Origin of the sequence: Paenibacillus gansuensis (genome assembly GCF_042684925.1) — a bacterium.
GTDB classification, from domain to species: Bacteria; Bacillota; Bacilli; order Paenibacillales; family DY6; genus Paenibacillus_N; species Paenibacillus_N gansuensis.
Genome location: NZ_JBHUME010000011.1, coordinates 173,015 through 218,815 on the forward strand (window position 1 = coordinate 173,015; position 45,801 = coordinate 218,815).

Here is a 45,801-nt window from a genome sequence, read left to right on the forward strand (position 1 = left end):
ACTGCTATCCGAACCAGATTGTGAACGTGCTTTATGTCGGCAACCCTGCCGACGGCGGCGTCATGGTTGACGCCGGCATGCCCCGCTCGGCGGACAAGCTGATCGAAGCCGCTGAAGAGCGCTTCGGCGGCAAGCCCAAGGCGATCGTCCTTACGCACGGCCATTTCGACCATGTCGGCTCGATCGTGGAGCTCGTAGAACAGTGGGGGATCCCTGTCTACGCGCATGAGCTGGAGCTGCCTTACCTGACGGGTAAGGCAGATTATCCGCCCGCCGATCCGTCCGTGGACGGTGGACTCGTGACGGAGATGTCCCGTCTCTTCCCCAACGACGGCATCAACCTGGACGCCAACGTCCAGGCTCTGCCTTCCGACGGGACCATCCCGGAACTGCCCGGCTGGCGCTGGATCCATACGCCGGGCCACACTCCGGGCCACGTGTCGCTGTTCCGCGACAGCGACCGGGCCTTGATCGCCGGCGACGCCTTCGTCACCGTGAAGCAGGAGTCGCTGTACAAAGTGCTCCTCCAACAGAAGGAGATCAGCGGCCCGCCGAAGTACTTCACGACCGATTGGCGCGCAGCGCATGAATCGGTCCGCAAGCTGGCTGCCCTGCAGCCATTGTCCGCCGTCACCGGGCACGGCATCCCTATGTTCGGCGAGGAGCTTCGCTCGAACCTGACGATGCTGGCGGACGACTTCGAGCGCATCGCCGTGCCGGAGCAAGGGCGATACGTGTAACGCCGGGAACCGCCGCATTGGGCGGTTCCCACACACAAAAAGCGCCTGTGAGGCGCTTTTTGTGTTGTCTTATCTTCCGTGCAGGTACAGCTGAGATGCTAACCGGCACGATTATGGTAATCATTTCCGCTAATGTGCTGCCTAATTACCTTATACATGCGTATTTCCACGTATTCTCGTCGGGAACGTCAGTGAATTACCATCTCCGGTTGTCTTATTGTCTTATTATGGTAATTTCGTTTCGTTTATAGACCCGCACCAGTACCTGCTCCTCCATCAACACACCCGAATTCCCGCTGTTGAGCGGGAACAAAGAGACGGCTACACACTTGCCCCCGCATCGCCCTGCGCCCTCAGCTGCTTCCGGTAGACCGCTTTTGAAATCGTAATGCTGATTTCATAGAGAAGGAACAACGGAACGATGACGATGATATCCGATAAGATATCCGGGGGCGTAATCGTAACAGCCACGATCACCAGGATAAAATAGGCCATTTTTCTCGCCTTCGCCAGCCGGTTCGGGTTGAGAATCCCCAGTTTTGTCAGGAACATCACGACAGCAGGCATCTCGAACAGCAAGCCGAACGGAACCGTCATATGAATCATGAAAGTGAAGTATTTCTGGGCTGTGTACATCGTTGCAAAATCCTCGGCTGCCAGCTTGTTCATGAAACCCAGCACCATAGGAAACAGGATAAAGTAGCCGAACCCGATACCGGTCAGGAACAACGCGCTAACCCCTGGAATGAACAGAAACGTTGCCCGCCGAGCCTGCTCAGTAACAGCAGGCTGAACAAATTTCCATACCTGGTATGCGGCTACCGGCAGCGTTACGGCAATGGCCACCACACCTGCCAGCATCATGTAGACCCATACTACATCCGAAGGCCCGAGCACCACCAGCTTCTGGTCCATATCCCCCACGAGCCATTGATAGATGTCCCGGACATACAGAAAGGCGGCTGCCATAGAAACAAGAAAAGCGATCAGCGTCCGGATCAGCCTTGACCGCAGTTCTTCCAAATGCCCGACTAAGTTCAACTCGTTCGGGTTCTTCATGTTACTTGTTGGACATAGCCTGCGGCTGGGCTGCGTCCTTGTCCTGCTTGTCGTCTTCCTGGTCGCCGCTCATGAGCCCGCGCGTCGCGCCTTTGAATTCGCTCAGCGTTCTTCCGAAAGCGCGTCCCAGCTCAGGCAGCTTAGATGGCCCAAAAATAATTAACGCAATTATCAATATAAGCACAAGACCGCCGATTCCGATATTTCCGAATGGCATACGGTTCATCTCCTTTAGTTTAGCTGGCCAGGAGCCAGTCAACCCCGCTCTTCAGGCCCGCTTTATGCTGTTCCCGCTTCCGCTTACCCCAGCTTGAATCCGCTAATTGCGACAACGCCCGCACGAGCTTTCGTGTCCCCCGGGCGGTGCGGCCAACGGCTGGTCGGATTGCTCAAATCCTTCGTCTCTTCTCCTGGATGCTGCACCGAAAGGAAAAGCGTCTGCTCATCCGGCGTAAAAAACGGGCCCGTCATTTCACTTTCCACCGGCCCGGAGGCGAACTGCATCGCTATGCCCTTGGAACGTCCTGCTGTCGGAATGACGAACAAGCCGTTGTTCATGAAGGATTGGTGTACCCCTTTATTTTGACTGCTGCTCGAAATATCCGTTACGACCCACAGGTTTCCGTTGGAATCGAAGGCCAGGTTATCCGGCGAGCTGAAACCGGACTGCCTTCCGCCGGCAGCGAAGATCTCGAAATCGAAACTCAATGCGCCCAAATCGCTGCCAGTTTCAAAAATCCGCGTAATATGTCCATGAATGTTACCATGAATATCATTGTTCGTGTGGCAGATAAATACGGTGTTGTCAAAAGGGGAAATTTCGATATCCTCCGGACGGTCCGTCGGCGTTCCGCCTGCCAACAGTGCCGCTTCCTGGCAATTGACAACTACATCCGACTGGCTGACATAGCGTTTCAGCAGATCCTCGCGTTTGGAAGTGACTCCGTACGGCGCTTTGAACTTTTCATTTTTGATAACCTCAGCTACTGCTTCCAACGTAACCGGCAGCCATTTTCCGGATTTCAAATTAGCCACATACAGTGTCCCTTCCTCAAGCAAGGCCGAGTTTGCGCGCCCTTTGGACTTATCGTAAACGCCTTTACTGATGAATTTGTAGACGCAGGCATCTTTCTTGTCATCGCCCATATAAACGACCACGCGGCCGTCGGCTGCAAGTCCCATCGCTGTGTTTTCGTGGTTGAAGCGTCCCAGAGCCGTGTGCTTTTTCAGATAGGATTTGTCAAAAGGGTCCACCTCCACCACCCAGCCGTAATGAGTTGCATTCAGCTTGGAGGCTTCCGCCGTTTCGATAAAGTTCTCTTCGCAGGAAAGCACCGTATTCCACAAAGTGACACCGCCGGAGCAGTTGGCAAAAGTCCCCTGAGCCGAAGCTGCGCTGCCGACTGCTGAAGATCCCTTCGCGGGCCCCGTAAGGTCGAACTTGGAGAACCCGTTAATGCGGCGGGCATACTTCGACTTGGTATCCATCTTCCATGTGCCTGTTTCGTCACGGTACACCTCAATAACAGACATGCCCTGATAATACAGATTTTTCTGTACCTGTTCGGGTGTCATCACGCCGTCCTTTACCGGACCGATACTGAAAATACTGGTATATTCATGATTGTTCACCAACAGGCCGCGCGAGTTCGATCCTTCCAACGGAAAGTAAGCGTTATAGTCGGAACCGTCGCCGAATCTCTCGCCCTCCTTATTGATTACATCGTCCATGGCTGCAATGACGTCGTATTTATAGCCTTTGGGAAGAATCAGCTTGTCCTCTTTGGAAGCAGTAATGGGGTCAAAATATCCGCTGACCTTGTTGGTTTTGAAGCCGAATAAATGATCCGCCGTAGATTGAGCAGACGCTTTCCCTTCTAGTGCTCCCAACCCGGCAGAAGCTGCTGCCAGCGCCGCGGCCCCGGTTCCCAGATAGGACAAAAACGTTTTACGATCCATATTCTTACTCACAAAAGCACACCCCTCAAAGATTTTTATCTTCCGAGGACAAGCATAGCGGTTCAATGTAAAGTGGAGGTCATGGGTATCTTAAGGTTTTGTAAAATCGAAGGTCATCGCCACGAGCTTCGTTATGCACGCAAAAAACGCCCCGCCAAATCCCTGGCGGGGCGCTTTTTATGATGCAAATGTAACCCGGTTCTTACCGGCATGTTTGGATTGGTACAGTGCCGTATCGGCGTCCTTCATAACGACAGACGCGTCGATCGCATCGTCCGGCCAGACCGCGCCGCCCACACTGCAGCCGACGGTAACCGTCTCCCCGTCGATATGGAACGGATGGTTGATGCTCGCGATCATCCGCCCGGCAACCAGGCGCGCCTCATCCCGCGGCGTCTGCCCCGAAGTCCTAAGCACGGCTACGAATTCGTCGCCGCCGAACCGCGCGATGATTTCATGGCTGCGCACACAACCTTGCAGCCGCTCGCCCACCTGCTGAAGCAATTTATCGCCAAACTGGTGTCCGTGCGTATCGTTCACTTTTTTGAACCCGTCTAAATCCAAATACAAAAACGTAACGGTGGCCGCTTCCTTCTCAGCCATCTTCATGACTCTCTGCATATAACGTTCCAGTCCTGCACGGTTCGGAAGGCCCGTCAGCTTATCGTGATGAGCCAGATCCTCCATCTTGTCCAGTTCCGACTCGGTCATCGTCAAATTATCTACCATGTTGCGCAGGGATAACGATAGCAACTCGATGTCCTTAATCCCTTTATGCGACGGAATCTGCACGTTCTTGCCCGAGCAGAGGTCATCCGCCGCACGCGAAATTCTCTGCAGCGGCTGAGAGATCAACCCGGCCGCCCCCCAACCAATGAGAGCGAATAATAACGCCCCTAATGCCCCGGCTGCGATGATATAATTTTGCAGCTCCTGCACCGACGAAAAGGCAATGTCCACCGGCTGACGGACGAGAATGGTCCAGCCTAACCCGGGATAGTTAAAATACCCCTTTCCCTGTGCGTAACCGGTTAAGTACTCGTTTCCGTCCGCATACGTCTCCGTTTCCCAGCCGTTCAGGCCCTTTTGGGCAGAGGTAACGCTTTCCAGCGGCAGACTCTGGCCTACCAGTTCTTTCGGTCCCAGCAGAACGGTATTATCCTTTAGGCTGACGATAAGAGCGTCAAGCTGCTTCGAACGATCCTTACGCGAGCGCAGAATCGACTGTTCCACTTCCTTCGACCATTCCCAGCTGAAATGGGCGGCCAAAATGCCGACAAGCTGTCCATCGCCGTTATGGATCGGCATGCTGATATCTACAAACTGGAGCGGCTCCCCCGAAGGATTCGGCAGCAATTTGGAAAGAAGCTTAGCTTCATGAACATCCCCGATAAAAAGCCCCTTCTTGCCCTCTATATAGACAGGACGCTCCTTCGCAGAGGCCCCTTTCAAGATTCCACCTGTAGCTGCGAGCACGATGCCATTCGTATCCGTGAACCCGACCCATGTAAAGACAGGCAGGTTCTTTTGAAGCTCATTCAACGAATCTTGAATAGCTTCAGGATCATCCGGCTGCTGAAACGTCTTCAGCCTGCTCAGCACCTGCAGCTCCCCCAGCCGGGACCACATGAAGTAATCCAGTTTATCCGCCATTTGATAAGCGGTCTCCGATAAGGATCCTCCTATCGTTTCTTCGACTTGACGCGAAGCTTTGCTGCTGATGACACTCCCCAGTACAGTTGTGAGTGCGATCATAAGCAAAGCAAGCACGACAGCCAAAATCGTACGTAAACGCAACGACATTCTCTCTTCTCCTTCATCGGTTACAGCTCGTTCGACGGAAACAGTTAAATGAGGTACCCGAACAGCGTGTGATCTTTATTAATGGCAATATACTGCTTGTCCCAACCCTCAAGCCTTTGGAGCAGCGGACCGTAGTCATCCGGCGTCTTGAGCTCCACACCTACCAGGGCCGGCCCGTGTTCGCGGAACGTCTTTTTGATATATTCAAAACGGGTAATATCGTCGTTCGGCCCCAATACGTCTTCCAAAAAGGAACGGAGCGCCCCTGCGCGCTGCGGGAAATTAATAATAAAATAATGCTTCAAACCTTCATAGATCAGCGACTTCTCCTTAAAATCCTGCAGCCGGTCGATATCATTATTACTGCCGCTGATTACGCACACCACCGTTTTCCCTGCAATCTGCTCCCGGTAAGTTTCCAAAGCAGCTACAGGCAGTGCACCCGCCGGTTCCATAACAATGGCGTTAGTATTATAAAGCTCGATAATCGTAGAGCATACTTTTCCGTTCGGCACGGTCACAATATCGTCCAGCAGCCTGGAACATAGTTCGAACGTCAACTGCCCAACCCGCTTCACCGCTGCTCCATCTACAAAACTATCAATCTTCTCCAGCACTTTTACAGCTCCCGCTTGAATGGATTGCTGCATGCTGTTCGCCGCCTCCGGTTCTACCCCGATCATCCGGGTTCCGGGACTTACCTCTTTTAAATAAGTAGCCACACCTGCAGCCAGGCCGCCGCCGCCGATGGTGGTAAACACATAATCTACCGGGTGGGCCGACTGTTTATAAATTTCATAACCGACCGTCCCTTGCCCTGCAATAATATACGGATCATCGAACGGATGAATAAACGTTTTGCCGTACCGTCTTCCATATTCCATGGCATGGGCCGCCGATTCATCAAACGTGTCCCCGACCAGCATGATTTCGATTTTGTCGCCGCCGAACAATTTCACTTGGGCGATCTTCTGTTTCGGAGTTGTCTGCGGCATAAAAATCGTTCCCTCGATGCCAAGCAGCATACAGGAATAAGCTACACCCTGCGCATGGTTGCCGGCGCTCGCACAGACGATCCCATTGGCCGTTTCCTCCGGGGTCAGGCTGATAATTTTGTTATAGGCTCCGCGGATTTTGAACGATCTGACCACCTGCAGGTCTTCTCTCTTCAGGTAAACCTCGCAGTCAAACCGTTTGGACAAAATATCGTTTCTCTGGAGCGGTGTAGCGGAAAGTACCCGGCTTAACGCCTCATGGGCCCTTCTTATATTGTCGGAATGTAAAGGCTGCATTTGAATAGCTCCTTCTTGCTTTTTGTCGAAAAATGGCATGCGCAAAATAATACTTTCATTATATCTCAAACTTGCAGCCCCGGCTCCCCAAAAAGTTTACATCCTTGAAACAAACCGACATAATCCGGAAATAGCAGGCGGGTAAAGTATACATATGGACATAACAACACATCTTATGGAGGAGATATATATGAAAACTATTTTTTCAATGAAAAAGAAAACGGCTCTTCTTGCCGCAACTGCTGCCCTGGTTCTTACTGTACAAGCGGGTCAAACTGCTTTTGCCGCACCTGCTCCCGCAGCTTCGAAACCTGCAGTGACTGCCGCTAGTTCTGCACAAGTATACGACACCTTTGAATTTATGCTGGGTAAACGTGAACTCTCTCACGCTATGTCGTATCTTAGCTCCCATATCACGCAGGTTACTAAATACCAGGCAACCATCATGGTGCTTCATATGGAAAATGGTTTGGTTAAGTCGCTGCCCGCGATGACTCAGCAATTGTCCGTACCGAAGTATCAAAAAGCGATTAATCAAGCCTACAAGCCGGGTTACAGCTTTACTCAGGTAGCTGCAGGCGTGAAAGATGCGAATCTGCGCACGATCCTGAAAGAACTGGCCGCTGCCGGTTACCGTCTGGAAACAGCTGAAGGCTTTTACTTCCCGGTTGTAGACTACCCCGCTCTGGAAAAATTCAAGCCTTACGTTAGCGCAGACATCCAAGCTTACCTGACGATCATGAGTGTGGAAACGAAAAAAGTTCCGGCGAAAGACGGAGCTCTTATGATCGGCTATCAGGAACTGGTCAACCGTGCTTTGTCCATGGAACGTTTCGTAGCAGCGTATCCTGCTTCGCACCGTACCGCTAAAATCAAGAACATGTTTGCCAATTACAAAATCTTCACTTTTTACGGGCTGAACAACACGCCATTATTCGATTACTCTACAAATGTGATGGCACCTAACGCCCAAAAAGGCTACAACCTGATTCTGGGATACAACCAGAACACACAAAGCAAATACCTCAACTTGCTGGAAAAATTCATGAAGCTGGCCGCAGATCAAAATTACAAGAAAACGGCTGCTGTCGAGAAATTTTTGAAAGAGAATGTGCCTAACAAATAAGAAATAGATCTACGAGAAGGAAGCTGTCCCTGGATGGGATGGCTTCTTTTGTTGTAGCCGGGGCTGGGTCGTTGACCTATGGCGGTTTCGCCTGATGTGTGCGAGTTAGTGATATGCCGTGTTACTAACCTTGGTCAGATGGAAAGTTAGTGATATCACATATTACTAATTGGGGGCAGGTAACGGATAAGGTGTCGAAGTGGGCTAGTTGGTGCAAATTTGCGAGAGTTAGTGATATGTCGTAGCGCTAACTTCAAATGGATGGAGTGTTAGTGATATCACATATCACTAGATGGGGGCAGGCAACGTATAAGGTGTGAGAAATGGGCTAGTTGGTGCTTACTAAGAAAAAACCCCTTCCCGGCAAACCGAGAAGGGGTTAGTTCGTTCTATAGTTTGGAAACCAGCAGTGCTGCTTCCGCGCGAACGGCTGTACCTTGCGGTACGAAGGCGCCGTCGCCGCGGCCTTGAATGAAGCCGAGTTTGGCTGCTGCTGCAACGTAACCTTTCGCCCAGCCCGCTATACGTTCGGAGTCGGCAAAAGCAGGAGATGCGGAAAGATCCGCTTTACTGCCGCTGCTGAGTTCATAAGCTTTCACAAGCATCACGATGATTTCTTCACGTGTTACCTTTGCATCCGGAGCAAACTTGCCTTCCGCTTTGCCGGCAACCAAGCCGGCTTCCGCTGCGGCTGTCACTTCGTCTGCGTACCATTTATCAGTGGTAACATCAGTAAATTGGCTTGTCCCTGCAGCTTTCAGATTCAGCTTCCGTGTCAGGAAGGCCGCAAACTCGGCACGTGTCACTTGCTTGTTCGGCCCGAAGGCGTTCGCGCTGATCCCGCTGATTACTTGTTGTGCCGCCATTTTGGCAATAGCTTGTCCTGCCCAGTGTCCTGCCGGTACGTCAGTAAACGACTTACTGATTTCCAAAACGGCATACTTACTAAAGTGGCTGATCGATGCCGTTACCTTTCCATCTTTCGCCGTACTGCGGATGTACTCGACTTTGCCGTTATCCGCGATATGGTAGATGCCGGAAAGGTCCGCGTTCACTCCGGAAGCTTTATGAAACGTGAGTGTCAGAGGCTGGTCAAAATAGGTAAGCTTTTGTTCGCTGCCGTCTTTCTTGACAATGCCCAAAGCAAAATCGTAGATGTCACCCGCACGTTTCACCGCCGCTCCGGTTTGCTTACCAGCTTCGGATAACAGGGCTTGCGCCTTGCTTGCTTCCAGCTTATCGAAGCCGAACGAAATCTTCGCATCTTTCAAGTCCTCTGCAGAAACCAGGGATTTCAGCTTTTCCAGCACTTCCCCAGGAATCTGCATCCGGAACTGTTCGCTCTCCAGGCTTAGTACAATGCCTTTCGCCAACACGGCAGCACTAGCCGGTAGCAGTACTTTATTGTCGTCATTGCCTAGAGTAACGACAACCGTTCCTTGCTCATTTTTAAGGGAACTTTCGTCCACTACTTTCGTTCCAGGAGATCCCTGCTGAACTGGCGGAATCATGATGCCGCCAAACCCGCCGCCAGGGAACCCACCTCCAGGTGTACCGCCGCCCGGTGTACCGCCACCTGGTGTACCGCCGCCTGGCGTGCCATCACCCGGTGTTCCGTCGCCCGGAGTGCCATCACCTGGCGTGCCGTCGCCCGGTGTACCGTCATCCGGTGTGCCGAGCCCGGCTTTTGGGGTAACGTTGATCTTAGTCTGACGAGTTTCGTTCCCTGCCTTGTCCACCGCGGCTACATTTACACTATACCTTTGGTCGTTTGTAAGGCCCTCAATGTAGTAGGTTGTCTTTGTAACAGGCAATGCCGCCTTCAGGACGTCGTCTAGGTATACGCGATATTCTGCCAGGTCCGATTCCTGATTGGCATCCCAGCTGACAAAGATCGACGCATCATACGGAACAGCCTTAAAGTTGGCGGGTTTTTCCGGAGCGTACGGATCCCCGATGGCCAGCCTGTAGTCAATGTACTGGTTAATTAGTTGGTCAGAGGAGTTCATCAATTCTAAGTTAATAAATCCAAACATGTTTGTAGAAGAAGTAGTAATTTCATCGCCATCCGCATCATCGGACAGTTTTAAAGTGTAGTCCCTACCCTCTTCTAAATTTTGGGTAAAAGAGAAGGTCAACTGATCTTCGATCTGATCGAATTCCGATGGCAGCTCTACAGTTCCATCCGGATATACAAGTTCAAAGTCCTCCAGACTGATTGAATCCGAATCCAGCTCGTAGCCCTCAAGCGTCATTTGCAGCTTAAACCCGGCACCTACTGTAGAATAATCAGGAGAAAACGTTAGCAGCTCCTCACCCTTGCCAAATGCGTAGGAAGTAGGCTTATCACCCAGATTCAGCTTTACATTATGCATAAAATCCGGAGACTTGCTGGTTGCTTCCTCCGACTTGGCTGAATCGATCCCAAACAGGTCCACGGCGGACACACTATAGCTAAATACCTCGCCTTCCGGCACAGATATTACGGCGAATGGGTCAGAAGCATCGGTAACCTTCACCGGGTTTCCGTTGAGGTAAACCTTATACCCGGACACCCCTACCTGTTGAGCTTCTTTCCAAAAGAACATGAACTTCCCTGTCTGGTCGCCTTGATCGAACCAATGCAGTGTGAATTCATCCAATTCTGGTGCAGCAAGCTTATCTTGGTAAGCGTATCCATAATTCTTCACATCTAGATCCTGCGTTCGTTCGGTTCCGTCATTGATGCTGATTCGTTCCAGACCACGCCCTAAACCAATTCTCCCTTTCAGATCATAGCGGTAAACTCCATTGGCCTCTTGCTGCTTTAATAAGGGAGTTAAGTCGAAAGAATCGGTACCGCCGTAAACTCTCGCCGTAACATCTGAACTGTCCGAGTAAAATATACCTGAGACATCCCCTGTTGAAGAATCATAGTTAAACTTAAAATAGCTGGAAGCCGATGCCAGCAAAGGCAAGCATAAACTGCATACCATGAGCACCGCGAGCAAAAAGCTGATCTTTCTTATACCAAGCTTTTTCAAGCAAATTCCCTCCTAGAGAAATTATCTTTAATGCTCTTAATTCTAGGAGGGAGTTAACTTTCTTACAATGCATAGAAGGCACTAGAGGGCTTATCCTACTTTAGTGATACGTTTTGTATCATTGGCCTTACTCGAGTCCTGTATCATACCTATTAAAAACAGAAAAAGTCCCGCTGCTAAAGGAAAAGCAAAGTCGATATCAAAACCTAGATGGACCAAAAATACAGCTGCCAAAGGCAAGCAGAACCTGCTTTCTTTTGTTCGGAAACGCAGGGCCTGCATGACAGGAACGCCAACCGCGACGAGGAATGCGATGAGCCCCCATATGCCAATATCCAAAACTAACTGGATATAGTGATGATGGACATATTTTACAAAATACCCTTTTGGATGCACTGCCGCCCAGCCGCCCCCGCCGAGACCTTTGTACCACACCTGCAGCGCCATGTCCCAGCCGTCCTGCCAGTACACACGCCTTAGCTTCAGCTCTGGGGTATCCCAGCCCCAATCAAAAAGTCTGCTGCTGCCCCATTTTCCAGCAAGGAGGAATAACCCCGCTGCAGTGGCTGCCCCCCATACTCCCATAGCTGCAATACGTGCCCGTCCCCTTCAAATACAGGATCACATAAGCCAAAATCGCCAAAGCCGCCAGTGCCAGCACCATTTTGGATTGGGTCTGCAGCAGTCCCTCAGCTTACATAAAAATAAGCCTAATCACCCACCATCTTCGGGTCGAGAGCAGCTCCCGCACCCCTGCCGCGATGCCCACGGCAGCACAATAGCGAAATTCGTTACCATAACACAGTTACCCGGCAAGCTTTTACTATTAACGAAAATCCCCTATTGCCCAAACCTGACACAGCCACTTATAATGGACAAAATTACCTTTTTATCCAATACAAAACTGCCAATTGAGGAGGTGCACTTTGCTTCAAGCGTACTGGTATATCACCAAAATGAGAATGCTCACGAACCTCGCTTACCGGTTTGAGGTGTTTACGTCGGTGGGGACGAACATGATTTTGCTGGTGGCTTCGGTGTTTCTGTGGCGTTCGGCTTACGAAGGCATCGATCAGGTGCGTTCGACCAGTTTAACGGAGCTGGTGACGTACACGGTACTGGGGATTTTGCTGGCTTCGATCTTCGTCTGCGACGTCCAAAACACCATCTACTACAAAATCCGCGAAGGCCAGATCGTCACCGACTTCTACCGGCCGATTCCCCTGCTCGCCTCCTATCTCGCCGATGATCTTGGCAGCGCATTCAGCGCATTGCTGAACCGGGTAGTACCGCTTTTCGTCTTTGCCTCTCTCCTTTTCGGCCCGCCTCTTCCCGCATCCTGGAACCATTTGCTCCTGTTCATCCCGTGCTGTCTGTTGAGTTATGCAATTTTGTGGCTGCTTAGCGCAATTGTGGGGTTGGCGGCTTTTTGGGTGATGGAGCTCGGAAATTTGGGTATGGTCAAGGACAGCATCGTCCGGGTATTGTCGGGGAGCTTAGTGCCGCTGTGGTTTTTCCCTGAATGGATTCAAAACATTTCCGTCTACCTCCCCTTCCAGTACACCTATCAGGCGCCGCTCAGCATCTACATAGGTACGGTTTCGTTCCCAAAAGCGCTCCAGGGGATGGCCGTACAGTGCTTCTGGATCGTGCTGCTGTTCGGAATCCTGGCGTGGGCTTGGAAGCACACCAAATCCAAAACGCTGATCCAAGGAGGCTGAGCGCAAATGACTACGATGGTTAACCGTGTGAAACATTACAGCTCGGTCGCCGCCTGCTTCGCCCGCCTGGCCATTCAACGGCAGCTGGAGTATCCGCTGTTTCTGGTGAGCTGGCTGCTGATGATTCCGATTCAATATTTTTCGGGGATCTGGATGCTGCGGATTATAACGGACCGGTTTCAGGCGTTGAACGGCTGGGATTTCCCTGAGATTACCTTCATATATGGGTTGGGGCTGCTAAGTCATGGACTGCTGGTAGTGTTCTTCATCAATACTTGGCATATCGACCATATGGTGATTAACGGGGCTTTTGACCGGCTGCTGCTGCGGCCGATGAGCGTTTTTTTTCAATTGGTGGCGAGTTATGTGAACTTTATCGGGTTGGTGGATCTGATTCCGGGCTTTGTTATTTTTCTGTACGGATGCCATGCGGTCGGGTTCGAGTGGTCGGCGGCCAATATCGGGAAACTGGTGCTGATCGTGCTCGGCGGGCTGTTGATCCGGGCGGCTTTGTTTATCAGCTTGGGGACGATCGCTTTTTGGACCAAACGGAACGCTTCTACGGTCAGCCTCGCGCTGTCCACGCTGGAACGGGTAACGATGTATCCGTTGAGCCTCTACCCTTATCTGGTTCAAGTGCTGTTTACGTTCGTGGTGCCGCTGGGGTTCATCACCTTTTATCCGGCTGCGGGCATGTTGGGCAAAGAGACGGCATTCCGGCTGCCGCTGGAGCTCGCTTTGTGGACACCTGTGCTGGGCGCGCTGTGTTTCTGGGTATCGCTGCTTGTGTTTCGCTGGGGCATGACCAAATATGAGAGTTCGGGATCGTGAGGTGCGGTATGGCAGTCATTGAAGTCGATAATATCGTTAAGGAATATATGGTTGTGAAAAAAGAAGGCGGATTACGCGGCGCGGTGAAAGGTTTATTGTTCCCGGAGCGGCGCAAGGTGCGTGGCGTGGACGGGATCAGCTTCAAGATCGAGCCGGGGGAAATTGTCGGCTACATCGGGCCGAACGGCGCCGGGAAGAGCACGACGATTAAGATGCTCACCGGCATTTTGCACCCGACTTCGGGCTCGATCCGGGTCTGCGGCATTTCGCCGCAGGAGGACCGCAAAGCCGTGGTCGGCAAGCTCGGCGTTGTGTTCGGGCAGCGGACACAACTGTACTGGGACTTGCGGCTCGCGGAGTCGTTCGAGCTCCTGCGCCGGATCTATCAGGTCGACGAGTCGACCTACCGCGAGACTATGGCGACGCTCGAGCGCGTGCTCAAGCTCGGCGAGTTCATGGATACGCCAGTGCGGCAGCTGTCCCTCGGGCAGCGGATGCGCGGCGATCTGGCGGCGGCGATGCTGCATTCGCCGTCGGTGCTGTTCCTCGACGAGCCGACCATCGGGCTCGACGCCGAAGCGAAGCACGCGATCCGCGACTTCATCAAACAGATGAATCGCGAGCGCGGGCTGACGGTCATTCTGACCACGCACGACCTCGACGATGTCGAGCAGCTGTGCAGCCGCCTGGTGATCGTGAACCACGGCAAAGTCGTCGAAGACGGACCGATCGGTACGCTGATCGGCAAGCTGACCCCGAAGCGGCAGCTCGTTGTGGAACTCGAGCGGCCTTGCGCGGACATCGCCCACCCTGCGGCGGAAGTGCTGAAGCAGGAGGGGCTGAAGATCTGGTACCAGTTCGAAAAGCAGCGCATCACCGCTGCCGAACTGATCGCCGACCTGTCGCGGAAGCTCCCGATCCAGGACCTCAGCGTCAAGGAGCCTGATATTGAAGACGCGATCCGCGAGGTGTATAAGGCTAAGCCGGAGGAGGCTGGGGTCGTGGAAGCGACTGAGCCGGTGGCGGCGGTGTAATTGAAGTTAGGTAAATGTAGTGTCGGCGGCCTAGTGGCAGCAGTTTTGATAACCAATTTCCTTATTCTGTCGCGCAATTACCATAAATGAGGCTAAAGTGAGGCTCTCCGGCTGCCAACCGACAGTGAATTACCATAAAACGACACTTTTACGACCGGATATGGTAATTCGTTGTCGTTGCGGACGAAAATCCCAAAGAATGCGCCCAAATAAGGTAATCTGGCAGCAGATTAGCGAAATTCGTTACCATAAGTGCGGCTCGAGTGGCTCAGAGGCTCAAGCCCCCAAGGAACACCAAACAGCAATCCAACGGAAACAAAAAGAGGCTGCCCCGCTTATCCGCAAGGCAGCCCATTCACATAATACTCTTCCTCCCGATACACCGTGAACGCCACTTCCACTTCGGCGATCTCCTGAGACTGTACATGCTTGGTGATGCAAGCCGCCAAGCGGTCGCGGATCTCCTTCCCGCGCTCAAACCAGGCTACCTCGATGAACGGATATGTCTCCACCGTCCGCCCGCCGAACACGGATGTAACGTGGAACACGTCGATCGTAAAGTTGTCTTCTCCGCACTCGCAAATTTGCCCCATCTCCTGGACCAGATCCGTACTGACGGCAGCCATTTGCTCTGCGGATATTCCTCTGACTCTTAATTGAGGCAAAACTTGCACACTCCTCTTCTTCCCCGCGATAAATGATCGGACATGATTCCCCATTTTATCACGAGCTGCCGCAGATTTACTGCTTCTCCCTCAAAACTTCATACAAAGATAACTCAACGAACCGAACTCATAACTCCGGTGGATCACTTCCGGTTCATGATCCGGATCCCCGCTGCCAAACGCAATCAGAATCGGCACAAAATGCTCCGCCCGAGGCACCGCACGCCGCGCTTCCGGGGCACGCTCTTCATAGTGGAACAGATCATCCAGCTGCCTTTTTTGCATCCGGTCTACAATCCAATCGTCAAAAGCAACCGCCCATGGCTCCACCGCTGTGCTGCCCCAGTTCAAAATCCGCAGATTATGCACCGTCGCCCCGCTTCCGATAACGAGAATATCCTGCTCGCACAAGCCGCGCAAAGCCTCTCCGATCCGGTACTGCTGCTCCGCCGGCGCATAGGGATTGACTGACAGCTGAACAACCGGGATATCCGCATCCGGGAACAAGCGTGACAGCACAACCCAGGAGCCGTGGTCCAAACCCCGGTTTGTATTCTTCACATAATCGATCCCCGCAGCCTCAAACCGCTCCGCCACCACACTTGCAACCTCCGAGGAACCCCTTGCCGGGTAGACCACTTCGAACAGTTCCTTAGGGAACCCGCCGAAATCATAAATCGTCTCATATACCTCATCGGAAGAAGAAATCGCCGTTACTTCCGTCTCCCAATGGGCGCTGAACAGTACAATCGCCTTAGGCTTCAACGTCCTGCCATACTCCTGCAAAAACAACGCACATTCATTATCATCAATTGCCATCATCGGCGAACCGTGGGCGATAAATAAGGGAGAAATCATGGGGGTTGCCTCCTTCGCTTTTTACGCTTACTTTATGTAAGTAAGTTTATAGCAGTACCCTTTTGAAAGCAACAAACAAATTTTTTTGATCATCGGTGATCCAAATCCGTAACCCCTCCGTTCTACTACACGAGACGACATTAGACTATGAAAACCAAAACTATAGGAGAGTGAATTTGTATGAAAATGAAAAAGTTCATCGCACCAGTACTATCTCTATCTCTATTAGTTCCCACATTGGCTTACGCTGAAACGCCGCCTATGACGCGCGCCACCGTATCTACACCTGCAGCAGACCTGCGGGCGGGATTGGATTATCTGTTGTCGGAGCATTTTGTGCTGGCAGTAACAGCGATGACCAAAGCTTATGACGGTGCAAAAGACGCCCAAGCCGCATATGACGCGCTGGATCAAAACGCCTTGGATATGCAGCCTGCGATCGCATCGCTTTACGGCGAGGCCGGTGCGGCAGAGTTCAACCGGATCTTCAGAGCACACAATAAATATACGGACGATTTAGTGAAAGCAATGAAAGCCAAAGATGCCGAAGGAATCAAAAAAGCGCAAGCTCAAGTGGACGGATTCATTACTGAATTCGGAGCATTCCTGGGTACGGCTACGGGCGGCAAACTGCCGGCTAAAGCAGCGCAAGATGCGGTGAGACTACATGAACAGCAGGTACAGGAGACATTTGACGAGTACGTGGAAGGTGATTTTAAAGGAGCATACGATACGTTCCGCGAAGGCTTCAAAACGATGTTTACGATCAGCAAAGCCTTATCCGGTGCCATCACGACACAAATGCCGGAGAAATTCATGAATACGAAAGCAGACACCAAAGCAGCGGACCTGCGCTCCACACTGAACAGCCTGGTTTCCGAGCATGTGGCCCTTTCCGTTTTGGAAATGCAGAAGCAGTATGACGGGGCCAAAGATTATAACGCCCTCATCGAAGCTGAAAAAGGAAACACTGCCGACTTTAAAGGTGCGATCCAATCCATTTACGGCCAAGCGGGCGCGGACCAATTCGAAAAAATATGGGTAACGAACCACATCGCAGCCCAAAGCGACCTGGCGGAAGCAGCTAAAAAAGGCGATGCGGCAGCCAAAGAGCAGATCATGAAGCGAATCGACATGTTCTCTACGGAATTCGGCGCATTTTTGGGTACGGCGACTGCCGAGAACCTGCCTACCAAAGCGGCCCAAGATGCCCTTCGCACGCACGAGATGCAGATTCAGGGCGCTCTAGATAAATATGCAGCAGGCGATTATACAGCAGCTTACAAAACGTTCCGCGAAGCCTACAAATTCGTATTCGGCGTAGGTCAAAACCTGGGCGGCGCGATCGTAGCACAGTTCAACGACAAGTTCCAGGACGCGCCAATGATGCCGTCGAATCCCGGCACACCGTCCACTCCGGCTCCTGGCATGGCGACCGTTTGGATGAAAATCAACAGCAAGACCCTGAAAATTAACGGCAAGACTACCATGATGGATACCACTCCATTCATCTGGAGCAACACGACGTACATCCCGCTGCGTTACCTTGCTGAGGGCATCGGCGCCAACGTAAGCTGGGACGGCAAAAACACCGTCTGGGTCAAAGCCGGCAGCGACACGCTGACGTTCTGGATCGGTGCGGACTACATGGAAGTGAACGGCATGAAGAAACAAATCGGCACCAAGCTGATCGCCGACAAAAACGGCCGTGCTGCTGTTCCTCTCCGCTTCATCACCGAGCTGCTGGGCTGGGACGTGAACTGGAACACGAAGGACTGGTCTGTGAAGTTGACTAAGGCGATGTAGGTTTAGCAGATAAAGAGGGGGCTGTCCCAAAAGGTATTTATACCTTTGGGGGCAGCCCCCTTTCCTTCCCGTCTCCATTTGGTAAAGCCACATTTTGCTTAATTTAGGACATCAATAATAAGGTCCAATCATATTTTCGGCTTATCTTTATCTAAGGAACGCAAAGCATGCTTCTTAATGAATTTTTTCACATAATCCCAGTTTTCTTTATCTCGCAATAGCTTCGCTTCCCTTGCCAGTCCATCAATTAGGTCTTTGTTCTCTCTATTCTTTAGGTCCTCTATAATCCATCTAATGTTCTCAAATTTGACACTGGGAATCAGATAGCATTCAGCAAAATATCTAAAATATATGTGAACTTCATAAGGGTAGGTACGTTTTAAAGACTCTTCTGCTGTCATTTGAAATCCGCCCAAGTCAGGTCCACAGACAAGATCGCCTTGTGGCGCAGCGCGTAGCCGGAACGAACTTTGGTCGCTGCTTCGGGTTTACGGAAGCACACCATGTCCTGATAGTAGCCGAAATCGCGGCAGACTTGGGGGCGGACGGAATGGATGCCGCAGCGGTCGTTAGTTTGATCGAAAAAAATACACGTTCCCGGAAACCTCAGCTGGCTCTGGAGCTCCTGCTTTTGCTTGGCGGGCATGGTTTTTACTTTTTTGCGGATGGCTGTAATCTCTTGCTCCGTCACCGGCACCGGCCCGCAACATAGCCCCCTGCAGCCTTGACACGGAAGGGTCATTGTCGTTCCTCCATTGATTGAGTTCAGTGGTATCGTACCTTTTTCGGGATACTGGGTCAACAAGGGATGTTGGATCTGGGGAGTCTCTGAATGTAGGACGACATTGGATGAGATTTGGTTACTGGGCGGGGAAACTTCGGAGTTAATAAATGAGCAGCTGCTCTAACGAATAGTAGACACGCTATTTTGCCAAAATTGGGGCTTTTGCCGGGCTAACGAATCGTAGACGTCTTATTGGGTCTTAAGGAGTGTGGAAACTGTGTTTTTAGCGAAAATAAGGTGTGCTGAGTTCGTTAGAATCTCCATGTGCTGGTTTTTGGGCAAATAAGGTGTGCTGGGTTCGTTAGGTGGAAGTTGGTGCGCGAGATGGCGGTCGGAGTGGCAGGAATGTTTGGACTGGGCTCATTTACAGAAAAAAAACCGCTCACCTGTTGCAGGCAAGCGGTCAGTGGAGGTTACTCTTCCTTCGGCTTCACGATGATGTTCGTCGGGTCGTGGCGTTTCATCATCTGTTTTCGCTGTTTGCGGATATCCTTGGATTCGAAAACGATGTCCATGTCATAATCGCCCTCAGGGTAAAGCTTCTCCTTGCTGATGTAAAGGGAGAGGCGTTTGTGGTTGATTTTGACGCGCTCCTTTTGGATGAGGAGCGGTACGTCGCCTTTGGCATCGGGCGGTCCGCATACGATGCCGGTCCGCTTCAGCGAGTGAACCCACACGCAGTCGCCGGTGCTGAACGGCGTCTGCAGCGGCTCCTGCCGCTTGGGCGCTGAGGGGCGAGGCGGCTTGAGGGCTGCGCCGGAGGCGGGCTCGGGCGGGGCGGCCGGGTTCAGAGCCGCCTCGAGCGAGATCCGCGGCCCGCGGGCGGCCAGGGGGCCGGCGGAGCCGGGGGCGCCGGGCGATGCAGCGCCAGTGACGGGGCCAGCGAGGCCGGGGGCCGGGGCACCTGGCGCTGACGGGCCGGCCAATGGCAGGCCGCCCTCGGCTGGCGGCGTGGCAACGGCGACGTCTGTGCTCGCGCCAAGGCCCCGGCCGCCGCCGTCGCGGGCTGCTGCTGCGTCCGGCACAACGGCCGAGCCAGGATCGGAGCCGGAACCGGGCGTCGCCAGCCCGCTGCCGACAGCTGCGCTGCCAAGGCTCGCACCCGTACCCGAGCCCGCGTCCAGCGCCCCGTAGGTGATCTCGTTCGCCCGGGCGATCAGCCGCGGCTCGATGCCTAGCTGCTGCGCGATTTGGAAGGCGTAGCTGCTGCCGGCCTGGCCGATCGTGAGCCGGTACAGCGGCCGCAGCGACACCGGGTCGAACTGCATGCTCGCGTTCTCGAAGCCCGGAGCGGCCTCTGCGAAGCGCTTGATCTCGTTAAAGTGCGTTGTTGCCATCAACGTTGCTCCGCGCCGCTTCAATTCCTCAAGCACCGCGATCGACAGCCCGATGCCCTCGCCCGGGTCGGTGCCGGAGGCCAGCTCGTCAAGCAGCACCAGTGTCGAAGGGCCCGCACAGCGCAAAATATGAATCACATTCTTAATGTGAGACGAGAACGTACTTAAAGACTGTTCCAAGCTCTGTCCGTCCCCGATGTCGGCTAGAATGTTTGTATACAGAGCAAACGTACTCCCCTCGCCCACCGGAACCGGCAGTCCGGACTGCACCATCATCGTCAGCAGTCCAACGGTTTTCAGCGTGACGGTCTTACCTCCCGTATTCGGCCCCGTAATAATCAAGGCCGTGTACCCCTCGCCGATCTCAAAATCGAGCGGCACCGTCCCGCTCCCCAGCAGCGGATGCCGCCCGCTGCGGATCCGTGTCACTCCGTCCGTGTTCAGCTCCACGGACCTTCCGTCGATCGACCGGGCATACTTCGCCTTCGCGAAGAGAAAATCATAATGCCCGATCGTCTCCAGGTTCACCCCCAGCTCGTGCCGGTGCTCCTCGACCGTGTCGGTGAGCAGGCCGAGTACCTTCATCTCTTCCGCCGCCTCGCTCGCGCGGAGATCGTTCAGCTCATACGTCAGCGCGCCGATATCCGACGGTTCTACGAACACCGTCTGCCCGCTTGACGATTCATCCAGTACCGCGCCATGGATCATTTTGCGGTACTCTTTCTTCACCGGCAGCACATACCTGCCGCCTCGCATGCTGATGATCACCTCTTGCAGATAGCTGCGGTACTTAAGCATCGTACCTTCCAGCTTCTTCTTGATCCGCTCCTCGGCGATCCCGATCTTCTTGCGCACCTTGCCCAGCTCGGCGCTTGCCTGATCCGCGATGCCCCCGTTCCGCAGGCACCGCTCAATTTCACTGCGCACCGCCTTCAGGTCGTACAGCGACTGCGCATAAGAAGCTACCCCGGGCGCCGCATCCGCCCGTTTCGCCATGAACCGCTTCAGCTGCTCGGTACTCTCGAGCAGCTTCGCCACGGCCAGCAGCTGCTCCACGGTGAGCAGCAGCCCTTTTCCCATGCCGTTCATCACCGGCTGGATCCCTTCCAAAGACGGCACCGGCACACTCGCGCCGTGCCGGATCACCTCCATCGCCTCCGCTGCCTCGTCCAGCAGCCGGCGCACCGCCCGCTCCTCCGTCAGCGGCTGCATCCGCTCGATGTGCCCCTTCCCTAAATAACTCATGGCGAAATCCATGATTCTTTCTTTCACTTTCCCGTATTCCAATGCTTTCGCTGCATCAAAATTCATCGCCTTAACTCCTGCCCTTCTATTTTCAGTTTTCTTTTCGGCTTACTGGCATTTCTGTTTTCTCACTTGATTTCTGCTTATTTTCAACCTGCTGCTAACCTGCTTTCCACTCGCACACGTTGTTTCTCGCACCATTCCCCGCCGCCTTTTTTCCCAAAAAAACGCAAAAAAGCAGAAGCTGAACAAAACGTTCATCTTCTGCCTCAATCCGGATACAGCCATGCGAACAGACTACAGCTGCCTCAGCTGCTCTGCTCCCTGCTGCACCGCCCCTCCGGACACAAAAAACCCTGCTCGTAAGAGCAAGGTTCTATTCACCGGATGCGTATAAATCGGCGTAGGAATCCCTATGTTCTTAACTATAATTTCCGGTCAGTGCTCCAGAAGCAGACGAAACCCACCATCTCCTGCGCTCCACTCTCATTCTTTATGAACGAGTCAGGCTCCGCGGACAGACGGGTAGTGTCCCTCTTTTTGAACACACAACCGCTATGAAATTAATTTAGTTAAGAACGACCCTGGACATAAAATTTCCTCCTACGTGCGAGTTACTCTTATCATATGCAATGTTGCGGCACAAAGTCAAAGGGAACGAACTGCTATAATCATTTTTTCCATCAAAAGGGGTACCGCCGCTCGTTGACATTCACTAGACAAAAACATATTATGTCTATATATTAATCAACTTACTGAGGAAGTGTTTGTTTAATGGACCTTACAGAACGCTTTTGGAACGCCTCCTTAACCGAAATGAAACAGGGGTATGTCCAGGAACAGCATCACTATATTTGTCTGCTTTGCGGGCAATCCTACGAAGACGGTATCATTTATCCGGAAAACGGTGTGCTGTACCAGGCTTCCAAGTACATCCGCGTGCATGTGGAGAAGGCGCATCAATCCGTGTTTCACTATCTCATCCAAATGGACAAAAAGCTCACCGGGCTCACCGAACACCAGAATGCCCTGCTCCGCCAGTTTTATGAAGGTAAAAGCGACGCGGAAGTCCAAAAGGAACTCGGTATCGGGAGCGCCTCGACGATCCGGAACCACCGTTTTGCCCTGAAGGAAAAAGAACGCCAATCCAAAGTATTTCTGGCTCTCATGGACCTGCTCAAGGACAACGACAGGCATGCGCCCGCGATGGTCGATGTGCCGAAGACCGCCCGCATGGTGGACGAACGCTATAATCTGACGCGCAAAGAGTACGATGAGGCGATCGCGAAATATTTTCCGCAGGGGACGGACGGGCCGCTTACCACCTTTCACATTCAAGAGAAGTACAAACTGGTGGTGCTGCGGGAGCTGGCTTCGAAATTCGAGCCGGGACGGACATACACGGAGAAAGAGATTAACGAGGTGCTGAAGGCGCGGTATGCGGATTTTGTCACCCTTCGGAGGTACCTGATTGAATACGGATTTATGGACCGCAAGCCGGACGGCAGCGAATATTGGATACAGGCTTAGCCCGTGAGGCGGCCGCTGAGAGGAGAAACGACTATGAACCGCACGAACAACCGAAGAAAAGAGCTGCAGGAACAGTATAAAGAAATCAAGACCGAGGCGGGCATCTACCAGATCCGGAACACACGCAACGGCAAAATATTTCTCAACACCACCCGCAACCTCCGTTCCCTGAACGGCGTCCAAATGCAGCTGAACATGAAAACGCACATGAACAAGGAGCTGCAACAGGATCTTCAGGAGTTCGGGAGCGAGGTTTTTGACCTCACTGTGCTGGAGGTGCTGAAGGAGAGCGACAACCCTTTCATCGACGAAAAAGACGAGCTGAAGAAGCTCGAAGACAAATGGCTTGAGCAGCTGCAGCCTTACGGGGAGAAGGGGTATCATAAGAAAAAAGACGGGGAGTAAGCGCAGCGGAATAACTACAAAAGGAGCTGCCCGATACTGCGCATTTCGTACCCCTCTATTCGAAAGTCACCCTAATTTTGTCCCTTCCACGCACCCCGATGATTTATGGAAACCAACTTCCCTATTCTGCTGCCGGATTACCTTACATCCGGAAAAATGGCGGCTTTGCGGAGAACATCGACCGCGTTTTTCCTTATCGTGCACACCTGGCATCAGATTAAGGAAAAACGCGGTTGAAGTTTCTTTAGAACCCCTCAAATTCACGCTAACGAAGGTAATGGGACAACACAACAAAGAAATGGATTTCCATAAGGAATCGATCAGGACTAGAAGCAAGGCGGATTGGAAATTGTACACTATATAGGAAACGGGGTGCAGCGCCTGCCGCTGATATCTCATGTGTTAGATATAAACGAGATCGCCCCGCCCACTCTACACCTGCACCCGATACAGCCTCCGGTACGCCGAGGGGCTCATTTGTTTGTGCTTGGTGAACACGCGGCTTAAGTAGAAGCCGTTCTCGTAGCCGCAGTCGGCGGCAATCCGGTCCAGCGTCCAGTCGCTTTCCAGCAAAAGCCGCCCCGCCCGCTCGATCCGCAGCGATGTGACGTACTGCACCGGCGTGACGCCGAACTCCTGGTGGAACCGGCGTGCCAGCTGGACCGGGCTCAGCCCCAACTCGGCGGCCAACTCCTTAATGAGCCGCTTGTCGTAGGCGTGCTTTTCCAGCCATTGCGCGGCTTTTTGCATGATCGGGTCCTTTGCTGCTGCCACCCGGGCGTCCTCCTCCCGCGCCGTCTCCCTCATCGCCATCAGCCATACATCCGCTAAAAAGTGCTGCAGCCAGGCGGTCGGCGTTTGCGCTTCGGGTCCGGTTAAGCCGATTTTGGCATATTCGTAAGTGGACAATAATCTTGCCCTGTCCTTCAGTGTTACTTTGACGGGTAGCCGCGGCGGTTCGCCTTCCCACACCAGTTCGCAATAGTGAAAGGTTAGTGGCTCCAGTACTTCCCTGTAAAACACGGTTCCGGGCGGGCACCACACCACATCCCCAAATCCCGCCGTCCCCTCTTCCTCCCCGATTTGGTACAAGAAGCGCCCTTCTTCCACCGCAAAAACCACCCAACTGTCATACCGATCCTGGGCCAGCTCAAACGTCTCTTTTCGGATCCAATACCGGTGCATGGTACAGACGGGCACAGGATAGCTGCTGTTTTTTCCGCTCATAGCGCCACCTTTTTTGTGAAATAAAGTATATGGTAAATCGTAATTCATTGCATGGAAAAAGTAAATCACTCTTCCTATACTGTAATTATAGATATGGAAGAGGTGATGGTAATGAGACAGGAAATCGTAACTTCAGATATTACCGTAATCGGCGGCGGGCTTGCCGGCGTCTGTGCGGCGATTGCGGCGGCAAGGCTGGGGCAGACCGTTTCCCTGGTGCAGAACAGGCCTGTCCTCGGCGGCAATTCCAGCAGTGAAGTGAGGGTATGGGTGTGCGGCGCGACGTCCCACGGGGTCAACCGGTATGCGCGGGAAACGGGGATTATGGGCGAGCTTTTTGTGGAAAATCAGTACCGCAACCCGGACGGCAATCCATATCTTTGGGACCTGGTTGTGCTCGAAGCGGTTCGGGCGGAGGCGAATATCCAGCTGTTCCTGAACACAGATGTACATGAGGTCGATGCTTCCGGCAGCGAAACCGAGCGCACGATCCGCTCCTTGACCGGTTGGATGATGGGGTCTGAACGAAGGATTCGTTTTGAAAGCGATGTCTTTCTGGATTGCACCGGGGACGGTCTGGTCGGATTCCTTGCAGGGGCGCGCCACCGGATCGGCCGGGAGGCCCGCCATGAGTTCAATGAAGACTGGGCGCCGGAAGTGCCGGACAGCATTACGCTGGGGAGTACCATTTTGTTTTATACCAAAGACGCCGGGCATCCGGTGAAGTTTATTCCGCCTTCTTTTGCACGGGATATTACGCAAACGACGATTCCGATGAAGCGCGTCATCCGCAGCGGCGACTCGGGCTGCCACTACTGGTGGATCGAATGGGGCGGCGAGTTGGATACGGTGCACGAGAACGAGCGGATCCGCGACGAGCTGTGGGCGGCGATTTACGGGATTTGGGACTATATCAAAAACTCCGGCAACTTCGACGCCGACAACATGACGCTGGAGTGGGTCGGCACCATCCCGGGCAAAAGGGAATACCGCCGCTTCGAAGGGGACTACGTTCTGAACCAAAACGATATTTTGGCGCAGCGTGAATTCGAAGACCGCGTCGCATTCGGCGGCTGGTCCATCGACTTGCATCCGCCGCAAGGCATGTACGCGGGAGAAAGCGGCTCGAAGCACTTGTTCGCGGACGGGATTTATCATATTCCGTTCCGCTCGCTGTACTCGGTGAACGTCTCAAACCTGCTGTTCGCGGGGCGGAACATTAGCGCCAGCCATGTCGCCTTCGGTACGACGCGCGTAATGGCGACCTGCGCTGTCATCGGCGAAGCGGCCGGCACGGGGGCAGCCTTGTGCGTGCAAAAGCAGGTGACGCCGCGTGAACTCGGGCGCGGGCATCTGGAGGCGCTGCAGCAGACCTTACTGCGCCAGGATGCTTCGGTCATCGGGCTCGCGCTGCGGGAGGAAGCAAATCTGGCGAGGCGGGCATCGGTTTCCGCCTCGAGCTGGCGCCGTACGCTTACCGTGGAAACCCCGGTTCATGAGCATAAGCTGACAAGAGATTACGGGCTAATTGTGCCGATTACCCGGGGATTGTCGGGGTTGGATCTGTTGGTGGATGCGGATCGGGTAAGTACATTAGAGGTAGAAATTTGGTCTACAGGCCGGAAGGAAAACTATGTGCCGCACACGCTGGAAGCAAGCGGGTCAGCCGTAGTAGGCACCGGCGAAAAGCAGTGGGTTTCCGTGCCGGTAGAGTGGGTTGTCGAAGAGGCACAAAATGCGTTTGTGGTGATCAAGGCGAAAGAAGGATTAACTATTTATTCTTCCGACGAGCCTGTCACAGGAGTGCTCTCGTTCTTGAAGGGCGACCGCCAAATCGTTTCCAAAGACTTCGGCGACCAGCAGCCCGACCAGCCGGTGGCGCAATGGACGATGAAACCGCTGGCCCGCCAAACCATCTGCTTCCGCCTGCACGGCGAGACCGAGGTATTTACGCCAGACAAAGCGGTTGACGGCTATTTACGGCCTTATGGCGGCCCGCATCTATGGGTGTCCGAACCGTTCGACGGCGGGAATGCACAGCCATGGATTGAGCTGTCTTGGCAGGAGCCGGTGCAGGTGAGTACGGTTCAGGTCATTTTTAACGATGACGTCAATGAGGATTTAATTAACTTGCATCATCATCGGACGGATTTTGAGGTGATTCCCGAGCTGGTTCGAAACTACCGGCTGGAAGCTTGGACCGGGGACAGCTGGAAGGCCATTGCAGGCGAGGAAAACAACCGTCGGCGGAAACAGGTGCATACCCTGCCGGAACCAGTGTCCACCATTCGTTTGCGCCTGGTTGTGGAGTCGACGAACGGCAGTGCTTGCGCGGAGGTTGTGGAGGTACAGGTGTATTGAGGTTTGGTGTTTCAACATAGTTAGACGGCCGAATACGTTCGGCCGTTTTCTAGTTGCTGTAACTAAACAGGATTTCACCGGAGTTCGCATCCAGCACAACATGATGTTCCTCAAACACAGTATGATGCTTGCCCGGAAGGTGGACTCCCTTAAATATAACTATGTATACCGGTGTGTTCTTTAAATATCCATCGTGTCTTAACTGCGCATTTTTTGTTAAAGCCGCTTTTGAAAATGCCGTCATGCCAGGGTTTGTCATCAGGCAGTATTCTGCCACAATCCCCCTTGCCCTTCTAGCAATGACATTACAGTGAGCTTTCGCATTGCTGACAGCCTCTTTTTCGGATAACAGTGGTTTTGATACGGGTTTGCGAAGTGTGATTTGGCTAGTACGGAGAAATTCCGAGTTCTGTCCTGTGTTCATGTTTTTGTGGACAAATTTCTCTACATCCACACCCGCCGGCGTAACGCTCAACGTAATGGAGTCTTCGCCATAAGGCGGGTTATGCGCTCCCACAAACGTCTTCACCACCACATACACTCGAAAGGAGAATCCACCAGGCTGGTCGCGTTCAATCCTGACTATTTCGGCATCGTACAATCCATACTGCCTCGGTTCCCCATAGTACTCGGTAACAGCGTTAGAGATGTACGTGCTAAGCACGGTTAGCAAGATATCCTTGATTTGTTCGTCATTTTGGGGCTTAGCGCTGGCAGTGTAGGCTGTAAACATAGACAAGGTTAGCAGGGTTAATAGGATAAATAGTTTATGTCGCATAAAGTCACCTCATCTTTGAAGTAACCCACCGAGGGCGCAAACCGGGGTGGGTTACTCTCGTTTATTTAATTACGTTTACAACGCAAGGACAAACATATCACTTCTTCTGCCACCAACTCTACTTATATTCCCCGCCCACATAAACTGGCTGCCTCACAGCTGCTCCTCCTGCTCAAACACGGACGCCTCCCGCATGTTGACGAAAGCCCGCAGCCTGCCCGCGGATTTGCGGCTGATGTAGCCGTCTTCGTAGAGCTGCTGGATTTTGTCCCGTTCCGCTTGGATGGCGTGAAGCTCCATCTCCCGCTTATGCTTGCTGACCGGCGCTTCAGGCACCTCCGTGATGTCGCCCTTCAGCCGCTGGAGCAGCTCATCATAATGGTCAATGACCAGCTGCACTTCTTCTTTATTTTTCGGCGTGACGATCTTCTTAAGGGCATTCACCGCTGCTTCCGCCGTCCGGATTCTCAACAAACGCATCTCTTCTGCTTTGCAAGCCCTGAAATCCGTCCGGGCAGGATGGACAAGCATCTCCTTCATCCACTGCCATCCATAGCCTGCTATATTCACAAGAAACCTCATTCTGTTAGACAGCACGGATTCCGTCTGATTGAGCACTTCCTGATATTGTTTTGCTGTCTCTCTGCTGACCTCTCCGCGCATAAAAGCGTTCACCAATGCCTTGCGCTCTGTACTGATGGCAAACAAATGTGCCTTTTTGGCCCTTTCCCTGAAGCTGGCCCCTTCGTCTGCGCCTCCCCCTTCCGTACGGATCTGCATCAGCATGCGGTGGTATTCGGAGATGACGGTACGGGCAGCGTTCCGATTGGAGTCATTCATCCCCTCCCGCACAGCGCGGACTCCAGCTTTAAGGACGCGGATTTTGGCCGCTTTTTCCTTCCGCCGGAGCTGTTCCTCAGAGGCGCCGGGGTCCTTTTTGACTACCAATGGCAAAATAAAGCTCGCCGTAAGCAAAGTGAACAAAATCACGCCGGCCGCCAAAAATATAATCAGCTCCCGCTCCGGAAACGGGGTCCCGTCCTGAAGCGCATAAGGGATCGAAAACGCACCCGCCAACGTAACAGCCCCACGGACGCCGGACAACGAGGTCAGTACGGAATGGTACAGCCTGTCTGACGTTGGCTTTTGCCGGGCATTGAAATAAGAAAAGGCATGCACCCATAAAAATCTCAGCAGTATCAACAACAGCGACAGGAACAGAATATACCCAAGTACGGTGAAATTATCGAACGCCTCATCCTTATAGATGACGGAAATCACATCGGGAATCTGCAAGCCGAGGAGGACGAACACCAACCCGTTTAAAATGAACAAAATAACCGACCAGGTGCTGGCCGACACGATGCGCAGCTTGTATTGCGTAGATTCCGTCCGGTCCCGCTCCACAGCATGAACGATTCCCGCTGCTACCACGGCCAATATGCCCGAAGCATGAAGGTGCTCCGCCCCGATATAGATGGCAAAAGGCGTTAAAATCTGAATCAGCATATGCATCGTAACGTCCTCCATCCCGAAGTGACGGAGAAGCATCCGCAGCCAGATGATCAAAAAAGAGAACAAGACCCCGCACACAATACCGCCCAATGAAATCAGCACAAAGCTGATCCCTGCTTGAGTAGCGGAAAAGGTGCCTGTTACGGCTGCGGCAACGGCAAATTTAAACGCCACCAGGCCGGATGCATCATTGATCAGCGCTTCGCCTTCCAGCAGATGAAGGATTTTTTTGGGCAGACGGATCCGTCCGGACAAGGCGCTGACCGCAACCGGATCGGTCGGCGACAAGATGGCTGCCAAAGCAAAAGCCGCCGGCAGAGGAATTGTCGGAATCAGCGAATGAATCGCGTACCCTGCCACTAATACGGTTACAAAAACCAGGCCTAAAGCCAGGAGCAGAATGGGCGCCCGGAGCCGCCACAGCTCTTCTCTCGGTGTACTTTTGCCGTCATTGAACAGAAGGGGCGCCACGAAAAGCACAAAAAACACCTCCGGCTCAAAAGTCAAATGGACTCCGGAAGGTAGCACCGCCGCCGCCATGCCAAGGGCAATTTGGATTAAAGGCGCCGGGATAAACGGAACGAACTGGTTCAAAATATGAGAAGTGCCAATAATGGCCAGCAAGATCAGGATAGAATCAAAGAGCTCCATACTATCTTCCTTTCTTTGGCATTAGCTTTCCTCTGCTTGGGAGACTTATGCAATTATAATCATCCCGGCCAGGTTAGAAACTTCGTTCCGCTTGACATGAAACCAAAAGGTTTCATATAATACGAAATGTACAAGCCCGGCGCGGCCTGTCAAATACGAGACTTTATGTATCGCCATAACTATCCATAAGAATTTAGGAGGATTTATACATGTCTGCAACTGCATTGCCTGATGTTGTCGTAACCGAACTTTTCAATGCCCCGATAGGGAAAGTGTGGGATGCCGTCTCCACTTCCGAGGGCATCGCTGCCTGGTTCATGCCAAACACGTTTCAGCCGGAGTTAGGCAGGGAGTTTACGCTGACTTCACAATATGAAGTGTCTGTCTGCAAAGTTACCGAGCTCGATCCACCGAACAAGCTGATGTTTACCTGGGGTAAACATTGGGTGATCACGTTAGAGCTGAAAGCCGTTAGCGAAGAGCAAACCGAGTTTACCCTGATTCACGGAGGCTGGGACGCGGCGATTACGGAAGCGAACGGCATGAACCACACAGCAATCCGCGAGCGCATGGGCGGAGGATGGAAATCCAATGTGGTACCTGCACTGCGCAGGCTGGTTGAGAGCGAGGGCAAGTAAATGACTGCCGCAGCGCCGAAACAGGATGTGTTTCAGGCCATCGCCGATCCGACCCGGCGGCAGCTGCTCCATTTGCTATCCGAGCAGCCCGGGTTGCATGTAAATGCGCTTAGCAGCCATTTTCCGATGAGCCGCACCGCGGTATCGAAGCATTTACGCATCCTGTCGGAAGCCGGGCTTGTCAGCGAGCGCAAAGCGGGCAGAGAAACGCGCTACTCGCTGGAGGCGAAACCTTTGCAGGAGTTGAAGAGCTGGCTCGCTTACTACGAGCGCTTTTGGGAGAACAAGGTCAGCAGGCTGAAACTGCTGGTCGAATCCGACGACCCGGCGGAAGCGCTAAAGCCCACAGGGCCTCGGCGGGTGGAGTGAGTTCATCGCTGCAGCTTTCAAGATTCAAGGACGCAAAGAAGAAGCCGCATTCCATGGCTAGAGGGAATGCGGCTTTTTGCCGTCTAAGTTATTGATTTTTATTCTTGAGTTTGACGAGTTCTACTTGATGGTTTCATGCTTCCTTCATCCATAATTCGATGCCTACAGGGCTTTTTTTTGCTGTATGGAACTGCGGCTGCGCTTCCTTGTAACGACTGGCGGCATCTCCTGTGTACTCCCGAACCACGTACAGCGGGCGGCCTTTGGATTCATCATAGATCCGCCCCACATACTCGCCGAGAATGCCGAGAATCAGCAGCATAAATCCGTTAAAAATCAGCATGATGCTGACCAGGGAAGGCCACCCTTTGATCGTTGCATCGGTGAACATGGACATATACAGCACGTACAGCAGGTACAGAAAACCTGAGCCCGAGACTGCCAGCCCCGAATAGACCGCCAGCTTCAAAGGCTTGTAGGAAAAGGACAAGATCCCGTCCAAACTTAGTTTCAGCATCCGCTTAAGCGGATATTTTGTTTCGCCTGCCATACGCTCGTCGCGGATATATTCCACCGCCGTCTGGCGGAAGCCGACCCAGCTGACCAGCCCCCGCACAAAACGGTTGTTTTCCGTAATGCGTTTCATTTCGTTGCTGACTTTGCGGTCCATCAGCCGAAAGTCGCCGGTATCGACGGGAATGCTAATGTCCGTGGAGGCCCGAAGGACGCGGTAGAACAGGCTGGCGGTCGCCTTTTTGAACCAGGTCTCGCCTTTGCGCTGCACTCTTTTGGCATAGACGACTTCATAACCCTCTTTCCACTTCTCTATCATTTGCAAAATCAGCTCAGGCGGATCTTGGAGGTCCGCATCAATAATAATGACCGCGTCCCCCACTGCGTAATCCACCCCTGCCGTGATGGCAATTTGATGCCCGAAGTTTCGGGAGAAATCTAGCAGCTTCACCGTGTCGTCCCACTCGGCGCACCTTTTGATGATCTCTGCGCTCCGGTCCCGGCTGCCGTCATTAACGAACAGCAGTTCATAGGTTTCTTCCGTGCTGCTCATCACCTTTTTCAGTCGGCGGTACGTCTCTTCAATGACAGCTTCTTCGTTATACATCGGTATTACTATGGAATACCTGATATTACCGTTCATCCCGGTCCCTCCTAGTTCAGAGTTACTTCATATAAGGTCTCGCTGCCGAATGTCCCCATAGGGCTTGGCAATGCGCTGTTGGCTGGAGTCTCCTGATTAGCTGCAGTCTTCTGATTGGCGGAAGTTGTGTTAGCTTTTTCGGAGGATGCGGCGTCCTGCGTTTTCCACTCGCTTTCCGGAACCGCTTTGCCGTGCGCTTTGATCCAGTCATTGACTTCCGAGCCGCCTCCCGGCATGCCTCCTTCGGAAATCAGGAAGTACTTCACCTTTCCGGAAGCCACAAGCTTCTCCAGTTTTTCCGCATTGTACACCGGGTCCCGCCCTGAGAAGCCGCTCAGAATCACGACGGAGGCACGCTCGTCAATCATATAAGGAGCCGCTGTATTATAATTTGATGATGCAAAAAGGTACTTTTCACCCGTGTTATGCTCTTTCAGATAAGACACCAGTTTGGGGTCGGCCTTTGGCGCGTTCATGCCCGGCATGCCGCCGCCGTGCTGGAACATGTTCTGGAGCTGCTTCAGCTGCTCCGGCGTCATATCGGCAGGGTTCGCAGGGAGCTGGCCCCCGCCGGGAAGCACAGGAGCCTGGCCTCCGCTTGGCAATGGCAGCTGTGTTCCGCCTTGCAAGACCGGCAGCTCGCCGCCGCTTGGCGGGAGAGGCATCTGAGCGCCGCCCATAGCCGGCAGCGCCCCGGCCTGGCGCATGAAGTTGCCGCCGATCGGCGCGCCATCGCCGGTCGGCCCCGCTTGAGGCAGCATGCTGCTGCCGCCGTAAGCAATCGGCGTAGCCGCCCAGTACAGCGGCCCGATCAGGAGGGCCAGCGCCGCAGTGATGGCAGCACCTTGTACATAGGGAAGCTGCCTGAATTTGTACGCCGCGAGGGCGGCAGTAAGCAGCACGCCTGCCAGGGCGATGCCGATAGACCAGCCGGCGCCGATCGCGTCATCGAACGGATGGATGATGTACCATTGGAAGCCTGCAGTCAGCAGGACGGCTGACGGGAGCAGCCAGGATTTCCAGCCGCCGTCTGCATCACGGTAATCCGCATAAAGCTGTGTAAATCCGGCTCCAAACAGAGCTGCTAACGGAGGAGCCAGCATGATCAGATAATAATGATGGAAAAATCCAGCTACGCTGAAGAAAGCACCGGTCGGAAGCAACCAGCCCAGCCAAAAGGCAGTCTCCAGGTGCTTCTGCGTCATGTTTCGTCTGCGAAGTCCGGCCAGTAGTGCTACACTGGCCAGTACCGCAAAAGGAATCAGCCAGCTCGCCTGCCCGGACAGTGCGGATTGGAACAGGCGCAGGGGGCCTTTTTCGCCGGTGCCGAACATGCCTCCGGCGGGGCCGCCTTTCCCGCCGGGGAACCCTTCCCCGGCACCTGGTGCGCCTCCGAACAAGGGGCCGCTAGTAGGTGCCGTCCCTGACGGCGCCATGACATTGCCCCCGCCTGGGGCAGCTTGGCCTGGGGAGCCTTGGCCTTGGACACCTTGGCCCGGGGCCCCCTGGCCGGTTGCCTTGCCGGACGTTCCCCCGGACACTGCTCCCGGTGCCGTGATGTTTCCCTGCGCTCCGCCGCCTAACGGCATTTGCACAAAGCCTCCGTTCGTCCCCTTCTCTCCGGTCAGCCTGGAAATCCCGTTATAGCCGAACGCCAGCTCCATCACGGAGTTGGTCTCGCTGCTGCCGATATACGGCCGCTGATCGGCCGGGATCGAGTCCACCACAACCGCCCAGGATACCGAAATCCCGAGCATCAGCACCGTGGAAGCGGCGAGCATGCCGATTTTGCGTTGCCAGTTCCCTTTTGCCGCCGCCAGATAAAACAGATAGAACGCCGGAGCGACCATGTAGGCCTGCAGCATTTTCATATTGAAAGCAACCCCGATCATCGCAAACGCCCCGAGCACACTCCATACACTTTGATTACGAATTCCTTTAAACAGCAGCCATGTCCCGACCAAAAGCGCAAACACAAGCATACTGTCGATATTGTTCGTCCGGCTCACGGCCGCCGCAATCGGTGTGCAAGCCATCGCTAAAGCACTCAGTCGCGCAGCCATTACGCCAAATGTCGGTTTCACCAGTATGTACAGCAGCAGCACCGACCCCACTCCCGCCAAAGCCTGAGGCAAAATCACACTCCAGCCATGCAGCCCGAACAGCCAAGCGCTGATCGTCTGAATCCAAAACGTCAAAGGCGGTTTGTCCACCGTCACCGACCCTGCCGAATCCAGCGACCCATAGAAGAAATTATGGAAGTTTTCCAGCATGCTCGCGACCGCCGTTGTGTAGTAGCTGTTCGCATACGCATCGTTCCAGATGTTGTACCCGTTGAGAAAGGCGGCCAGCAGCGCTGTCAGCACCAGCCATACATCCACCCTTGATCTCCATTTTGTTGCCATCATTTTAACACTCCTTTTTGTCCAAACATCGTCATATCCCCATTGTGCCTCCCCACCCTGAACTGTGCTTGAAGGTAAGCTGAAAGTTTGCTGAATACAGGAAAAGCGCAGGGGCAAGCGAATGTTAGAAAAAGAAGCCTGCAGATTCAGCCGGGGTTCAGACCGTTTTCAGCTGATTTTCAGGTTGGCGGGCGATAATGGGGATAGTTGCAGACTGGTCTCGCGTTAGGGCAGCTGTTAGGGGGATACATTCAAATGACTACTATAAACGGGGTCCGGATTCTGTTGGTGGATGACGAACCTCATATTTTGCAATTTTTGGAGCTGGGTTTGACGAATGAAGGGTACCAGGTCATGACTGCGCCGGACGGCATGGCTGGTGTGAATTTGGTGCAGTCGTTTCAGCCGCATGTGGTGATCTTAGATGTAATGATGCCGGGGATGGATGGTTTTGAAGTGTGCCGGATGATCAAAAAAAGCGGTTCTTCAGCAGCCGTGATCATGCTGACCGCTAAGGATGAGGTGGACGACCGGGTCAAGGGGCTGACGCTGGGCGCGGATGATTATGTCGTAAAGCCATTCAGCTTTGAGGAGCTGCTGGCCCGAATTCATGCACGCATGCGCAATCAGTTTCCGCATTTGTTCGGGGATGTGGCCTACGGTCCGTTTCGCGTCGACGACCGCCGCAAAGAAATCCAGTACGGCGGGACACCGCTGGAGCTCTCTCCAACCGAATACGATCTCCTTCGCTATCTGGTCATCAACCACGGGATTGTGCTTAGCAAAAGTATGATTTTGGACAAAGTGTGGGGTTACGACTTTCAGGGCGAGGAAAACATCGTCGAGGTGTACATCCGCTCCCTCCGCGAAAAGCTGAAGGACAAGGAGCACCGCCTAATCCGCACGCTCCGCGGTGCCGGGTACCGTGTGGATTTGATGTAACAGGCCCGGTTTGTGGGGGGCCGGTGCGGGCTGGTGTTGGCCGGCGGCGAGCTGGATGGCCGGGCGGGGCCCGGTGTGCAGCTGGTACCAGTGAGCGACGGGCAGCTGGTACCTGTAGCGACGGAATGGTGTACTTCGTGCCATTTCGGGGCTCGGGGCCTCGCTAGCGGCGAGTTGTTGTACTTTGTGCAACATTTCGGGGCCTTAGAGGCTGTTGGGTACCCGATTGTTGCACTTTGTGCAACATTTCGAGCAATTTCAGGGCACATTCCGCCCCAAATGTTGTACTGAGTACAACATTCTGCTCTTTTGGAGGCTGTTCGGCACCCAATTATTGTATTTTGTGCAACATTTGAGAACTCGGGCCGCTTGGTGGTAGTTTTTACTCACTCTTGAGAACTCGGGCGGCTTGGTGGGCAGCTTTTACTCACTCTTGGGCACTCGGGCGGCTTGGTGGGTAGTTTTTACTCACTCCTGAGCTCTCGGGCGGCTTGGTGGGCAGTTTTTACTCACTCTTGGGCACTCGGGCGGCTTGGTGGGTAGTTTTTACTCACTCCTGAGCTCTCGGGCGGCTTGGTGGGCAGTTTTTACTCACTCTTGGCACTCGGGCGGCTTGGTGGGCTGCTATTACTCACTCTTGGGCACACGGGTAACTTGGTGGGCAGTTTTTACTCACTCTTGGGCACTTGGGCGGCTTGGTGGGCAGTTTTTACTCACTCTTGAACACTCGGGCGGCTTGGTGGGCAGTTTTTACTCACTCTTGGGCACTCGGGCGGCTTGATAGTACAACTCATTATAAATGGTAGGAGGTGAAGCCATTGCGCGGCCAAAATGCGTTATCCAGAACGGCAGCTGCCGCCAAAAAGATAGTTTCTCCGCGCTCTCTGCGGGCGCAGCTGCTGTCGAGAACCCTTTTGATATTGGCGTTGATTCTGCTCCTTATCGGCATTCTTCAATATGTGGTGATGAAAGATTTCTTGTACCGGAACCAGGCCGAGACGCTGGAAGCCAAACTACTGTCGATTCCCGGGGATGTTTTGATGCACAGAGAGGTGCTGCCTTTGCCGGGTGTGGAGGCGCCGGGTACCGATGAGAACGGGCAAGTTGGACCGGACCGCCTAAGGTTTTTATTTCTGCAGGATTTCTCTCTTGCGGTGGTGGAACGGGACGGGACTTTTAAAGATGTGGCCGGAAATAACGGCCTAGCCGCGCCCGTTCTAACGGGTGAAGAATACCGGAATGTGTTTGCCGACGTCTTCCATTTCAAACCCATCCCATACCGGGTTGTGAAAAATGAAAACGGCGTAGAACAAATTGTCATGTTCCGCCCGCTCCTGACAGGACTGCCGGGATTGCCTGCATTGCCGGAGCCGCTCAACCCGGACCGCCTGTCTACGGTCCTGCAGATGGGCATCGATACAGGGCCGCTGCGGGCGGTGCTGCTGCAGCAGCTGCTCACGTTTGTGATGCTTGCGGCAGCCGCCCTGGCCGCAGGGCTGGCCGTGTATCTGCCCGTGCTGCGGCGCACGCTGGTGCCGCTGTCAAGGATCGGCGAGGCGGTCGGCCAGACGAACGCCGGCAACCTGGCCGAGCGATTTCCTGCCGCTCAGGGGCAGGAAGAGATCGACCGCTTGGCGTTGGCGTTCAACGCCATGCTGGAGCGGCTTGCGGCCTCGTTCGAGCACGAACGCGAGGCCAAGGAGCAGATGCGGCGGTTCATCGCCGACGCATCGCATGAACTGAGGACGCCGCTGACGTCCATCCACGGCTTCCTGGAAGTGCTGCTGCGGGGGGCGGCGGACCGGCCGGAACAACTGTACAAGGCGCTGAACAGCATGCACGGCGAATCCCGGCGGATCATCAAGCTGGTGGAGGACCTGCTGCTGCTGGCGAAGCTGGACAGGGCGCCGGAGCTGCAGCTGCGGGAAGTCCCAATCGCGGAGCTGGTGCGCGAGATGGAGCCGCAGCTTGCGATGCTCGCGGGGGAACGCGGTGTCTCCTATGACCTGACCGAGGGCATGTCCGGCATGTACGATGCCGACAAGCTCAAACAGGTCATCCTCAACCTGTTCCACAACGCGGTCCAGCACACGGATCCGGCCACAGGGCGCATCCGTGTCTCCCTAACGGCTTCCGGCAAGGAAGCCGAGCTGTCGGTCCGGGACAACGGTCCCGGCATCGACGAAGCCTACCTCCCCCACGTGTTCGACCGGTTTTACCGGGTCGACACCTCGCGCACGCGCAAATACGGCGGCGCGGGACTAGGCCTCTCGATCACGAAATCGATCGTCGAGGCCCATGGCGGCACCGTGGCCGTGGACAGCCGTCCCGGCGCCGGCGCCGCCTTTACCATCCGCCTGCGTTAGGGGCAGGCGGACAGCCCATCCCCCCGCTTACACTAAAGCGGGGCATCACAAAGAGGATAAGCTGCCTGCTTATCCTCTTCTTTGCCTCTAGCTCCTATAGTTCCTTCAGCTCCCTCAGCTCCCTCAGTTCCTTCAGCTCCTTCAGCTCCTACAGCTCCTTCAGCTCTTCCAACTCCTACTACTCCTCCTGCTCCTCCAGCACCAACCCCTACCCCTTCACAGCCGAGCTCGAGATCCCCTGAATAATATATTTCTGCCCGATAAAAAAGATCAGGATCATCGGCAGAATCGCCGCGCTGGAAGCAGCCATCATCCCGTTGTAGTCGACATTATTTTCAAGGATGAAATTCTGAAGCCCCAGCGGAATTGTGTACAGCTCCGGACTGGTCAGGAAGACGAGCGCATTCTCGTAATCGTTCCAGTGCCAGGAGAAGTCGATGATCCCGAACGTAACCAGCGCCGGTTTCGCCAAAGGCAGCACCAGCCTTGCGAAAATCCGGAAATGCCCCGCCCCGTCCAGGAAGGCGGATTCCGTAATCTCTTTGGGTACGCTCATAAAAAACTGCCTCAGCATGAACACGCCGAAAATCGAGAACATCCCTGGCAGGATTAGCGCCCAATGGGTGTTGTAAATGTTCATCCAGTTAAACATGATAAATTTTGGCACAAAAATGACCTGCGGCGGGATCATCATCATCGAAAGATAGATGAGAAACAAGGAATCCCTGCCCTTAAACTCCACCCGGGAAAATCCGTAAGCGGCAAGGGCTGACAGCAGAACGGCCCCTACTGTACTCACCACAGCGATTTTCAAGGAATTGATATAGTAAGGCGCAAAGTTATAACTCCCGCTCCAAATCCGCTTATGATTGCTCCAGTCCAGCTTGGACGGCAGCCAGCGGGTGAACACCTCGCTCGGGGTCTGAAACGAAGTGCTGATCATCCATAGAAAAGGAAGGATCATAAACAGGCCGGCAATAAACATCAGAACAGTGGCCGGCAGTTTGGTTCTCCATGCATTTCGCGTTTCCGGCAATGTCAGCGCCTCCTTCTAGTAATGAACCCAGCGCTTTTGGCCGATCCATTGGATAACAGTAATCATCATAATGACGGCGAACAGAAACCACGATATCGCCGATGCGTAGCCCATTTCGTAATAACCGAACGCCGTTTTATACACAAAAAGAGAAAGAATCGTCGTACTTCCGCTCGGCCCGCCTTGCGTAATGGCCTGAATCAGGGAGAACGATTTCATCGTCATGATCAAACCGGTAATCAGCAGCAGGAACGTAGTTGGACTCACCAGAGGCCACACGATGCTCCATGTGATTTTTCGTGTATTCGCCCCGTCGATCCTCGCCGCCTCCAGCTGTTCCGTTGAAATTTCCTGCAGCGCCGCCAGGTAAATAATCATGTTGTAGCCCAGCATCAGCCAAACCTGGATGATATCAATGGCATACATCGCGGTATCCGGGTCTGCAAACCAGCCCGGCGGCGAGGCAATGCCCACCCAGCGGAGTATTCCGTTGACCGGCCCGTTCGTGGGCTGAAACAGCAGCATCCAGACGAAAGCGACCGCTACCCCGCTAGAAATGTACGGAAGAAAAAACATCCCCCGCAGCAGGCCTTTCAAAAACACACTCCGGTTCAATACAAGCGCAGTCAAAAAAGAAAGCACCAGCGATACCGGGACAGCGAGCAAAAACAATCCCGTATGCCGGATCGCACTATAGAACTGCTCGTCATGAAACATCCTTCTCAAATTATCCAGCCCTGTAAACGACCAGTTCGGATTGGCAAACTGATAATCGGTAAACATCAGAACAAAGGAAACCAGCGCGGGCAAAATGAAAAATACGAGAATCCCCAGCATGTTCGGCAAAATAAATGCATATCCGGCCCAGCCCTGCTTTTGGACCCAGCTCTTGGATTTCAAGTAGAATCTCCGCCTTTCGTATGTGGCCTGAAAAATGCAGCAAAGAGAAGAAGGAAGTACGGGTCCTTCTTCTCTTCGCATAAGGTGGCTATCCGGTTATTTAATGTATTCCTGATGCCGCTTGGCCATGCTGGCCATGGTCGTATCAAGATCCTGCTTGTTCAGGAAATACTTCTCGTATTCCTCGCTCCGGGCATCGATCGCCTGCTGCGGCAGATCCAGCTGGAAGGACGGGAAGTTGCCGAACACTACTTTGTTCATGGAGTCCAGATCGTACTGTTTCTCTACCCCTTTGAGGAGCAGATCCATCGCCTGTTTGCTGTCCACGCTTTTCGACGAAGGAAGCCGTCCGCCGCTCGCCATCGGCAGCATGCCGCCGTCCGCATACCATTTGGCAAACTTCCACGCAGCGTCCTGATGCTTGGATTTCGCATTCACCGACAGCATATCGCCTACGCCGCCCGGGTATTTAAAGTCTTTCTGATCTTTGGAAATCCGCGGAACTGTTGCAAAAGCGATCTGGAAATCATGCGGGAACTCTTTCAGGTTGTTGGCGCTGCGGAAAATAAATTCCCCCGCATTCAGCATCGCCGCCTCGCCTTTCAGGAACATGGTGTCTACAGGCATTTTGCTGGTTAACTGCTCCCCGTATTCAGGAGTTGATTTATCTTTGAACATCATGTCGTGCAAAATCTGCAGCTGCTCCTTCCACAACGGGTTGTTGAAATTCGAGGTCCCATCCGCTTTAACAGCGCCTATACCGGAGATGGTTCCGTCCAGCGAAGCGGTAAAGCTCGCTTCATGCTGCAGCAGACCGTACACTTTGTCTTTTTTCAGCTTGGCAGCATAGTCCTTCATATCGGACCATGTCCAATCCAAAGGAGGAATCGGCAGGCCCGCATCATCCAGCATCTGCTTATTCAGCCAGACAAACGCCATATTCTTCTTCGTCGGAATGCCGTAATAATTGCCGTTTATTTTCCACAAGGCCGCATCGGGTCCGATCTGCCCGTCAATGTCATAATCCGTCTTCTTGCTCAGGTCCAGCGCGACCCCGGCATCTACCCGCTTCTGCAGGCGGACCACCGTGTAGCTCATAAACAGATCCGCATCCTGTCCCGTCATCAAAGCCGTATCCAGCTTCAAATTTCCTGCATCGTCATTCACATACCTGACGTACTCTACCTGGATATCCGGGTTTTCCTTATTCCAGGCGTCCACGACAGCCTGCGGACCCGCTTCCGCCGGAACAGCGCCCCACATTTTCAATTTTATCGTCTCGCCGCTTCCCCCGGATGCCGCTTTTGTATCTACAGCTTCGGTGTTGCTGCCTCCGCACCCGGCAACGGTAACAGTGATCAATAAGAGACTAAGCGCTGTCAGGAACCACTTTTTCATGTGCATTCTTTTCCCCCCGCAAATAAGTAATCTTTACATGTTTACTGTATCATTGGACTGCGTTTGAGGGGATGAACGGCTTTTGGGGATTCATAGAACAATTTTTAGGATTGCGGCTGCTAGAGGCCGGATTCCTCCTTAGCCTCCTGCTTCCGGAATTCGTTCGGGGTCATGCCGCAGAACCTTTTAAAGATTTTAATAAAATAATTATCGTTCTCGAATCCCGCCTGCCGCCCGATCTCGCTTACCGTCCCGTCCGTTTCCGCAAGCAGCATCCGGGCTGCACGGATCCGGCGGTCCTGAATGTAGTGCGTTAACGTCACTCCGGTTTTCTTTTTGAACAAATCGCTTACGTAGCTTGCGTCCATCCGGATCAGATCGGCCATGCCTTTCAAGGTGATCTCCTCCGCATAATGCTCGTCAATATAACGGATAATCCGGTTCATTTCGGGATGGTCCATGGGGGCTTGGCGGTCCTGTTCCGGAAACCACTTATCCGCCTTGCGGAGACGCTCCAGCTTCTCCAGTTCCGAAGCCGCCTTCTGCATTGTCTGCCGGATCCCCTGCGGGTCCAGTGACAGCTTCAGCAGATATCCGGATGCCCCGTATTCCAAAGCCTGGCGGGCATACTCGAATTCGCTGATCGCCGTGAGCATGATGAAGCGGCAATCCAGCCCTTCTTCCCTCACGGTCTGCAGCAATTTCACTCCGTCCATTTGGGGCATATGAATATCCGAGAGGACTACATCCGGCCTGAGAGATCGGATCATGTGCAGCCCCTCCTGGCCATTCTCCGCTTCCCCTATGATTTCAAAGGGCACGTCCGCTTTTTGAAGCAGCTTTTTGATACTTTCCCTGGCGGGCCTTTCATCCTCTATAATCAGCAAGCGCCACAGCGCCGAGTTTGTCATGGCTGTTTCCCTCCTCTGCATATGGCTTGGACAGCAGGATCGGCATGTGCAGCGTAACTTTCGTGCCTTCCTCCGACGATTCGATGGCCAGCCCGGTACTTTGGTTTTTGAAGATCAGTTCCAGGCTCTCCCGGATCAACTGCAGTCCGATGCCCTGCCTTCTCCGCCCCGCGTTCGCTTCCGCCGCCTTGGCCATGCCCACGCCGTTATCCCGGACCGCAATATATAAGGATTCCCTGCGGACCTCCGCATGAATGGCGATGGAGCCTTGCTTGCCGGAAGAACCAAACCCATGAAGAAGTGCGTTTTCCACCAGCGGCTGCAGGCAAAACTTCGGCACCAGTGCATACTCCAGGTCAGCATCGATATCGTAACGGACCGTCATCTCATGGCCGAACCGTTTCCGCTGGATATCCATGTAGGAGTCAATCAGCATCATTTCATCTTTTAGCAGAATCAGATCCACTTCGGTTTTCAATGTCGTCTCCAAAATTTTACCTAACGAAATACAAATTTCGTAGATGTCGTCTTCATCTTTTTGCAGCGCTATGCTCTTGATCGTATTTAAGGTATTCAGCAAAAAATGAGGATTCATCTGGGCAACCAGCACCTGGAACCGGACGAACTGCTTCTGTCTTTCCTCCAGCTTCAACTGTTCAAGCAGCGCGTTCAGGTCATCGATCATGAAATTAAAACTGCGGGTAAGCGCCAGAATCTCGCCCCTGCCCTGTTCCGGCAGCTTCACTTTCAGATTGGCTTTTGCGGTGCTCTCCATTTTCTTCTGGAACAGCTTCAAAGGTACGGTGATTGTCGAGGATATCAGATAAGTGAGCAGAACAAACAGGAGCAGAATACAGGAAAAAGCCAGGAAAAACCGCTGCTTCTGCACAGTGATGTCTTTAAAAAGCAGGGAAAGCGGCATCTTCTTCACGAGATACCCGTCGAGCTGATTGATCCGGATAAAGGTATACAGCATTCCCTCTCCCTGATCGGCGATCGAGAAGGAATCGGCATCCGCCGCAGTCTTCCGCTGATGGTTGAGGCTGTTTCCGGGCTTGCCGTCCCCGCCACCGGCCCTGGAAAAGCCGGCAGCCTGTGCAGCGGAAAAGGCAACGGTGTCGGAAGGGTCGGAACTCAACATCGGACGGCCCGATGAATCCAGCAAAAAGTAACTCCCCTCCTGCCCCCGCTCCTTCGTGGTCCGGTCAAACCACTCTTCGTAATCGATACTGAACCGTCCGTAGGCAAAAGGAGCCAGCGAGTCGTCCCTAAGCAGCTGATATAGACTGAGCATTTTGCTGCTTTTGGTCCTTTCGCGTACGACATAGTTGTCATCATTCGCATTCCAGCTGTAACGTCCGCCCCCTTCTCCCTGGAGGCTCCTCACCCAATCCTCGTTCATCAACTCCTGATAGTTCAACGCATTCCGAGGTTTAAACGAAGTGTATGCGTTTCCATGGAAGTCCGCAAGCGTATAGTACACAGTAGCTCCCGTAAGGAAAAAGCTATTCTCAATCCCCGCAAACTTGTTCTCAATGAGTTTCTTCCGCTGAATGCCGTCGTAAGCGCCAGGGGTCTTCATGGTGCTGCGCAGAATTGTGTCCTGCTCCAGCAGCAGGCCTGTCTTCATCACCAGGCTCATGACATCTACCAGTCCGGTCTTGATGGCTTCCAGCTGCTCCAAGTTTTTGATGGAGGCCTGTTCCTGCAGCATCTGCTCGGTTTCCCGGAAATTATAAACGGCGAGCCACGCCATAGGGGCAATGAGAAACACGATAAACGATAATAAAATCCGATTCTTCAGCGTATCGGGCGTCCATTTCCTGATCCAGCCTGCCACCATGCGCAGCGCCCTCCCGTCATCGGTTGTATTGTCCGTAATCTTAAATCAACCGGGGGCTTTTTGACAAGCAAAAAAGGCCCCCGCCGCGGCGGGAGCCTCTATTATTTGTTCTATGTTACCGTATCCGGCTCAGCTTACTTGGAAGCCAGTTGGTTGAACGTATCCGTTAAAACCGGCACGATTTGCTTCTTACGGGATACAACGCCTTTCAGCAGCGCCGTGTTGTTGTTCAGGGTTACGCCGTATGCCTGCTCAACAGCGGACGCGGAACGGCCAAGGGCCAAACCTACGGAATCGTTCGTCAGGATATCCGTTACTACGAACAGGAACAGGTCCAGGTTCTTCGCGTCGATGATCTTGTTCAGCGCCGCTTCCACTTCCGCTTGGCGGGACATGACATCGTTCACGTCTACAGCGTTGACTTGTGCGATTTCAACCTTTGCGCTGCCCATAGAGAACTCTTTGGCATCCAGGGAAATCAGCTGTTCGATCGTCTTCTGGCTCAGGTCCGCTCCGGCTTTCAGCATCGCCAGGCCGTACTCGTCTGCATTCACTCCGGCGATTTCAGCCAGTTCGCGCGCAGCCGCCACATCCTGCTCCGTGCAAGTCGGGGACTTGAACAGCAGGGAGTCGGAAATGATCGCGGACAGCATCAATCCTGCCATCTCTTTGCTTACAGCCACGCCGTTTTCTTTGTACAGCTTGTTAAGAATCGTAGCCGTGCAGCCTACCGGCTCGCAGCGGTAGTAGATCGGATCGCTTGTCTCAAAATTGGCGATACGGTGGTGGTCAATTACTTCAGTGACACGTACTTCCGCGATATCTTCCGCACTTTGCTGACGCTCGTTATGGTCGACCAAGATGACTTCTTTGGCTTCCGCAGCCACTTTTTCCACCAGGCGAGGCGCCGCTACTTTGAAGTAATCCAGCGCATATTGCGTTTCTCCGTTCACTTCGCCCAGACGGATCGCTTCCGCATCCACGCCCAGCTGCTTCTTCAACTCCGCATACACAATCGCAGATGTAATCGTATCCGTGTCTGGATTTTTGTGTCCAAAAACAAGTACCTTAGCCATAATTCCCGCTCCTCCGAGTAATTTAGTGTGATATCGTTACCTGCCCTCTAGTTTATCACATGAAAGCGGTGGGAGAAAGATGAATGGGGAGATAGAATGGCGGTTGGGCTCCTATATTAATGATCCCAAGTCCGCATGTATGTTAGAAGGTTTAGGAGTACAAAGGTTGAAAGTGGCAAGGACATCTGTTGCGCGGTCCAGGTGTGCTAACGAACTGTGATATCGTTATTTCGGGCAAATTGAACGGTTTTTCACTCTAACGAACCGAGGTATCGTTATTTCGCCAAAAAGCCATGTCTAGAGTAGTAAAATGCCCAAATAACGTGTCTACAGTTCATTAGAAGTTTCCGGTACCGATTTTTGCTCAAATAGCGATACCAGGATTCGTTAGCCGGCAAAGGTTCAGAACAGAAACAGAAAAACCGTCGGTTTCCCGACGGTTTCTCACATCACGGCGTTCTCTGCATGTTCCCCTACAACAACCGATCCTGAAAAATTTGATTGTAATATACATACTTGCTCTGCGGATACTTGAACCCGAGGAAAAACCCGTTCCCCGCCTCTACTTTCCTCAATGCCGACGTTGGAACTTTACTGCGGACCAGCTTCTCCAGCAGCCCGGCATTCTGCGTCCGGATCGCCCGAACGACCTGCACGGCATAGCCCTTGTTCAACACCAGTTCCCTGTAAAAAGGGAGCACCGCCTTCGCGATCCGCCGATGCACCGCGGCGCTGAACGTGAACTGCACCTGCCCCGGCCGGATTGATGTGCTGGCCGATACGACATCGGTTTTGCTGCCGCGCACCGGGAAATCCACGAAATAGCCGATGGCGTTCGTGCTCAGGGAAGCGAGGTTCTGCTTGCCGATAGCGGCGAACAGGAGCTTTTGCATGGCGTCCAGGTCCGCTTTCACGACCGCTTTCGCCCAAAGGTCGGAGTAGGTGCGGCTGCGCACGATTTTGCGGTAAAACGGGTACATTCTCAGTGCAGTCTTACGCAGTGTGTACACG

The 45,801-nt window shown here is 53.5% G+C and carries 37 protein-coding genes (1 of these 37 running past the window's edge); 13 read left to right on the plus strand and 24 right to left on the minus strand.

Translation table 11 applies throughout. The features are described from left to right. Positions 1-740, plus strand: partial view of an MBL fold metallo-hydrolase gene (locus tag ACFSUF_RS18105; RefSeq protein ID WP_377605065.1) — the 3' portion only. 82 nt of this gene lie to the left of the window's left edge; the window shows 740 of its 822 coding nt (coding positions 83-822); its start codon lies beyond the left edge, outside the window; its stop codon occupies positions 738-740. A gap of 321 nt (positions 741-1,061) precedes the next feature. Here the strand turns inward: ACFSUF_RS18105 and tatC are convergent, their stop codons facing one another. The 5 genes from tatC to ilvA form a co-directional block, all read right to left on the minus strand. Beyond that, positions 1,062-1,799, minus strand: a complete 738-nt coding sequence (gene tatC, locus ACFSUF_RS18110) for a twin-arginine translocase subunit TatC (RefSeq protein WP_377605067.1) — start codon at positions 1,797-1,799, stop codon at positions 1,062-1,064. Between the two features lies 1 nt (position 1,800). Next, entirely contained in the window at positions 1,801-2,016 is a 216-nt protein-coding gene (tatA, locus tag ACFSUF_RS18115) for a twin-arginine translocase TatA/TatE family subunit (protein ID WP_377605069.1), read from the minus strand. Positions 2,017-2,099: 83 nt separating this feature from the next. After that, on the minus strand, positions 2,100-3,758 hold the full coding sequence (locus tag ACFSUF_RS18120; protein ID WP_377605298.1) for a PhoX family protein: 1,659 nt from the start codon (positions 3,756-3,758) through the stop codon (positions 2,100-2,102). A 177-nt stretch (positions 3,759-3,935) separates the two neighbouring features. Next, positions 3,936-5,561, minus strand: a complete 1,626-nt coding sequence (locus ACFSUF_RS18125; RefSeq protein ID WP_377605071.1) for a diguanylate cyclase domain-containing protein — start codon at positions 5,559-5,561, stop codon at positions 3,936-3,938. Positions 5,562-5,605: 44 nt separating this feature from the next. Then, positions 5,606-6,853 carry a threonine ammonia-lyase IlvA gene (ilvA, locus tag ACFSUF_RS18130; RefSeq protein WP_377605074.1) on the minus strand — a complete coding sequence of 416 codons (1,248 nt, stop codon included), beginning with the start codon at positions 6,851-6,853 and terminating at the stop codon, positions 5,606-5,608. 190 nt (positions 6,854-7,043) lie between these two features. Between ilvA and ACFSUF_RS18135 the strand changes: the two genes are divergently transcribed. Next, entirely contained in the window at positions 7,044-7,979 is a 936-nt protein-coding gene (locus tag ACFSUF_RS18135; protein ID WP_377605076.1) for a hypothetical protein, read from the plus strand. Between the two features lie 389 nt (positions 7,980-8,368). Here the strand turns inward: ACFSUF_RS18135 and ACFSUF_RS18140 are convergent, their stop codons facing one another. Both ACFSUF_RS18140 and ACFSUF_RS18145 read right to left on the minus strand, forming a co-directional pair. Beyond that, positions 8,369-11,002, minus strand: a complete 2,634-nt coding sequence (locus ACFSUF_RS18140) for an S-layer homology domain-containing protein (protein ID WP_377605078.1) — start codon at positions 11,000-11,002, stop codon at positions 8,369-8,371. A 90-nt stretch (positions 11,003-11,092) separates the two neighbouring features. Further along, on the minus strand, positions 11,093-11,449 hold the full coding sequence (locus ACFSUF_RS18145; protein WP_377605080.1) for a hypothetical protein: 357 nt from the start codon (positions 11,447-11,449) through the stop codon (positions 11,093-11,095). A 479-nt stretch (positions 11,450-11,928) separates the two neighbouring features. Here ACFSUF_RS18145 and ACFSUF_RS18150 point away from each other — a divergent pair, with 479 nt between their 5' ends. From ACFSUF_RS18150 to ACFSUF_RS18160, 3 genes are read left to right on the plus strand one after another with little or no spacing between them, the layout of a single operon-like run. Continuing rightward, positions 11,929-12,723, plus strand: a complete 795-nt coding sequence (locus ACFSUF_RS18150; RefSeq protein ID WP_377605082.1) for an ABC transporter permease — start codon at positions 11,929-11,931, stop codon at positions 12,721-12,723. Positions 12,724-12,729: 6 nt separating this feature from the next. After that, the gene (locus ACFSUF_RS18155; RefSeq protein ID WP_377605084.1) at positions 12,730-13,554 is read left to right on the plus strand and encodes an ABC transporter permease; all 825 of its coding nucleotides are present in this window, start codon (positions 12,730-12,732) and stop codon (positions 13,552-13,554) included. A gap of 8 nt (positions 13,555-13,562) precedes the next feature. Further along, positions 13,563-14,588 (plus strand): ABC transporter ATP-binding protein, encoded by a 1,026-nt coding sequence (locus tag ACFSUF_RS18160; RefSeq protein WP_377605086.1) that lies wholly within the window; start codon positions 13,563-13,565, stop codon positions 14,586-14,588. 335 nt (positions 14,589-14,923) lie between these two features. Here the strand turns inward: ACFSUF_RS18160 and ACFSUF_RS18165 are convergent, their stop codons facing one another. Together ACFSUF_RS18165 and ACFSUF_RS18170 are read right to left on the minus strand one after the other, a co-directional pair. Then, positions 14,924-15,253 carry a DUF1904 family protein gene (locus ACFSUF_RS18165; protein WP_377605088.1) on the minus strand — a complete coding sequence of 110 codons (330 nt, stop codon included), beginning with the start codon at positions 15,251-15,253 and terminating at the stop codon, positions 14,924-14,926. A gap of 90 nt (positions 15,254-15,343) precedes the next feature. Continuing rightward, on the minus strand, positions 15,344-16,111 hold the full coding sequence (locus ACFSUF_RS18170; protein ID WP_377605091.1) for a DODA-type extradiol aromatic ring-opening family dioxygenase: 768 nt from the start codon (positions 16,109-16,111) through the stop codon (positions 15,344-15,346). 180 nt (positions 16,112-16,291) lie between these two features. On the opposite strand from ACFSUF_RS18170, the gene ACFSUF_RS18175 reads away from it, so the two are divergent. Beyond that, entirely contained in the window at positions 16,292-17,917 is a 1,626-nt protein-coding gene (locus tag ACFSUF_RS18175; RefSeq protein ID WP_377605093.1) for a copper amine oxidase N-terminal domain-containing protein, read from the plus strand. A 128-nt stretch (positions 17,918-18,045) separates the two neighbouring features. Here the strand turns inward: ACFSUF_RS18175 and ACFSUF_RS18180 are convergent, their stop codons facing one another. From ACFSUF_RS18180 to ACFSUF_RS18190, 3 genes are all read right to left on the minus strand, one after another. Further along, positions 18,046-18,318, minus strand: coding sequence for a hypothetical protein (locus tag ACFSUF_RS18180; RefSeq protein ID WP_377605095.1), 273 nt, complete (start codon positions 18,316-18,318; stop codon positions 18,046-18,048). After that, the gene (locus ACFSUF_RS18185) at positions 18,315-18,659 is read right to left on the minus strand and encodes a YkgJ family cysteine cluster protein (protein WP_377605097.1); all 345 of its coding nucleotides are present in this window, start codon (positions 18,657-18,659) and stop codon (positions 18,315-18,317) included. The genes ACFSUF_RS18180 and ACFSUF_RS18185 overlap by 4 nt, the downstream gene beginning before the upstream one ends. Before the next feature lie 455 nt (positions 18,660-19,114). Next, the gene (locus ACFSUF_RS18190) at positions 19,115-21,349 is read right to left on the minus strand and encodes an endonuclease MutS2 (RefSeq protein WP_377605100.1); all 2,235 of its coding nucleotides are present in this window, start codon (positions 21,347-21,349) and stop codon (positions 19,115-19,117) included. 708 nt (positions 21,350-22,057) lie between these two features. Between ACFSUF_RS18190 and ACFSUF_RS18195 the strand changes: the two genes are divergently transcribed. Together ACFSUF_RS18195 and ACFSUF_RS18200 are read left to right on the plus strand one after the other, a co-directional pair. Continuing rightward, the gene (locus tag ACFSUF_RS18195; protein ID WP_377605102.1) at positions 22,058-22,813 is read left to right on the plus strand and encodes a DUF2087 domain-containing protein; all 756 of its coding nucleotides are present in this window, start codon (positions 22,058-22,060) and stop codon (positions 22,811-22,813) included. A gap of 33 nt (positions 22,814-22,846) precedes the next feature. Continuing rightward, complete coding sequence (locus tag ACFSUF_RS18200; RefSeq protein ID WP_377605104.1) at positions 22,847-23,218, plus strand: GIY-YIG nuclease family protein; 372 nt, start codon at positions 22,847-22,849, stop codon at positions 23,216-23,218. Positions 23,219-23,650: 432 nt separating this feature from the next. On the opposite strand, the gene ACFSUF_RS18205 is transcribed toward ACFSUF_RS18200, so the two are convergent. Continuing rightward, positions 23,651-24,445 (minus strand): AraC family transcriptional regulator, encoded by a 795-nt coding sequence (locus ACFSUF_RS18205; protein ID WP_377605106.1) that lies wholly within the window; start codon positions 24,443-24,445, stop codon positions 23,651-23,653. A 111-nt stretch (positions 24,446-24,556) separates the two neighbouring features. Between ACFSUF_RS18205 and ACFSUF_RS18210 the strand changes: the two genes are divergently transcribed. Continuing rightward, positions 24,557-26,806, plus strand: coding sequence for an FAD-dependent oxidoreductase (locus tag ACFSUF_RS18210; protein WP_377605108.1), 2,250 nt, complete (start codon positions 24,557-24,559; stop codon positions 26,804-26,806). A 49-nt stretch (positions 26,807-26,855) separates the two neighbouring features. On the opposite strand, the gene ACFSUF_RS18215 is transcribed toward ACFSUF_RS18210, so the two are convergent. Together ACFSUF_RS18215 and ACFSUF_RS18220 are read right to left on the minus strand one after the other, a co-directional pair. Beyond that, positions 26,856-27,584, minus strand: coding sequence for a DUF3888 domain-containing protein (locus ACFSUF_RS18215; protein WP_377605110.1), 729 nt, complete (start codon positions 27,582-27,584; stop codon positions 26,856-26,858). 153 nt (positions 27,585-27,737) lie between these two features. Next, the gene (locus tag ACFSUF_RS18220) at positions 27,738-29,750 is read right to left on the minus strand and encodes a Na+/H+ antiporter (protein WP_377605113.1); all 2,013 of its coding nucleotides are present in this window, start codon (positions 29,748-29,750) and stop codon (positions 27,738-27,740) included. Positions 29,751-29,959: 209 nt separating this feature from the next. Between ACFSUF_RS18220 and ACFSUF_RS18225 the strand changes: the two genes are divergently transcribed. Together ACFSUF_RS18225 and ACFSUF_RS18230 are read left to right on the plus strand one after the other, a co-directional pair. Beyond that, the gene (locus ACFSUF_RS18225; RefSeq protein WP_377605116.1) at positions 29,960-30,388 is read left to right on the plus strand and encodes an SRPBCC family protein; all 429 of its coding nucleotides are present in this window, start codon (positions 29,960-29,962) and stop codon (positions 30,386-30,388) included. Then, a complete protein-coding gene (locus ACFSUF_RS18230) occupies positions 30,389-30,757 on the plus strand; it encodes an ArsR/SmtB family transcription factor (RefSeq protein ID WP_377605118.1) in 369 nt (122 codons plus the stop codon). Between the two features lie 133 nt (positions 30,758-30,890). Here the strand turns inward: ACFSUF_RS18230 and ACFSUF_RS18235 are convergent, their stop codons facing one another. Beyond that, a complete protein-coding gene (locus ACFSUF_RS18235) occupies positions 30,891-31,913 on the minus strand; it encodes a glycosyltransferase family 2 protein (RefSeq protein ID WP_377605120.1) in 1,023 nt (340 codons plus the stop codon). Positions 31,914-31,924: 11 nt separating this feature from the next. Then, positions 31,925-34,321, minus strand: a complete 2,397-nt coding sequence (locus tag ACFSUF_RS18240) for an ArnT family glycosyltransferase (protein WP_449290215.1) — start codon at positions 34,319-34,321, stop codon at positions 31,925-31,927. A gap of 252 nt (positions 34,322-34,573) precedes the next feature. On the opposite strand from ACFSUF_RS18240, the gene ACFSUF_RS18245 reads away from it, so the two are divergent. Beyond that, positions 34,574-35,260: a response regulator transcription factor gene (locus tag ACFSUF_RS18245; protein ID WP_377605122.1), complete on the plus strand. Its 687-nt coding sequence runs from the start codon at positions 34,574-34,576 to the stop codon at positions 35,258-35,260. Between the two features lie 818 nt (positions 35,261-36,078). Beyond that, a complete protein-coding gene (locus tag ACFSUF_RS18250) occupies positions 36,079-37,626 on the plus strand; it encodes a sensor histidine kinase (protein ID WP_377605124.1) in 1,548 nt (515 codons plus the stop codon). A gap of 208 nt (positions 37,627-37,834) precedes the next feature. Here the strand turns inward: ACFSUF_RS18250 and ACFSUF_RS18255 are convergent, their stop codons facing one another. The 7 genes from ACFSUF_RS18255 to ACFSUF_RS18285 form a co-directional block, all read right to left on the minus strand. Next, entirely contained in the window at positions 37,835-38,611 is a 777-nt protein-coding gene (locus tag ACFSUF_RS18255) for a carbohydrate ABC transporter permease (protein ID WP_377605302.1), read from the minus strand. 66 nt (positions 38,612-38,677) lie between these two features. Further along, complete coding sequence (locus ACFSUF_RS18260) at positions 38,678-39,562, minus strand: carbohydrate ABC transporter permease (RefSeq protein WP_377605126.1); 885 nt, start codon at positions 39,560-39,562, stop codon at positions 38,678-38,680. Between the two features lie 96 nt (positions 39,563-39,658). Continuing rightward, on the minus strand, positions 39,659-40,960 hold the full coding sequence (locus ACFSUF_RS18265; RefSeq protein ID WP_377605128.1) for an ABC transporter substrate-binding protein: 1,302 nt from the start codon (positions 40,958-40,960) through the stop codon (positions 39,659-39,661). Between the two features lie 119 nt (positions 40,961-41,079). Continuing rightward, a complete protein-coding gene (locus tag ACFSUF_RS18270; protein WP_377605130.1) occupies positions 41,080-41,871 on the minus strand; it encodes a response regulator transcription factor in 792 nt (263 codons plus the stop codon). Next, the gene (locus tag ACFSUF_RS18275; RefSeq protein WP_377605132.1) at positions 41,828-43,714 is read right to left on the minus strand and encodes a sensor histidine kinase; all 1,887 of its coding nucleotides are present in this window, start codon (positions 43,712-43,714) and stop codon (positions 41,828-41,830) included. The genes ACFSUF_RS18270 and ACFSUF_RS18275 overlap by 44 nt, the downstream gene beginning before the upstream one ends. 134 nt (positions 43,715-43,848) lie before the next feature. Continuing rightward, entirely contained in the window at positions 43,849-44,790 is a 942-nt protein-coding gene (locus ACFSUF_RS18280) for a manganese-dependent inorganic pyrophosphatase (protein WP_377605134.1), read from the minus strand. A 473-nt stretch (positions 44,791-45,263) separates the two neighbouring features. Beyond that, positions 45,264-45,801 (minus strand): hypothetical protein (locus ACFSUF_RS18285; RefSeq protein WP_377605136.1); only part of this gene is annotated, 538 nt, incomplete at its 5' end.

Coding starts and splice junctions, on each gene's coding strand:
- tatC (WP_377605067.1), bottom strand. CDS start 1,799: ATGAAGAACCCGAACGAGTTGAACTTAGTCGGGCATTTGGAAGAACTG.
- tatA (WP_377605069.1), bottom strand. CDS start 2,016: ATGCCATTCGGAAATATCGGAATCGGCGGTCTTGTGCTTATATTGATA.
- ACFSUF_RS18120 (WP_377605298.1), bottom strand. CDS start 3,758: ATGGATCGTAAAACGTTTTTGTCCTATCTGGGAACCGGGGCCGCGGCG.
- ACFSUF_RS18125 (WP_377605071.1), bottom strand. CDS start 5,561: ATGTCGTTGCGTTTACGTACGATTTTGGCTGTCGTGCTTGCTTTGCTT.
- ilvA (WP_377605074.1), bottom strand. CDS start 6,853: ATGCAGCCTTTACATTCCGACAATATAAGAAGGGCCCATGAGGCGTTA.
- ACFSUF_RS18135 (WP_377605076.1), top strand. CDS start 7,044: ATGAAAACTATTTTTTCAATGAAAAAGAAAACGGCTCTTCTTGCCGCA.
- ACFSUF_RS18145 (WP_377605080.1), bottom strand. CDS start 11,449: ATGGCGCTGCAGGTGTGGTACAAAGGTCTCGGCGGGGGCGGCTGGGCG.
- ACFSUF_RS18155 (WP_377605084.1), top strand. CDS start 12,730: ATGACTACGATGGTTAACCGTGTGAAACATTACAGCTCGGTCGCCGCC.
- ACFSUF_RS18160 (WP_377605086.1), top strand. CDS start 13,563: ATGGCAGTCATTGAAGTCGATAATATCGTTAAGGAATATATGGTTGTG.
- ACFSUF_RS18170 (WP_377605091.1), bottom strand. CDS start 16,111: ATGATTTCTCCCTTATTTATCGCCCACGGTTCGCCGATGATGGCAATT.
- ACFSUF_RS18175 (WP_377605093.1), top strand. CDS start 16,292: ATGAAAATGAAAAAGTTCATCGCACCAGTACTATCTCTATCTCTATTA.
- ACFSUF_RS18180 (WP_377605095.1), bottom strand. CDS start 18,318: ATGACAGCAGAAGAGTCTTTAAAACGTACCTACCCTTATGAAGTTCAC.
- ACFSUF_RS18185 (WP_377605097.1), bottom strand. CDS start 18,659: ATGACCCTTCCGTGTCAAGGCTGCAGGGGGCTATGTTGCGGGCCGGTG.
- ACFSUF_RS18190 (WP_377605100.1), bottom strand. CDS start 21,349: ATGAATTTTGATGCAGCGAAAGCATTGGAATACGGGAAAGTGAAAGAA.
- ACFSUF_RS18195 (WP_377605102.1), top strand. CDS start 22,058: ATGGACCTTACAGAACGCTTTTGGAACGCCTCCTTAACCGAAATGAAA.
- ACFSUF_RS18200 (WP_377605104.1), top strand. CDS start 22,847: ATGAACCGCACGAACAACCGAAGAAAAGAGCTGCAGGAACAGTATAAA.
- ACFSUF_RS18205 (WP_377605106.1), bottom strand. CDS start 24,445: ATGAGCGGAAAAAACAGCAGCTATCCTGTGCCCGTCTGTACCATGCAC.
- ACFSUF_RS18210 (WP_377605108.1), top strand. CDS start 24,557: ATGAGACAGGAAATCGTAACTTCAGATATTACCGTAATCGGCGGCGGG.
- ACFSUF_RS18215 (WP_377605110.1), bottom strand. CDS start 27,584: ATGCGACATAAACTATTTATCCTATTAACCCTGCTAACCTTGTCTATG.
- ACFSUF_RS18220 (WP_377605113.1), bottom strand. CDS start 29,750: ATGGAGCTCTTTGATTCTATCCTGATCTTGCTGGCCATTATTGGCACT.
- ACFSUF_RS18225 (WP_377605116.1), top strand. CDS start 29,960: ATGTCTGCAACTGCATTGCCTGATGTTGTCGTAACCGAACTTTTCAAT.
- ACFSUF_RS18230 (WP_377605118.1), top strand. CDS start 30,389: ATGACTGCCGCAGCGCCGAAACAGGATGTGTTTCAGGCCATCGCCGAT.
- ACFSUF_RS18235 (WP_377605120.1), bottom strand. CDS start 31,913: ATGAACGGTAATATCAGGTATTCCATAGTAATACCGATGTATAACGAA.
- ACFSUF_RS18240 (WP_449290215.1), bottom strand. CDS start 34,321: ATGATGGCAACAAAATGGAGATCAAGGGTGGATGTATGGCTGGTGCTG.
- ACFSUF_RS18245 (WP_377605122.1), top strand. CDS start 34,574: ATGACTACTATAAACGGGGTCCGGATTCTGTTGGTGGATGACGAACCT.
- ACFSUF_RS18255 (WP_377605302.1), bottom strand. CDS start 38,611: ATGTTTATTGCCGGCCTGTTTATGATCCTTCCTTTTCTATGGATGATC.
- ACFSUF_RS18265 (WP_377605128.1), bottom strand. CDS start 40,960: ATGAAAAAGTGGTTCCTGACAGCGCTTAGTCTCTTATTGATCACTGTT.
- ACFSUF_RS18270 (WP_377605130.1), bottom strand. CDS start 41,871: ATGACAAACTCGGCGCTGTGGCGCTTGCTGATTATAGAGGATGAAAGG.
- ACFSUF_RS18275 (WP_377605132.1), bottom strand. CDS start 43,714: ATGGTGGCAGGCTGGATCAGGAAATGGACGCCCGATACGCTGAAGAAT.
- ACFSUF_RS18280 (WP_377605134.1), bottom strand. CDS start 44,790: ATGGCTAAGGTACTTGTTTTTGGACACAAAAATCCAGACACGGATACG.